Raw genomic sequence first — 56,670 nt, forward strand, 5'->3', positions numbered from 1 at the left:
GTAGGCTCCGCCGATGAGCGCGCCCGTCCACGCCGAGGCCTTGCCCACCACCAGAAACTGCGCCGCCATGACCGGGTTGAGCTGGCTGCGGTCCATACCGATGCGCCCTTCCTTGCGCCGGGAACGCACCTTGGCCGCCAGATACAAGCAGACCACGGCCATCGCCCAGAGCGTGATAGAGACCGCGACGGGAATGGGCGGCAGGGAACCATAGAAGCGCCAGGTGGCGATCGCCACCAGGGCGGCCACGAAGCCACCCACGGCCACCAGGAGCGCCACGGAGGTCTTTTTCATGGCTGCCCGCCCCCGGGTTCCGCGTCGAGGAGGGGACCCAGGGCGACGATGCGCGCTACCTCCTCCTCCGGCAGGGCGTCTAGCCAGTGGGTCACCGCGCGCCCGCGCACCCGGGCGTGCGGGTCGGCGCGAAGCCAGGGAACCAGCACGAAGGCGCGGCGGTGCGCCCAGGGGTGCGGCAGGGTAAGCACCGGGTCCTCGGAAAGAATCTCCCGGCCGTCGCGGTGGGCCTGCACCACATCGACGTCGAGGGTGCGCGGCCCCCACCGGCGCAGCCGCACTCGCTCGGCGGCCTCCTCCAGGCCCTGGCAGCGGTGCAGCAGCGCCAGGGGTTCCTCGGCCACCTCCACGATCAGCACGGCATTGAGGAATTCCCCCTGATCCTCCACCCCCCACGGCGGGGTGGCATACACCGGGGAGGCCGCCAGGATCTGTCCGTCAAACTCCCGGGTCACCGTGCGCAGCAGCGCCCAGCGATCCTCCATATTCGATCCGATGGACAGCACCGCGCGCGTCGTGCTCATCGTCGTCCTCCCCGCTCGGGAGCGGAGGCGTGCTTGCGGGAGCGTCGCGCCACCGCCGCCACGTCGCCAAAGGCCAGGGGGATGGGGGCCTGGGGTTTATGCACGGTGACCTCCACGGCGTGGAGAAGGTCAAAGCGGGCCATCGCGCTATCCGCGATCTCGGCGGCCACCGTCTCGATGAGATCGCGCGGGGGGCCGGTGACCACCCGGTGCGCCAGCTCGGCCAGCTCCGCGTAGTTGAGGGTGAGGGCAAGATCGTCGCCCGCCGCGGCCGGCCTGGCGTCCAGCCAGCAGGTGACGTCTACCAGGAAGTCCTGCCCCTCGCGCCTTTCCTCGGGAAATACTCCGTGGTAGCCGTAGCAGGCCAGTCCCGTCAGCTCGATCCTATCCGCCATAGCGCTCTCCTACTCCTTGTCTACGCCCTGCCCGGCCGCGGCGCGCCAGCGCGCGGCCACGTCCACGGCATCGCGCGATACCCCCACCTCGTGCACCCGCACGCCCCACGCCCCGAGCTGGGCGGACAGCGCGGTGACCGCGGCGGTGGCGGGATCCGCGTCCACGGGGGTGGCGCTGAGGCCCCGGTCCGCCCGGATCTCCGTGAGGAAACGCTTGCGCGAGGCCCCCACCAGCAGGGGAAAATCCCCGGCGATGAACTCCGGCAGCGCCCCCAGCAGCGCCCAGTTATCCGCGGCGGACTTTGCGAAGCCCAGGCCCGGGTCGAGCACGATGTTCCCGGCAGCCACCCCGGCGGCCAGGGCGCGCTCCACCAGGCGGTGCAGGGTGGCGCGCACGTCGGCCACCACGCCGCCCTCGTGATGGGCCCGACCCGCGGCGTCGCCAAAACGCACGGCCTTCCAGTGCATGAGGCACACCGGGACGTCCGCCTGCGCCATCACCGCCGGCATATCCGCATCGGCCAGCGCTCCGGAGACGTCGTTGATCATGCTCACCCCGGCCTCGGCCGCAGCCGCCGCCGTGCGCGCGCGCATCGTGTCCACGGAGGTGGCGATGCCCTCGGCGGCCAGCGCCCGGATCACCGGGATCACGCGCCGATGCTCCGTCTCCGGGTCCACGCGAGTGGCGCCCGGGCGGGTGGATTCCCCGCCCACGTCGATCATGTCCGCCCCCGCCGCCACCAACCGGTGTGCGTGCGTCACCGCGGCATCGAGGTCGAGGTAGCGGCCGCCGTCGGAGAAGGAATCCTCGGTGACGTTGAGGATACCCATCACCAAGCATCGGCCCGGCACCGTGAGATCGGCTACGCGCATGGCTCCGCCCTACCCTCGGATCAGGCTCAGCGCCTCGGCCCGGGAGGCGGCCGAGGCCTGGAAGCCCCCGCGCACCGCCGAGGTGGTGGTCACGGCGCCGGGCTTGCGGATGCCGCGCATGGCCATGCACAGGTGCTCGCATTCGATGACCACGATCACCGACTGCGCCCCGAGCTTATCCACCAGCGCGTCGGCCACCTGGGAGGTCAGCCGCTCCTGCACCTGGGGGCGACGCGCGTAGAGATCCACCAAGCGCGCCAGCTTGGACAGGCCCGTTACCATGCCCCGTTTATTGGGGATGTATCCGATGTGCGCCTTGCCGAGGAAGGGCAGCAGGTGGTGCTCGCACGTGGAGTACACGGGGATATCGCGCACCAGCACCAGCTCCTGGTGATCCTCGTGAAAGACCTTCTCCAGCACCTCGGCCGGGTCGGTGTGCAGGCCGCCGAAAGTTTCCCGGTACGCGCGCGCTACCCGGGCCGGGGTATCGCGCAGCCCCTCGCGGTCCGGATCCTCCCCCACCGCACATAGTAGTTCGCGCACGGCGGCCTCGGCGCGTTCCTGATCAAAAGCGTTGTTAGCGCTCACCTTCATCGTCCTTCCGTTGATCCTTCTCGGAGGCGTCCTCGTGATCCGGGCGCTCGCGTTCCGGGAGGCGAAATCCGATCATGTCCTCCGGTGGGGCCGCCGAGGTCCCCTGAGCCCGATCCTCCGACTCCGGCTTGGGGGGCCACCCCGGCACCTCCCAGTCCGCCGGCGGTGGGGTGCCCGCGTACCGCGGCGCGGCGGCCGAGTCCCCGCTGGCGCTCGCGCCCTTCTGTTTGCGCTCCGCCAGCCGCTTGGCGCGCGCCGCGCGGCTGGCCTCCAGCAGGCTAAACGGCTTGGGCGGCTCCTCGCCGCGTTCGATGGCCAACTCCGTGGGGGTCTTGACCGGGGTGCGACCCTCCTGGCGGGGGAAACGCGCCGCCTCGTCCGGGAATACCTCGCCCGCGGACACCGGCTCGATCCCCTCGAACAGGGCCTCCAGATCGGGGCGGCGCAGCGTCTCCTTTTCCAGGAGCTTCTCCGCGAGCCGATCCAGGTCATCGCGGTACCGAGAGAGGATCTCGTAGGACTTCTGGTGCGCCTTGTCGATCAGGTAGTGCACCTGCTCGTCGATCGTGGCAGCCACCGTGGGGGAGTAATCCAGGGTGCCTCCGCCGCCACGCCCGGAGAAGGGGTCGCCCTGCTCCGCGCCGTACTTCACGGTGCCCAGGGCGGGCGACATGCCGTATTCCGTCACCATCGCCCGGGCGATCTTGGTGGCCTGCTCGATGTCCGCGGAGGCCCCGGTGGTGGGCTCGCCAAAGACCAGCTCCTCCGCCGAGCGCCCGCCCATGGCAAAGACCAGCCGGGCGAAGAGCTCGTCGCGGTTATACATGCCCTTGTCGTCCTCGGCGGCGGTCATCGCATGGCCGCCGGTGCGCCCGCGCGCCAGGATCGTCACCTTGTACACGCGCTCGATGTCCTTGAGCGCCCAAGCGGACAGGGTGTGCCCGCCCTCGTGATAGGCGGTGACCTTCTTCTCTTTCTCCGAGATCACCGTGGTGGAGCGCCGCGGGCCGCCGATCACCCGGTCGGTGGCCTCCTCCAGGGCGTCGGCGGTGATCACGTTGCCGCCAATGCGAGCGGTAAGCAGGGCGGCCTCGTTGAGCACATTGGCCAGGTCGGCGCCGGACATGCCCGCGGTGCGCTTGGCCAGGGCGGTGAGGTCGGCATCGGGGGCGAAGGGCTTGCCCTTGGCATGCACCTTGAGGATCTGCTCGCGCCCGGCGAGGTCGGGGTTGGTCACGGGGATCTGGCGATCGAAGCGCCCCGGGCGCAGCAGGGCCTGGTCGAGGACGTCGGGGCGGTTGGTGGCGGCCATGAGGATCACGCCCTCGCGGTCGCCGAAGCCATCCATCTCCACCAGCAGCTGGTTGAGGGTCTGCTCCCGCTCGTCGTGCCCGCCGCCCATGCCGCTGCCGCGGTGGCGGCCCACCGCGTCGATCTCGTCGATGAACACGATGCACGGCGCGCTCTCGCGGGCCTGCTTAAAAAGGTCGCGCACGCGCGAGGCGCCCACGCCCACGAACATCTCCACGAAGTCCGAACCGGAGATGGAATAAAACGGCACACCGGCCTCTCCGGCCACGGCGCGGGCCAACAGCGTCTTGCCCGTGCCGGGCGGGCCATAGAGCAGCACACCGCGCGGGATCTTGGCCCCCAGCTCGTAGTAGCGGGTGGGGTCCTCCAGGAAGTCCTTGATCTCCTGGAGCTCCTCCACGGCGTCATCCGCCCCGGCCACGTCCGCAAAGGTGTTGGTGGGCATGTCCTTGCTCAGCTGCTTGGCCTTGGAGGCCCCGATGCCGAACATGCCCCCGGACTGCATCCGGGTGAGGAAGAACATGAGTAGGCCGAAGAGCAACACCATGGGCAGCAGGAAACTGACCATGGACATCAGGAAGCTCTCCTGGGTGACCCGGGTATCGAACTCCTCGGTCCCGGAATCCTTGACCGCGGCAAAAACGTCCGGGGTGGTACGGGCCGGGTACTGCGTGAGAATCTCGGTGACTCCCTCCCGGGAGTCCACCTCGATGCCCTCCTTGAGCTTCAGCCGGAGGCGCTGTTCGCGGTCGTCGATCTGCACCTCGGTCACGTTCTTGTCGCCGAGCTGCTTCATCGCCACGGAGGTATCCACCCGCTGATATCCCCGGGTATCGTCCGTGAGCAGGGAGAAGACAAAAAAAGTGACCAGGACCACGGCGGCGATGACGCCGAATCGGAGGATGCGCTTGTTTTTCATGTGTGCACGCCGAGGGAGTCGTCGCTGTGGTTCCTCGGCCCAAACCCTTTCTCATTGTCCTGCGCCGTCGCAGGTTCTTTCATGCGGAACAACGCCGGGACGGGTCTTTTCGTTCCCGGAGCGGGGCGCACCGCCCTACTTCTCGTGGGCGTAGACCTCGGGGTTCAAGATTCCCACGTAGGGGAGGTCGCGGTAACGCTCCGCGTAATCCAGGCCGTACCCGATGAGGAACTTATTGGGCAGATCAAAGCCCACATCCATCAGATCCACCTGGGCGGTCTGCACCTCCGGCTTGCGCATCAGGGTGATGACCTCCAGGGACTTGGGGTTACGATGCCTCAGGTTGCGGATGAGCCAGGACAGGGTGAGGCCGGAGTCGATGATGTCCTCCACGATGAGCACGTTGCGCCCGCTGATATCGCGGTCGAGGTCCTTCAAGATCCGCACCACCCCGGAGGAGGTGGTGGAGCTGCCGTAGGAGGACACGGCCATGAACTCCATCTGCGCCGGAATGCGCAGGCGGCGGGCGAAGTCGGTCATGAAGAACACCGCGCCCTTGAGCACCCCCACCAGCAGCAGATCCTCCTCCTCGTCGCGGTAGCGCTCGGAGACCGCATCCGCCATCTCCTGGATGCGGTTTTGCAGTTCCTCCTCCGTGATCACCACCGAAGCCACATCGGAACCATACGGGCCGTCCGGAACGTTGACATCCTCTTTATCGTGCATCGCGCACCCCTTTCTCCCTTGTCACCGTAAGTGTGCCATCTGCCCGTGTCACAACCAACCCCGCCCCCACCGCCACCGGACCCTGCCCGTTCCAGTCCGTCACCAGGGCGTCGAGGGCCCGGATGGAGGCCCCCGTGACCCGCCCCCCAGCCTCGCGCACCATGCGGGCGAGGATGCGCGAGCGCACCGCGCCCGGCAGCCGCGCCAGCGCCACCGCGTCCTTCGTGGCCGCCCGGCGCGCCCACAGGTCCAGGGCCGCCGCGTCCTCCGCCGCGCGGGAAGCGGCCTGCGCCAGGGGCATCACCGGATCGTTGACACCTAAGGCCGTGGCCATCCCGGGGATCACCTCACGGCGCAGCGCCACGCGGCGAAACGCCGCGTCCTCGTTGTGCGGGTCCTGCCATGGCTCGATCCCCAGCTCGCGGCACGCCGCCTGGGTATCGGCGCGGCGCACCCCCAGCAGGGGGCGATGCAGCGCCCCCGAGACCGGCGGCATGCCCGCGGGGTTGCCGCGCAGCGCACCTAACAAATAGGTCTCCGCCTGATCCTCCCCGGTGTGCCCCACCAGGATCGGTCGATCCCCCGCCGCACGGCTCAAGGCCGCGTAGCGTGCCGCGCGCGCGGCGGCCTCCGTGCCACCGGGGCCGGTGACCGCCACGCGGTACACGGCGGCGCTCGCCCCCATGCGCGCGGCCATGGCCGCCGCGCGCCCCGCCACCGCGCCCGAGCCTTCCTGGAGACCGTGATCGATCACCACGGCGTGGAGCCTCAGCCCCTCCACCAGCGCGGCGGCCAGCAAAGCGGTAGAGTCCGCGCCCCCGGAAAGGCCCACAATGGCCTCGGCACGCTCCGGCCCCCCGCCCTGCGTCCCGCGCGGCCCGTACGCCGCGAGGTGCCGGGAGAGGTGTCGACGCACGGCCAGGCGCACGGCCAGGAAATGCGGGGGGTCGCGGGGAATCCGCACCGCCCCGAGGCGCGAGGACGCCGCGCTGCCGGACGGGCCCGGTCGCATCGATCGGTTCTCCGGGATCGATCCCACACTCACCCCTCGCGGATCGCGGAGGCCAGGGCATCCATCGCCCGCCGGGCCGCCGGCACCTCGGAGCCATTGGAGATCATGGCGAAGGTGTATACCCGGCCGTTGGTGGCGGTCACCACCCCGGCGAGTGCCGAGGTCTCGTCCAGGGTGCCGGTCTTGGCCCGTACCCAGCCGCGACCGGGCAGGTCGCCGTAGCGCTCCGCGAGCGTGCCGGTGCCCCCGGCCACCGGCAGGGCGGCCAGGATGGGGCGCAGCAGCGGGGCGGTGGCGGCCTGGTAGAGGATCGTGTCCAAAAGCGCGGGGGTGATCCGGTTGCGCACGGACAGCCCGGAGTTATCAAAGATCTCCACGCCACCGGTGTCCAGGCCGTGTTCGGCCAGGGTGCGCAGCGTGGCCCGGGTGGCCCCGGCGGCATCGGCGGTGGCGCCGCGGTGGAGGGCGAGCTCCCGGCCGATGGCCTCGGCCATCACGTTATCGGAGTCCTGCATCATCGAGGAGATGCGTTCCACCAGGGTGGGCGAGGCGGTCTGCGCTACTTCCTCGGCCCCCGCCGGGGCCGCCGCCTCCCCCACCGTGTCCGCCCCCAAGCGCGCGGCCAGCCCCTGGGCCACGTCGCGGGCGGGGGTATGGCTGCGGGGCGCGTCGCCGGTCGTCGCGCCGATCCGCGCACCGTAGAGCATGGCGGGTTCCAGGGGGGCAACGAAGCCCGCGTCGATGTCCTGGGGATCCCAGCCCTCCAGGATCGTCTCGCCCGACCAGGCGGAGGTGTCGATGAAGACCCCGGTGACCTCGGGCATCGCCGCCTTGATCTGTGCGGCGAGATCGTCGAGGCGGGCATCGCTAAGCCACACGTCCCCGGCGGCCTTGATGATCACGGTGCCGGACCGCTCCCCGCGCACCACGGGGGTGACGATGCGATCGTCGTGGCCCAGGGCCGCTATCGCCGCGGCGGCGGTGAGCACCTTGGTGGAGGAGGCGGGGCGCAGGGCCGTGGTCGCGTTGCGTTCCATCACGGTCTGGCCGGTCACCGTGTCGGTGACCTCGACACCGAAGTCCGCCAGGGCCTTGTCCTCGGCCAGGGGGGTCAGCCGCCGGGCCAGCGCCGCGTTGTCCACCGGGCCGCTGGCTGCGGCGGGTTCCAGCAGGGGAGCGGGTTGGGCGATCGTCAGCGCCGGAGCGTGGTCGAGATCGGCATACTTTTCCTGGTAGGCCACCCCGGTGCCCGCCACCGCCACCACCGCCACGGAGAGCGCTGCGGCGGTGGCCATCCATGCCTTTTTAGTCATCGTGCATCACCATCGGTATATCACCCTAGCCACCCCGCTAGGATGGTGGGAGTTCACCGCACGATGAGGACGCAGAGAAAGCAAAGGAGCAAGCGTGATGAGCGTGGAAGTCACCGTAGAAATCCCCAAGGGGTCGCGCAATAAGTACGAGGTGGATCACGAGACGGGCAAGGTATACCTGGATCGCTACCTGTTTACCCCCATGGCCTACCCCGCGGACTACGGCTTCATCGACGGCACCCTGGGCGAGGACGGCGATCCTCTGGACGCCCTGGTGCTTCTGCCCGAGTCCGTGCTGCCCGGCGTAATCGTCAAGGCCCGTCCCATCGGCGTGTTCAAGATGACGGACGAGGCCGGCGGCGATGACAAGCTGCTCTGTGTGCTCGACGACGTGCGCTACGAGCACATCCAGGATATCGCGGACGTCTCCGAGTTTACCCGCTCCGAGATCGAACACTTCTTCGTGCACTACAAGGACCTGGAGCCGGGCAAGGAGGTCCACGGCTCCGGGTGGGCCGGCAAGGACGAGGCCGCGCGCATCCTGGCCGAGGCCATCGAGCGGGAGAAGCACTAGGATGCGCAGCGTCGAGGTCACCGGGGTGCCCGCGGGCGCCCAGCTTATCGACGTCCGCGAGCCGGATGAGTACGCCCAGGGCCACGCCCGCGGCGCCGTAAACATCCCCATGTCCGAGTTCGTGGGGCGCATCGGGGAGATCGACCCCGAGCGCGAGGCGTACCTGATCTGCAAGATCGGCGGGCGCTCCCGCGAGTGCGCCGAGTACCTGGAGCAGGCGCGCGGCGGGGAGGGCGTGATCAACGTCGAGGGCGGAACCGAGGCCTGGCGCGAGCGGGGCCTACCGATGGCGGACTGATCCCCTCATATCCGGCCGCCCCGGCCTGCGTATGATAGACCTATGCCCTCCAAATCGGATCACTCCGCCCTTCCCACGGCGCTGTTGCAATCGCCGTCCTTTCAGCTAGAGCGGTTGCGGCGGCGCACGCGCGATGAGGTGGAAGGCCGCCTGGGGGAGGTGCAGGCCACCCTGCGCGAGTATTGGGTGCTCACCTGCCTCGATTCCGGCAACGCCACCAGCCAGTCGTACCTGTCCACCCTGCTGATGATCGATGCCTCGGACATGGTTCGCCTAGTCGATTCCCTGGAAAAGCGCGGCTGGGCCGCCCGCGAGCGCGACCCCAAGGATCGCCGCAGGCAGATCGTGGCGATCACCAAGAAGGGTCGCAAGGCGCGCGCGTCCATGGCGGAGTTGGTCGTCCAGGGCGAGGACGCCGCCCTGGACGAATCCACCTCCAAGCAGCTCAAGCACCTGCGCAAACTGGCCAAATCCATCATCGCGGCGGAGGAGGAATAGGCCGAGGGGCGATCCGTTAAGATCACCTCCGTGTTATCCTCCCCTTCTCTTCGGGCCGCATCGGCCTGGTTATGCAGCCGCGCCCTGCTTCTGTTCTACGCGGTTCACCAGCCCGTGCCCCGCGGCGACGTCTCCTACTACTTTCGTGGTCTGGAGGCCGAGGCCCGCGGCGAGCGGGCGATGAACGAGTACCCTGACGCCTCCATCGCGCCGCTGCGCCTGCTCCATCGCCTGGCCGATGGGGATGAGCAGGCCTTTGTCATCGGCCTCATGCTGCTGTTACTGGGCCTCGACGCGCTCTTCTGTTTCCTCCTGGCCCGCCGCCGCACCTGGTGGGCCCTGGGGTTTTGGCTTCTTTTCGCCGTGGCCCTGGCCCCGCTGTTCACGCGGCGTTTGGATCTCCTGCCCGGGTTGGCCGTGGCCGCCGCCGCGCTATTCCTCGGCCGCTCCGAACGCTGCGCCTCCGGCCTGCTCGCGGTGGCCGCCGCCCTGAAGCTGTGGCCTGCGGCCCTGGCCGCGGGACTGGTGGGGCATCGGCGCAGCGCGGGTACCTGGATCCGGCTCGCGTGGTTCGGCGGCGGCCTGGCCGCCGTGACCGCCGCGAGCGCCCTTACCCAGGGCTGGTGGCGGGTGCTGTCCCCCCTGACCTACCAGGACGAGCGCGGCCTCCAGTCCGAGGCGATCGCCGCCACGCCCTTTTTATGGCTGCGCCTTGGCGATGCCGAGCGCTGGAGCATCCGCTACGCCCCCTCGCAGAGCTACGAGGTCTTTGGACCCGGCGTTTCCCTCGGACTCGGCGTTTCCACCGGCCTCATGGTGGCGGCCGCGGCGAGCATCGTCACGATCGCCGCCTGGCGTTTTCTGCGCAGCGCGGAACACCGACCGGAGTCCACCAGGGCGCTATGGCTGCTGAGCACCCTGCTCATCATGGTCAGCGCCAAGGTCTTTTCCCCGCAATATCTGCTGTGGGTCGGCCCCCTGCTCGCCGTCATGCTGGCCCTGGATTCGGCCCGGCCGCTGCGCTGGTGCGCCGCGTGCCTGCTCGGGGCCGCCGGGCTCACCAGCCTGGTCTATCCGGTGTTCTTCGGCGCCTTCCTCGCGACGCCCGCCCACGGCGGAATCATCCTCGTCGCCACCGTGCGCAATCTCCTCATCGTGGCGGCCACGGTCTGCGCGGCGGTATGGTGCCTGCGCGCGGTGCGCCGCGAAGCGCCCTGAGCATCTATGAGGACAACAAAAGAGGCCCCCGGCTCTCCCAGGAAGCCCCTCATACTCGGCTAAAGTCTATGGCCCCTAGAGGAAGCGCTGCACCACGTAGGCGCCGACCTTCTCGCTATAGCTCCAGCCCACGCCGATCAGGGCGGCACCAGCATCCAAAATGTTGTTGCGGTGCGCCGGGGACTTCACCCAGTTCTCCACGATCGCGTCCGCGCTGGCCCTGCGGCTATTCCAGGCGATATTTTCGGCAAAATCGCCCTCGGCGTGCTCAAACTCGCCGGTCTGACGCATGTGCTCGGCCCACTCGTGGGACTGGCGGGTCAGCTCCTCGTCGCACTCCAGGGGGCTCAGCCCCTTGGCGACGCGCTGCTCGTTCGTCAGCTTCACGATATTAACGACGTACTCGTCGGAGCAGTCGTGCGCGTGAGCGGTCTGCGCGGAAAAGGTAATAAGGGCAGAGGCCATGATGGTCCCGACCGCCACGGTCTTCCTGCCAACATTCTTACGAGCCATAATGCTGTGCCTTTCTTAAGGTATCCCCAAGTAGTTCGGCGCTTAGACTAGCAGCTCCCGCCCCGAACTCCACCCAAACCTTTAATAGTCTAGGTGATACCTAATTTCTTCGATAGCATTACCCTATCCCCTGATTGTCGCGCGGGGACTGCCCCGGATCCACGATCCGGTCCGGCGGCGAGAATCGCCCCCGGCGGGTCCGAGAATGCCGCAACCATGGCCGAAAGTTCCCCCCGTAGCCACAAAATCCTCGACAGAGGTATATTTATGTTATATATATCACATTTTGGAAACCTGCCAGTTCCTAGACCTTTAAAATACGGGTTTTTCCTGTTTAAATCTTTCACCAGGAACGACGATCCTGCGACGTCGGATGTTCTACCTCTACCTAAAAAGAAGGAGTGGGTTTTCCGGAACCCTCGCCCCGGAAGACCCACTCCGCGCTGTCGCGCACCACCGCGAGGGACTAATCGCCGATCTGATCGCGCCCCCGCATCACGATCTTCGGGTCCGGCTGCCCCACCAGCTCGTAGTCCTTATCCGTGTAGTCGAACTTGCTCAACACGTAGCGCATCGCGTTGATCCGGGCGCGCTTCTTGTCATTGGACTTAATGGTGATCCAGGGAGATTCATCCGTATCCGTGTAGCGAAACTGCTCCTCCTTGGCCCTGGTGTAGTCCTCCCACTTGTCCAGGGAGGCCAAATCCATCGGGGAGAGCTTCCACTGCCGCACCGGATCGACCTGCCGGATGGCAAAGCGGGTGCGCTGCTCCTTCTTGCTCACCGAGAACCAAAACTTAGTCAGGGAGATGCCCGAGCCGAGAAGCATGTTCTCCAGCATGGGCACTTCCCGCAGGAACTCCGCGTGCTGCGATTCCGTGCAGAAACCCATCACGCGCTCCACGCCGGAGCGGTTATACCAGGAGCGATCGAAGAACACGATCTCGCCCGCGGCCGGAAAGTGCTGGATATAACGCTGGAAGTACCACGAGGTGGACTCCCTCGGGCTGGGTTTTTCCAGCGCCACGGTGCGCGCGCCGCGCGGGTTCAGGTGTTCGTTAAAGCGCTTGATGGTTCCGCCCTTGCCCGCGGCGTCGCGCCCCTCGAACAAGATGATGTGGCGCTGTCCCGTCTCCTTGGTCCAGTTCTGCCACTTCAACAGCTCGATCTGGAGGGAGCGCTTGATATGGTCGTAATCCTCGCGTGTCATGCGCTCGTCGTAGGGGTAATTCTCCCGCCACGTCTCCACGGGGGTGCCATCGGGACGGATCAGGGCCGGATCATCCTCATCGGAATCATCCACCACGTAGCCTTCGGTCTTTGCCAGGTCGATGACGGGCAGGTCATCCTCAGTACGCTCAGCCATGACTCCATGGTAGCCGCACCAGACCATTCTGTTCAGGCGAATCGTTACCCCCGATCACCCCGCGCTATCGACGCGACAGGGGCCGCCGTGGCTTCCACGGCGGCCCCTCCTCACGATGCGGCGATGGGCTTAGAAACCGCCCATGCCCGCCATCTCATCGGCACCCGGTGCCGCGGCGGAAGCCGGCTGCGGCTTGTCCGCCACCACGGCCTCGGTGGTCAAGAAGAGCGCGGCGATGGAGGCAGCGTTCTGCAGGGCGGAACGGGTCACCTTCACCGGGTCATTGATGCCCGCGGCCATGAGGTCGATGTACTCGCCAGTGGCGGCGTTGAGCCCCTCCCCGGCGGGCAGGCCGGCCACCTTGTCGGCCACCACGCCCGGCTCCAGGCCGGCGTTGAAGGCGATCTGCTTCAGCGGGGCGGACAGCGCCTCGCGGACGATCTTCACGCCGGTGGCCTCGTCCCCGGTCAGGTCCAGGTCGCTGTCGAGCACGTGCGCGGCCTGGAGCAGCGCCACGCCACCGCCGGCCACGATGCCCTCGTCCACGGCGGCCTTGGCGTTGCGCACGGCATCCTCGATGCGGTGCTTACGCTCCTTGAGCTCCACCTCCGTGGCGGCACCTACCTTGAGCACGGCCACGCCGCCGGCCAGCTTGGCCAGGCGCTCCTGCAGCTTCTCGCGGTCGTAGTCAGAATCGGAGTTCTCGATCTCGGCGCGAATCTGCTTGACGCGGCCCTCGATCTGCTCGGAGGAGCCGGCACCCTGCACAATGGTGGTCTCGTCCTTAGTCACCACGACCTTGCGCGCGGTACCCAGCAGCGGCAGGTCGGCGATCTCCAGGGAGAGGCCCACCTCCTCGGAGATGACCTGGCCGCCGGTGAGGATGGCGATGTCCTGGAGCTGGGCCTTGCGGCGGTCGCCGAAGCCCGGCGCCTTCACCGCCACGGACTTAAACGTGCCGCGGATCTTGTTGACCACGAGGGTGGACAGGGCCTCGCCCTCGACGTCCTCGGCCACGATCAGCAGCGGCTTGCCGGACTGCATGACCTTCTCCAGCAGCGGGAGCAGATCCTTGATGTTGGAGATCTTGGAGGAGACGAGCAGGATGTAGGGATCCTCCAGCACGGCCTCCTGGCGCTCCATGTCGGTGGCAAAGTAGCCGGAGATGTAGCCCTTATCGAAGCGCATGCCCTCGGTGACCTCCAGGTCCACGCCGAAGGTATTGGACTCCTCCACGGTAATCACGGAGTCCTTGTTCACCTGGCCGTTACCCACGGCGTACATGGCCTTGGCGATCTGCTTGCCGATCTCCGGGTCGGCGGCGGAGATGCCGGCGGTAGCGGCAATCTGCTCCTCGGTCTCCACCTCCTTGGCGCCGGCAAGCAGCTTCTCCGTGACCGCCCCCACGGCCTTTTCGATGCCGCGCTTAATGCCCATCGGATTCGAACCCGCGGCCACGTTGCGCAGGCCCTCCTTGACCAGAGCCTGCGCCAAGACGGTGGCGGTGGTGGTGCCGTCGCCCGCCACGTCATCGGTCTTCTTGGCTACTTCCTTGACCAGCTCGGCGCCGATCTTCTCGTAAGGGTCCTCCAGCTCGATCTCCCGAGCGATGGAGACGCCGTCGTTGGTGATCGTCGGCGCGCCCCAGGACTTCTCCAGCACCACGTTGCGGCCCTTAGGGCCGAGGGTGACCTTCACGGCGTCGGCAAGCGTGTTCAGGCCCTTCTCCAGGCCGCGGCGGGCCTCCTCATCGAAGGCGATGATCTTGGACATGTGACGTACTCCTTTAAAACTTTCATAGCGACGACACTCTCGTCGGCGCACCGCGGCGGGCGCCCGCGACGGCACGGGTGGTGAGTGCATGCCACCCTCACCCGGGATGCGCTCTTCCTTTTCTGGCACTCGCTGCCGCGAAGTGCTAGATCCCGTTTTAGCAGTCTGCCCCCGCGAGTGCAAGGACGTTAGGCTGGAGGCCATGATTGACGCACAGGCAGTCCGCGAGGCGGTCTTGGGTGACCGCGATACTATCTTCAAGCAGCTCAGCGAGATCGTTTCCTATCACTCCGTCCACGGCGATCCCGCCCTGGCCGACCACGCCGCCGGGGCCGCACGGTGGGTGGAAGAGGCCCTCACCGAGGCCGGCCTGGCGGTCGAGGCCATCGACACCACCGACGGCTCCACCGCGCTCATCGGCACCCGCGCGCCCGACGCGGGGCAGCCCACGGTGCTGCTCTACTGCCACCACGACGTGGTTCCCGCCGGGGACCCGGACGCCTGGACCAGCGACCCCTGCACGCTGACCGAGCGCGGTGGCCGCTGGTACGGGCGCGGCGCGGCGGACTGCAAGGGCAACCTCGTCATGCACCTGGCCGCCCTGCGCGCGGTGGCCGCCGCCGGGGGCACCGGGGTGGGCCTCACCGTGGTGGTGGAGGGCTCCGAGGAAAAGGGCGGCGAGGGCCTCGACGCCCTGATCGAGCAGCGGCCCGAGCTCTTTGCCGCCGACGCCATCATGATCGCCGATACCGGCAACGCCGCCGTGGGCACGCCCACGCTGACCACCTCCCTGCGCGGCGGCGCCCAACTCACCGTCACCGTGCGCACCCTCGAAGCCCCCGTCCATTCCGGCCTCTTCGGCGGGGCCGCCCCCGACGCGGTCTTTGCCCTGATCCGCGCCCTCGATTCGCTGCGTGACGTGGAGGGCCGCACCGTCATCGAGGGCGTGGACACCTCCGCGCGATGGCCCGGGGAGCACTACGACCCCGAGGACTTCCGCCGCGACGCCGGGGTGCTCGACGGCGTGCGCCTAACCGGCGGCAACGAGGATGCCCTGGCCGACTTCCTCTGGGCTCGCCCCGCCGTGAGCATCACGGGCCTGACCTCCACCCCGGTGGACAGGGCCGTCAACGCCGTGGCCCCGATGGCCCAGGCTAAGATCAACCTGCGCGTGCCCGCCGGCGTCTCCGCCGCCGATACGGCCGACGCGGTGGCCGCGCACCTACGCCACCACGTGCCCTGGGGGGCGCACATCGAGGTGGATATCGAGGACGTCAACGACGGCTTCGCCACCGACGTCCAGGCCCCGGTCCTGAGCCTGCTGCGGGCATGCCTGGCGGAGGCCTACGGCACCGAACGCTCCGCCACCCTGGGCTCCGGCGGCTCCATCCCGCTGACCACCAAGCTCCACGAGGCGCACCCGAACGCGGAGATCGCGCTCTTTGGGGTGGAGGAACCGCACTGCCTCATCCACTCCGCCGACGAATCCGTCGACCCCACGGAAATCGAGCGCGTGGCCATCGCCGAGGCGCTCTTCCTCCTGCGCTACGGACAGTAACCTTGCCAACCTCCGCGACGTAATGTAGGCTGCCACACATGCTTCGCATCGCCATTTCTCTTCAGCGAGTAGCCAAGGCTACGTACCCCAGTGCGGGATAGGGACTGACCCCCGCGCCTGGGGAAGTAGTCGTTAATCCACCCGCACACCGAAGAGAGTCGGTCCACCCCCATCGACATCCCGCACGGATAGGACCGATCCCCGATGCACACCGTCTCTTCCCTCCTCTCCCCCACCCGTCTCGACGACCCCTTCCAGCGGCGCTACCGGCTCCGCCCGCTGCCGCGCGGCCTGCGCGAGGAGGCAGCGGGCATGAGCTGGAACCTCTTTCGCGCCACCTACAGCCCCGAGCCGGAGCTGAGCATCGCCATCCTCGACGAGGAACCGCACACCTACCGGGACTTCCGCTACATCCTCGGCGCCACCCGGCGCTCCACAACCCAACCCCCGCGGCGCTCCCGGCACCGCCTCGCCGCCTCCGGCCCGGCCGACGCCTGCTCCTCCTTCCTCGCCCGGGAGGGCTACCCGGTGGAGATCCTACGCTTCCACCAGCATTCCCTCTTCGAGGCCACGGCCACCTTCGTCCTGGCCCACCACGGTCCCCGCACCGCCTGGGCGATGGGTCTGGGAGCCACGCCGCACCTTTCCCTCGCCCAGGCCTTCAGTTGCGCGGCGGCCAGGCTGCACGGATAGGGCGCACTGCGGCACGAACGGCACGCGGGGGAACGATATTCGACGGCGGCGACCCGCCATCGAGGCTAATGGTCTATCCTCCGCGTGCTCCCCGAGGGCCTTCGACACCCTCCCACGATATTCCCGCAGCCCATGCCTCGGCACCACAATGACAGTGGCGGCCCGTCAAGACGAGGTGCGCACACCGCACGCTACCGCCAAGGCGCATTTATAGGTACACTCTTTCTTACTGGCCACACCCATAGACGCCTCCGGACGCCGAACCGTGGTGACCACGCCCGCGTTCGTTATTCGAGGGGACCGACGCGGATCGGGGCTGCGCTTGCGCGAGCGGTGCCGTCAGGGCGTGAGGGAGGCCGCTCGATTGTCCTGACCGCTCCATTGACATAAGGAGAGCGACCACCACGTGTTGATCCTTTTGGGTGCCCTCACCGCCGCCGCGGTGCTCGCCCCCGTACTCATCAGATCCTTGGGACGCCCCGCCTTCGGGCTGCTTGCGCTCGCTCCCCTAGCCGGGTTTGCCTGGGTGCTGCGGCAGTTTCTCTCGGGCCCGTTAGGCCGGGGCGAGGCCATCGTCTCACACACCGGCTGGCTCTCCAGCTTGAACATGAATATCGTGTTCCGCCTGGACGGCCTGGCCGGGATCTTCAGCCTGATCATCCTGGGCGTGGGGGCCCTGGTGCTGCTGTACTGCTGGGGCTATTTTGATTCCAACCCCCGCCGGCTTTCGCTCTTCGGCGCGCAGATGGTGGCCTTTTCCATGGCCATGTTCGGGCTGGTCACCTCCGATAGCGTGCTGTTGATGTACATCTTCTGGGAGCTCACCTCGGTGCTCTCCTTCCTGCTGGTGGGCTACTACGGGGAGCGCGCCTCCTCGCGTCATGCCGCAAACCAGGCCCTCATGGTGACCACCCTGGGCGGCCTGACCATGCTGGTGGGGTTCATCGTGCTGGGCCAATCCGGCGGGGTGTGGTACTTCTCCGACCTCGCCGCCCTACCCGACCCCGCCGCGGTGCCCCACATCACCGTGGCCATCATCCTGATCCTCATCGGCGCCCTTTCTAAATCCGCCATCGCCCCCGTGCACTTCTGGTTGCCCGGCGCGATGGCCGCCCCCACGCCGGTATCGGCGTACCTGCATTCCGCGGCCATGGTCAAGGCCGGCATCTACCTGGTGGCACGCCTGGCCCCCGATCTGCACGCGGTACAGACCTGGCACCTGGTGCTGATCCCGGTGGGGATCTTCACCATGCTGATGTCCGGGTGGATGGCACTGCGGCAAAAGGACCTCAAGCTCATCCTGGCCTACGGCACGGTATCCCAGCTGGGCTTCCTCATGGCGGTGGTCTCCGTGGGCTCCCGCGAGGCGATGCTGGCGGGACTGGCGCTGACCTGCGCGCATTCCCTGTTCAAGGCCACGCTCTTCATGGTGGTCGGCGCCATCGACCACGCCACCGGCACCCGTAACACCGACGAGCTTTCCGGCCTGGGGCGCGTCCAACCATACATCTTTGTCCTGGCGGCTCTGGCGGCCGCATCGATGGCGGGCATCCCGCCCCTGTTCGGCTTCGTGGCCAAGGAGGCCGCCCTGGAGGCGATCCTGCACGAGGAGCTGCTGGTGGGCATGCCCGGACGCCTCATGCTTGTGGGCATGGTGCTGGGCTCGATCCTGACCATGGCCTATAGCTGCTTCTTCCTCCACGGGGCCTTTGCCACCAAATCGCGGGAGCATCCCAGCGGGGGCGCCACGTCGCAGCCGGTGGCGGCCATGCACGCCATCGGTCCCAAGCTGTACGCGGCCCCCACTGTACTGATCGCGCTGACCCTCGCCCTGGGCGTGCACCCGCCGCTCATCGGCCGCTTCTTTGCCCCCTACCTCGACGCGACCTTCCCCGCGAACCCGGGTACGACCGCGGCACACCTGGCGCTGTGGCACGGCTTCGGCATCCCGCTGCTGCTCTCGACGGTGATCGTGGTTCTCGGCGCGCTGCTGTTCTGGCAGCGTCACCTGCTGCGTTACCTTCAGGCAGAGGAGCCCGCCCTGGGCAGCGCCGACACGGCGTACGACGCCATCGTGGCGTTCCTGCGCCGGGCCTCGCTGCGGCTAACGGCCTCCACCCAACGTGGTTCCCTGATGGTGAACCTGGGAATCATCTTCGCGGTGCTCACCCTGCTGCCGCTGGCGGCGCTCATCGCCGGGGAACGCAACAACATCCGCATGGAGCTGTGGGGCAACCCTTGGCAGGCGGTGCTGGCAACGATCATCGTGGCGATGGCCATCGGGGCCACGCGCACGCATAATCGGCTCTCGGGGGTCATCATGGTGGGGGTGACGGGCTACGGCCTGGCCATGATCTTTGCCCTGCATGGTGCCCCGGACCTCGCGCTGACGCAGGTGCTAGTGGAGACCATCGTGATGGTGGTGTTCATGTTGGTGCTGCGCAAGATGCCCACGGGCACGCAGTGGCGCGGCACGCCCAAGGGCAATCGCAATCGTGCGTGGCTGTCCATCGCGGTGGGACTCTCGGTGACCATCGTGACGCTTTTCGCCCTCAACGCGCGCCAGGAGGAACCCATCGCCCAGTTCATGCCGGACCTCGCCTACCGGATCGGGCACGGCGCCAACGCGGTCAATGTGTTGCTGGTGGATATCCGCGCCTGGGATACCCTCGGAGAGATCTCCGTGCTGGTCATCGCGGCCACCGGCGTCGCCTCCCTCATCTACGGCACGCGCTCCTTTTCCCGCGCCTCGCGGCGACCCACGCTCAGCACCGTGGGGCGCCGCTGGCTTTCCGCGGAAAGCGACACGGAAAAGGCGCAGAACCGCTCCCTGATGGTGGACGTGATCACGCGCGTGGCCTTCCCCTCGATGATCGTACTCTCGATGTACTTCTTCTTCGCCGGGCACAACGCGCCCGGTGGCGGCTTCGCCGGGGGCCTCGTGGCCGCCCTGGCGCTCAGCCTGCGCTACCTCGCGGGCGGGCGCGCCGAGCTGGAGGCGGCCCTGCCCATCGACGCCGGGCGTCTGCTGGGTTCCGGCCTGCTGCTCTCCGCGCTGGCCGCCCTGTGGCCCATGGCCCTGGGCCGCCCCCCGCTGACCACGCAGGTATGGGATCTCACCCTCCCGCTCATCGGGGAGACGCACCTGCCGTCCGCCCTGCTCTTCGACGCCGGGGTGTACCTCATCGTGATCGGCCTGACCATGCACATCCTGACCTCTCTGGGCGCGCAGATCGACCTGGACGAGGCCGCGCGCCGCCAGCGCGCCCGCGACCGCGCCCGGTCGATGGCCCGCGAGGCGCAGCGGCGGCGTCGCGCCACCACCACCGCCCCCGCCACCGGAAAGGAGAACGCCGAGAATGGTCGCTAACCTCGTTTTGCTCATCGCCGCGGGAACCCTCATCGCCGCCGGGGTGTACCTGGTGCTCGATCGCGCCATGACCAAAATGATGCTCGGGCTCATGCTCATCGGCAACGGAGCCAACCTGCTGATCCTCCAGGCCGGGGGACCGGCCGGCTCCCCTCCCATCATGGGCCGTGAGTCCGATCTCTACGGGGAAAGGATCGCCGATCCCCTGGCCCAGGCAATGATTCTCACCGCCATCGTGATCTCCATGGCCATGGTGGCCTTCATCCTCACCCTGGCCTACCGGCAGTATCGCTACCGCGCGGCCGACGTCATCGAGGACGACAGCGAGGACGCCGCCATCGTCGCCCGGCCCACCGTGGCCTCGGCGGCCCCCGATCACGACGCCTCGGATGATCCCGCCACCGGGCGGATGACCTCCGAGGGCGACAGCTTCGGCCTGCATTCCTTCGAGTCTCCGGTCAAGGGGGAGGACGATGACTGACCTCGGCACACACCTCGCCTCATATATGCCCTATCTGATCCCGGTGCCCATCCTGGCCCCGGCGGTGGCCGCGGCGCTGACCCTGGTGCTCGCGCGCTTCGTCAACATTCAGCGCCTCGTGGCGTTTTTCTCCCTGCTCGGCACGATCACCGTTGCCGCGCTCATGCTCGTGATCATCGACCAGGAGGGCACCCAGACCCTTCAGATCGGCGGCTGGGATTCCCCGGTGGGAATCACGTTGGTGGCCGATCGACTCTCCACGCTCATGCTCAGCGTGTCCGGACTCGTCCTCTTCGCGGTGATGTGGTACGCCATCGCCCAGGGCGTGCGCGACGGCGGCGAGGACGACCCCGTGGCCGTCTTTGTGCCCACCTACCTCTTGCTGTCCATGGGCGTGAACATCTCCTTCCTGGCCGGAGATCTGTTCAACCTCTACGTGGGCTTCGAGGTCTTTTTGGTGGCCTCCTACGTGCTGCTGACCCTGGGTGGCTCGGCCTCCCGCGTGCGCGCCGGTGTCGGCTACGTGATGGTCTCCATGGTCTCCTCCATGATCTTCCTCTTCGGCCTGGCCATGGTGTACGCCGCCGTGGGGACCTTGAACATGGCCCAGATCGGGATGCGCATGGACGACGTCCCCTCCGGCACCCGCGCGGCGATCTTTGCGGTGCTGCTGGTGGCCTTTGGCATCAAGGCCGCCGTCTTCCCCCTCGACGCCTGGCTGCCGGACTCCTACCCCACGGCGCCCTCCCTGGTCACGGCCGTGTTCGCGGGCCTGCTCACCAAGGTGGGCGTGTACTCCATCATCCGGGCACAGACGGTGATCTTCACCGACGGCTCGCTCAATACCATGCTGCTTGTGGTGGCGCTGGCCACCATGCTCGTGGGCATCCTGGGCGCGATGGCCCAAAGCGATATCAAGCGCCTGCTCTCCTTCACGCTGGTCAGTCACATCGGATACATGATCTTCGGCCTGGCGCTGGGCACCGCTCATGGCCTGTCCGGGGCGATCTTCTACGCCGTGCATCACATCCTGGTCCAGACCGCCCTCTTCCTGGTGGTAGGGCTCATCGAGCGCCAGGCGGGGACCTCTTCCCTCCGCCGCCTCGGCTCGCTGCTCTACGCCACCCCCCTGATCGCCGTGCTGTATTTCCTCCCGGCGATCAACCTCGGCGGCATCCCGCCGTTTTCCGGATTCATCGGCAAGATCATGCTCATGCAGGCCGGCGCGGAGCGCGGCGACGCCATGGCCTGGCTGCTCATCGGCGGCGCGGTGGCCACCTCCCTGCTCACCCTGTACGTGATGGCCATCGTGTGGTCCAAGGGCTTCTGGCGCGACCGCAAGGACGCCCCGGAGGGGCACCTGGCGATGGCCCGCCCTGCCCTGCTGGTGGACGTGACCGACGAGGTGGAAATGACCGAACGCGACGACGTGGGCCGCATCCCCGTGGGCATGGTCGGTTCCACCGCCCTGCTGGTGGTGGCCTCGCTGGGCCTGACTGTCTTCGCCGGGCCGCTGGTGGGGGTCACCCAGCGCGCCGCGGAATCCGCCTCGGACGTGAGTATCTATCGCTCCGCGGTGCTGGGAAACGCCGCCACGGAACCCGACCGCACCCTGGATCCCTCCGTCCGGCTCGACGAGGGGCGGGATAGCTATGAAAGCCGCACGGCCTCCTCGGCGGCCGCGACCACCACCGACGCCCCCGCCCCCGAGGAGGAACGCTAAATGTATCGAGGCGTGCACAATCGAATGCGCCCCCTCACCTTGGCCTGGATCACCCTGCTGTGGTGCGGGTTGATGGGCGAGGTCACCTGGGCCAACCTCATCGCAGGGCTGCTCGTGGGGCTCGGCGTCATCCTCATCCTGCCGCTGCCCCGCCTGCCCATCGCCCAGCTCACGGTGGAATGGCGGGCGCTGCTGATATTCCTCGGGCATTGGTTCAAGGAGCTCTTTGCCGCCAGCTTCAAGGTGTCCGCCCTGGCGCTGCGCCCACGGGCACTGCCCGCCACCGCCATCATCCAGGCACCCATGCGCGTCAGCAGCGAGCTGGTGCTCACCCTGGCCACCGGCCTCTACAACCTGCAGCCGGGCGGCTGCATCACCGACATCGACATCGCCAACCGCATGTGGACGATCCACCTGGTGGACGCCCCCACCCCGGAGGACATCGAGCGGGAGCTGGGCAAGATCCGTGCCCTGGAGCGCAGCATGATCGACATTTTTGAAGGGAGATAGCAGTGGATTTCACCATCTACCAGGTCTTTTTGACCGTGGCCGCGGTGCTTTTTTGCGCCTCATTCCTGCTCACCAGCTGGCGTATCCTCGCCGGGCCCAATTCCCTCGACCGCGTGGTGGGCCTCGACGGGCTGGTGGCCATGATGCAGTGCGCCCTGGCGCTGTACATCTGTTGGACTCTGGACACCACCGTCTCTAACGCCATGCTGGTGATCGCCCTGCTGGGATTCATCTCTTCGGTCTCCGTGGCCCGCTTCCGCAAGAGGGACGGTTCTTAAGATGAGCATTCAATTCCTCACCGACCTCGTCTCCCTCGTGTTCATCGTGGTGGGGGCGCTGCTTTCCCTCGCCGGCTCCGTGGGGCTGGTGCGCTTTGGCGATACGATGTCGCGCATCCACGCCGTGGCCAAGCCCCAAACAGCGGGCCTCGTGCTCACCATCCTCGGCGCCATCATCCGCGTGGCCGGCAGCGAACACCTCAGCCCCGGGGAGCGCGGCGACATGGGCGTTTTGCTCCTGCTCATCGTCTTTTCCTTCCTTACCTCGCCAGTGACCGCCCAGCGCATCGGCCGCGTGGCCCGCCGCGAGGGGCTGTACGCGGACAAGGAACGAATGTCGCGCAACGACGCCCCCGCCGATCGCGCGCTGGGGAAGAAGCGCTAGGAGCGCGCAACCCCGCCGCCCTCAGTGATCTTCACTGAGGGCCCATGAGCAGCACCGCTTTCCATCAACACCTGGAACGCCTTCGCACCCAAGGGCAGGACGATGACCAGGTAGAGGTCAAAGCCCTCGCCGGGCACCTCGGAAAGAAAAATCCCGAGATCAAATCCCTGTGGGAGAGCGTGAGTGCCTTTGCCAACACCAAGGGTGGACTCCTCTTTCTGGGGTTGAGCGAGGACAACGGCTTCACACCGGCCCCGGGATTCGACGCCCAGGACGTCATCGCCAGAATTCACCAGGGGCTCAATGCCACCGATAGCACCGGTGCCAAGGTCGAGCCCGTCCCCAATTATTCGGTGCAGACCGAATGCATAGGCTCGGCCCCAGTGGTGATTCTGCGTATCGAGCCACTTTGCGTAAACGGCCCCTGCCACGTGCGGGAAAGAGGCATCAAAAACGGCAGCTTCAAGCGGGTGGCTGAGGACGACCAAACACTCTCCCCGCTGGAGATTTACCAGCTACAGCACCGCTTTGACCAACTCACCATTGACGCCCATCCCGTACCCGATTCCACCATCAATGACCTTGATGCAAACCTCCTTACCGCCGTGGAAAAGCACCTCCGGGCAACCGGCAGCCGAGCGCTCAGCGGCAAGGAGATTCAATGGCTCCGGCACATGAAAATTACCACCTCCAACGAGGAATTAACCATGGCCGGGCTGCTCTGCCTTGGCACCTATCCGCAAGAATTCTTTCCCTCCCTGCTCATCGACGTGGCAGTACACCCCGGAAAGACAAAAAGCCATACCTCCCACACTCGATTCCTTGACCGCAAGGTATGCGACGGCAGCATTCCGGCCATGCTGCTTGATTGTCTGCGCGCCATAAAAAATAATCTGCGCGTGCGGCGCGTCGTCTCCGGTTCCCAAGGGCGCGACCTCCTCGAGATCCCCGAGGACGTGCTCCGCGAGGCCATCGCCAATGCCGTCATGCACCGCGACTATTCCGAACAGGCGCTGGCGCAAAAGATTCACGTCGATATATACTCCGATCGCGTAGAAATCATCAACCCCGGCGGTTTTCCCGGGGCCAAAAATCCTAAGGACCTCCTCAACGGCATTCCGGCAACCCGGAACCGTATCGTGGCGCGGCTCCTAGCGGAAATCCCCACGCCTGCGGAAAGCGACGGGGTGCTCGCGGAGAGCAACGGTTCGGGCATTCCCCGCATGTTTGCCGCCATGCGGGAGGCCGGGCTTCCCGTCCCCGAGTACGAGGTGGACATCGCTCAGGTCAAGGTCACGCTGCGGCGCTTTGGCCTCATGGAACCCAGCGTGACCGAGTGGTTGAGCGGGCTCCTCGGGCACGATGACCGGCCCACGGACGGCATCGCCCTCGTGCTCGCCCGCGAACTGGGTGCCGTCAGCATCAACGATATGCGCAACCAAACCGGACACGACAGCGATGATCTCCGTCAAGCCCCCCAGGGGCTACGAGATCGCGGGCTCCTCGCGGAAGTACGCCCCGATCACTTCCGGATCCCCACGCCGGGAGACCGCCTCAGCGAAGCCGAGCAGGATATTCTCAGCGCACTTTCCACCACCACGCCAAGGTCCAGCAGGAATATCGCCGAGGCCACCGGACGCAGCCTCGCCTCGCTGCGGCCGCTTTTGCGAAGGTTGGTGGATTCCGGCCTCATTCGGGCCACGGCCCCCACCAGCCGCAATCGCGCCTACCTGCTAGCCGAGGGATAGCCCCGCTTCGAGCTCGTCGCAAGCCGCCTTGACGGCAGGTACCCAGGAGCCGGTCTCCCGGTAGAGAGCGCGCTGGCGCGCATAGCCCGCCCCTTGGTCGATAATCTCCTCCACCAGGGCCAGTTCTTCGGCGCAGCCCAGTTCCTCGGCCAGCGGCACAAGCTGGGCCACCAGGTCGCGCAGCTCGTCGCGCACCCAGGCCTCGTCGGTGTTCCGGGAGGTGATCACCAGGGCGTCGAGCCCGTAGCGGGCGGCGCGCCACTTGTTCTCCGCCACGTGCCAGGGTTGCAGGGTGGGCAGCTCCTCCCCGCACTCGTACATGCGGTCGTAGTGCACCACGAGGCAGTGCGTCAACGCCACCACGGCGGAGAGCTCCCGGAGGTTCGAGGTGGCGTCGGAGATGCGCACCTCGATGGTGCCCCACTTGGGCGCGGGACGGACGTCGAAATGCATGGAGCCAGTGTGGTTGATGACCCCGGAGACGCCCTGATCGTGCATGTAGTCCTCCCATTCCCGCCAGGAGCCGAACTGGTAGGGCATGCCGGCGGTGGGAAGCTGCTGGTAGAGCATGGTGCGGTTGGAGGCGTAGCCGGTGTCCACCCCGTCCCAGCCGGGGGAGGAGGCGGTGAGCGCGAGCAAGTGGGGGTACTTGGTCATGATCGCGTTGATGATCGGCCAGACCTTGTCCTCGTGGCTGATGCCCACGTGCACGTGAATGCCCCAGATGAGCATCTGGGAACCCCAGTACTGCGTGCGCTCGATGATCTCGTTGTAGGAGCCCTTGGCGGAGACGGGGTTCTCGCGGAAGTCGGAGAAGGGGTGGGAACCGGAGGACCACACCCGCAGGCCCAGGTGCCGGGCGGCGGCGTGCACCGCCGCCGCCCCATGGGCGAGTTCGGCCACGGCCTGCGGCACGGTCTCGCACACGCCGGTGACCAGTTCCACGGTGTTCTGCAGGAACTCGCGTTCGAGGTGAACCTCAGGGTGATCGCGTTCCACGATCTCTATGACCTCGGCGGCCTGGTGCGCCAGGTCGTAGGTGGCCGGGTCGATGAGGGCCACCTCCCATTCCACGCCCAGCGTGGGGCGCGGGGAGCGCTCGAACTCGATCTCAGGCATAGCGTTCGCTCGCCTCCATTTCACGGTCGGGGAGGTGGACTGATACGCAATCCTACCGGGTGGGCGCGGCCACAGCCCCGGCGAGCACCACCGTGAGGTCACCCTGCCCCGCCGTAGTATCGGGCAGGCGCGGGTCGTAGGGCAGCGCCACGCCGCCGAGCTGCTCGGCCAGGCGGGCGGCACGCTCCTTGCTGCCGGGCGCGCTGGGCTGGTAAAACACGGTGGTCTGATCTACCTTGAACTGCTCCTCGGGCAGGTTACCCACCTCACCGATCTGGCTGCCCTGACCCTCCAGCTGGCGGGAGGTGTTGGCGGCAAGATCCTGCACGGTGGAGTTATTGAGCACGTTGACGCGCCCGCCCTGGCCTTGCTGGCCCTGCTGGGCGCGCGGATCCTGGCCGGGATTCTCCCGGTTGCCCTGACCCTCCCGGGCGTTGTCCGGGGCCGGGGCGCTCGGCGCGGCCGGGGCCTGCGCGTCGGGGTTCTCCGCGGCGGGGGCGGCCGGGCTATCCCCCACCACGCCGTTGGGCTGCGCCGGGGCCGGGATCTGTTGGGGTGCGCCGGTCACGGCGGGCTGCTGGCCCATTTGACCGGGCTGGCCCTGGCCCGCGGGAAGCTGCCCGGCCGGTTGTTGAACGGGCGCGGTGGCCGGGGCGGAGGACGCGGACTCGGAATCGCCGTCCTTCTGGCCGCCCACGAGCGCCCACACGCCCCAGATAGCCAACAGGATCGCCACGGCCACGAGTACCATGGCAAGCCCGCGCAGGGGAATGCCGCTGCCCTCCCCGTGATCCTCGGGAACGTCCTCGGCGTGGGCCGCGCCCGCGGCGGAGGAATCGTCGCCGTAGGAATCCTCGTAGGAGTCGTAAGGGTCGTAGCTCTCTCGATCTTTATTCACATCAGACACATCAACCACTCTACAGACCAAAAATTACAATTTCCCGTGGCGCTCCCGCAGCGCCGCCAGGCGCCGCACCAGGGCGGGGTGCGCGGCCATCGCCTCGGGATCGTCGATCAGCAGGTTGAGGCGCTGGTAGTAGCGCACGGGGCTGATGCCGAGTCGGGCGCGGATCGCCTCCTCGCGCGCACCCAGGGCGCGCGGGGCGTGCTGTGCAAAATCCAGCAGGCGGGCGTCGAAGTCGCTCAGGGCCATGCCTACACTGTATTTCATGACTGTGCGCCCCATTGTGATCTACGGCGACCCGGTGCTGCATACCCCCACGCGGCCCGTGCCCGCCCCCTACCGCGATCAGGAAGCCCTCGTCGAGGACATGTTCGAGACGATGGAGGTGGCCCACGGCGTGGGCCTGGCCGCCAATCAGATCGGGCTGCCGCTGCGCCTCTTCGTCTATCACTGCCCCGACGACGAGGGCCACTGGCACCGCGGGTACGTGATCAACCCCGAGCTGGAGACCTCCGAGGTCCCCACCACCATGCCCGCCGACGACGGCAGCGACGACGAGGGCTGCCTCTCCGTGCCCGGCGAAGGCTTCCCCACCGGGCGCGCGCACTGGGCCAAGGTCACCGGCGTGGACCTCGATGGCCACCCCGTCGAGGTGGAGGGCACTGGCTTTTTCGCCCGCTGCCTGCAACACGAGGTGGGGCACCTGGACGGCTACGTGTACACCGACACCCTGATTGGCCGCTACAAGCGCCAGGCCAAGAAAGCCATCAAGGCCCACGAGTGGAACCGGCCGGGCAATACCTGGATGCCCGGCGTGGACCCAGACCCCTTTGGGCACGACGATGCCCCGTCTGAGTAACGGCCCGACCGCGCCATGAGCAGGTGGTTCCGCAACCAACCCATCGCGGTGGGCGATCGCGTGGTGGTACGCCGCGCGCTCCCGGAGACGCCGGGGCACCTCAGCGACGTGGTGGGGCACGTCTTAAGCCTCGATCCGCTCACCGTGCGCCCTCACAAGGTGGGCGGGCTGCCCTCCCACGCCCAGGCGGTGACCATCCCCGCCGAACAGGTCAAGGTCGTGCGCAAGCTCTCGCCCCGGCGCGTGCTCAACTCCGACATTCGGGCCATCGAGCAGGCCACCGCCGCCGCCTTTCCCGGGCTGGAACACCGCTGGAGCGGCGACGGCCAGTGGCTGCTGCGCGCCGGAGACGGCATCACGGAGCGCTCCAATTCCGCCACCCCCCTGGGCCCCTCGGCCGGGCTGAGCGCGGTACCCTTGACGGAGATCGCGGAGTTCTACGCCGCGCATGGGCTACCCACGATCGTCCACATCCCCGAGCGCATCGGCCGCCCGGCGCAGGCGCTGTGCACCGGGCCGGAGTGGGAGCAGGGGCCCGAGATCCTGGTGATGACCAAGCAGATCGACGCCGCCCCTGCGCCGAACCCCGTAGCGGGATATCGCTTCCGCGTGGACGCCCAACCCGACGACGCCTGGCTGGCCATGTATCACTTCCGCGGTACCCCCTTGCCGGAGCGGGCCCTACGCCTCCTACGCTGCGCCATCGAAGGCACCCTGGGCTTTGGCCGCCTGCTCAACGCCGCCGGGGACACCGTGGCGGTCACCCGCGGCACGATCACTCATTCCCAGGACGGTCGGGGCTGGCTGGGTTATTCCGCCGTGGAGGTCGATCCCGCCTATCGACGCCGCGGCCTGGCCACCTGGCTGGGTACCGAGATGCTGGCCTGGGGCCACGCCCACGGCGCCCAGGCCGCCTACCTCCAGGTACTCGAATCCAACGCCGCCGGGGTGGGCCTGTACGCCAAGCAAGGATTCGTCGAGCATCATCGGCACCGCTACGCGCGCCACCGACTATCCTCATAGCCATGCGCATAGCCACCTGGAACGTAAACTCGGCGCGCACCCGCGCGGATCGCATGGCGGATTTTCTGCTCCGCCACGAGGTAGACGTCCTCGCGGTACAGGAAACCAAGTGCGCCGACGATCAGTTCCCCTACTCTCGCTTCGAGGAGCTCGGCTACCAGGTGGCGCACGTGGGGTACCACCAGTGGAACGGGGTGGCCATTCTCTCCCGGGTGGGTCTCACCGACGTGGCCACCCACTTCGAGCACCAGCCGGGCTTTGCCAAGGACCTGGCGGCCGCGCAGGACCGCGAGGCCCGCGCCGTGGGCGCCACCTGCGGCGGGGTGCGGGTGTGGAGCCTGTATGTGCCCAACGGCCGAGAGATCGCGGATCGCCACTACGACTACAAGCTGCGCTGGCTATGGACCCTGCGCGATCGGGTATCCGCGCACCTGGAGACCGACCCCGCGGCGAGGCTGCTCCTCATGGGCGACTTCAACATCGCCCCGCGCGACGAGGACGTGTGGGACATCGCCGCCTTCGAGGGTCGCACCCACGTCACGGAGCCGGAGCGGGCCGCCTTCCAGGCCCTGGAGGAGGCGGGGCTGGCGGAGGTCAGCCGCCGGTTCACCGAGGAAACCCGCTACACGTATTGGGACTACACCGGCGGGCGCTTCGCCAAGAACGAGGGCATGAGGATCGACTTCCAGCTGGCCAGCCCGGCCCTGGCGCGGACGGCCGCGGCCGGGTTCGTGGACGTGGCGGAGCGCGCCACCCGGGGGGCCTCCGATCACGCCCCCGTGGTGGTGAACTACCGCCTGGACGACACACCGGATTTCGACAGCGTGCGGTAGAAAGCCCCCGGTAGCAGAGTGTTTTCCCTGAACCTCAATCTGGATACCTGGCAATTCATTGGCCTCCTGGTGGATTACACCATCAAGATCATCGCCGTCGGCTACGTCCCGGAGGGGCGCCGCCCCAGTTCCTCGACCGCCTGGCTGCTGGTGATCCTCCTGCTGCCCGTGGTGGGCCTGCCGCTCTTCCTGCTCATGGGCAGCCCCTACATCAACCGGCGTCGCCACCGCATTCAGCAGGAGGCCAACGCGATGATCGAGGACATCCAGGAGGACGCCCACGATTATCCGCCCAGCCTGACGCTCTCCCCCGAGATCACCTCGCTCATCCGCCTCAACCGCACCCTCACCAACTTCCCGGCCGTGCCCGCCATCAACGCCGGCCTGCACACGGATTATGACGACACCCTGCGCCGCATGGCCGCCGCCGTGGACGAGGCTCGACACCACGTGCACGCGGAGATCTACATCGTGGCCTGGGATGACACCACGGACGTCTTGTTCCGTGCCCTGGAGCGCGCGGTGGCCCGCGGGGTGCAGGTGCGCCTGCTCTTTGACCAGGTGGGAAGCTATAAATACCCCGGTTATCGCAGGCTAGGACGCCGGCTGGATGCCATCGGGGTGGAATGGCAGCTCATGCTTCCGCTGCAACCCTGGTACGGCCGCTTCCGCCGCCCCGACCTGCGCAATCACCGCAAGATCCTGGTGGTAGACGGCAAGATCGGCTTCATGGGTTCCCAGAACGTGATCGACCGCTCCTATCTGGTGTCCAAGAACGTCAAGAAGAACCGCCAGTGGATCGACGTGATGGTGGAGTTGGAGGGGCCCATCGTGGACTCGCTGGAGATGATCTTTGCGGTGGATTGGTACCTGGAATCCGGCCAGGATCTGGAGCTGAGCAACACCACCCACCCGGCGCCGCTATCCGCGCTGCCGTCCTCCGCTACGAACGTGACGCAGGTTGTGCCCTCCGGGCCGGGGTATACCACGGAACCCAACCTGCGCATGTTCACCTCCATCGTCCACCACGCCAAGGAGCGGTTGGTGTTGTGCAGCCCGTACTTCATCCCGGACGAATCCCTGCTCTCCGCCGTGACCACCGCCTGCTACCGGGGCGTGCGGGTGGAACTGCTGGTCTCCGAGGAGGCCGACCAGTTCATGGTGCACCACGCCCAATCGAGCTATTACCAGGCTCTCCTCGAGGCGGGCGTGCGCATCTACCAGTTTCCCGCCCCCTACGTGCTGCACACCAAGTTCCTCCTGGCCGATCCCGATGCCGCCGACGGCGACCCCATCGCCGTGCTCGGCTCCTCGAACATGGACATGCGCAGCTTCGGACTCAACTACGAGGTCTCGCTCATGGTGGTGCGCGGCAACCTTATCGAGCAGCTCACTGAGCTGACCGCCGCCTATCATTCCGTCTCCACGGAACTCACCCTGGAACGCTGGAATCGGCGCGGTTTCGCGCGCCGCTACGTGGATAACGTCATGCGCCTGACCTCCGCCCTGCAATGACCGCGCTTATACACGAACCTGGCAGACATCCGATCTGCCCTGCCACCTGCCCCGATAAACATCAGACATTAGGTTCAGACGTAGCACTTCAGATGTCCCACCAATAAATTCCAGGTCAGGACATAGAAGAGGGACGAAATGAAAGAAAAAGGTATAGTTTTCCCTTGTTCTAAAAATATGACTAACGTCACTAAAATATACCTTTGGGCACACATCAGGCAACATACCTCCCCACATTTTCCCCGTCAGCGGACGTATGATGTACACCACTCGCGGCATATCGCGCCACTTTTCCGGGAGATCATACCTCCGACATCGGCCGACAAGGACTCCATGGGATAATTTTTAGCTATTTCAGAAATAGTTATGATCTCATACCATAGGAACGAAAGTCGCGCGGCGGCCACCACGCTCATAATGTGGGAATCAACAAAAGAACAACGCGATATCCGAAAGGTTCCACCGATGTTTTCCCTGGGCACCACCGCTAAGACCCTCTCCACCGCCGCCCTGGTCGCCGCCATGACTATCCTTCCGGCCCAGGCTGCCCAGGCCTATAACTGCTCCGACGAACACGTCGCTCGTGTGGTCAACGCCACGAACAATTACCGCACCAGCAACGGCCTGACGACGCTCCGGTGCGACAACGCCCTGACCGCAGAATCCCAGGAGTGGGCGGAGACCATGCGCGATACCGGCAAATTCGAGCACGATCCCGATACCAATGCTGCGGAGAATATCTCCCGATATCCCTATCATGCCTCCCCCGAGACGGTCACCCAGGGGTGGATCGACTCCCCCGGCCACCGCGCCAACATTCTCGACGACGAGGCCACCATCATCGGCGTGGGCTGGGCGCAGAATGAGGATAACGATATCTACGCCGTGCAGCGCTTCTGGTAACCCCCGTACACCCCACCCCGCGCCTCGTGGCGCGGGGTTTTCTTATGCCCCGGGGCGGGCGCCGGCACGCCGCCCCGCTTAGGCGTCCCGCCGGTGAAACAGCGCCACGCCCAGGCCCCAGATCGCCGCCGCCCAGAGGGCAAAGTACAGGCCGCTGCCGATGACGCCCCCGTCTCCCACGGGCATCTGGGTAACAAAAGCCAGGAGATTCCGGAAGGGAAGGTAGTCCGCCACCCGCACCCCGATCGTCGGCAACACCCCCACGGCCTCCTCCAGGACCCACATCCAGGCCAAAACGAGCACCGCGGTCCCCGCGGTGTTGCGCACCAGCATGGCGATGCCCTGCGTGAACGCGGTGAGCAGCGCCATGCCCAGCGGCACCGACCACAAGTAGGCCAGGGCCTCGCGATCGGTCAGGAAGCTCGCGGGACTCATCCCCGGAACTAGCACCCCGGTCAAGAGATAGGCCACCAGCACAACCACCGCGGCGAGCACCACGACGTGCACCACGTAGGCCAACAACTTCGCGGCCGCCACCACGACCCGGCGCGGGGTGGCCAGCAAAGTAACGGTCTGGCCGCCAAAGCGATACTCGGTGCTCACCGTCATCGCCGCCTGAACCACGACCACGGGCAGGCAGGCGACAAAGAGGCCGGAGAGTATCGTGTCCGGGGTGGGCGGGCCGTAGGCCTCCAGATCCTCCGGATGCGTGGCCCACCGGGTGCCCATCGCTATCGGCACCAGCAGGCCCAGAACCACAAAGATGAGGCTGCTCCACCACAGGGAGGCCGTGGTGCGCAGCTTGAGGTATTCCGCCCGATAGGCATGCATGAACGAACTCATGATTACTGTTCTCCTCCCCCGGTACGATACTGCACAGATTCCCCGGTGATCTGCATAAAAGCATCCTCCAAGGAGGCCCGCTGCTGGGTCAGCTCGCCCAGTGCGACACCCTGTTCGAAGGCCACGCGCCCGACCTCGTCGGTACTCAAGCCCGTCACGAGGAGCACCGGGCGGCGCTCCTCGTCCACGCCCGGCTCCACACCGTGGCCCACCGCGCTCAGCGCGCCCGCCAGGAGTTCCAGCTTCGCCGGGTCGGCCGCGCGCACCCGGGTGGTCACGCCGGAATGGTGCCGCACGAAGTCCGCCGTGGGGGTATCCGCGATGAGCCGTCCTTTGCCGATGACCACCAGGTGATCGGCGGTCAGCGCCATCTCGGAGAGCAGGTGGGAGCTGACCAGCACGCTGCGCCCCTGGGCCGCAAAGGCCTTGAGGAAGGTGCGCACCCAGCGAATCCCCTCGGGATCGAGCCCATTGACCGGCTCGTCGAGCACCAGCGTGTGCGGGTCACCCAGCAGCGCGGCCGCCAGGCCCAGCCGCTGGCCCATGCCCAGCGAGAACCCACCGGCCTTCTTGCCCGCCACGTCGCCAAGACCCACGACGCCCAACACCTCGTCCACCCGGGAGCGCGGGATGCCGTTGGCGGCGGCGATCCATTGCAGGTGCCGTGCCGCCGTGCGGTGGGGATGCACCGCCTTGGCGTCGAGAAGCACCCCGACGTGGCGCAAGGGCTCGCGCAGCCGCGCATACGGGGTGCCGTCGATGGTGGCGCTGCCCGCGCTGGGCCTATCCAGGCCCACGATCATGCGCATGGTGGTGGACTTGCCCGCCCCATTGGGGCCGAGGAAGCCGGTGACAACGCCCGGACGCACGGAGAAGCTGAGGTCGTCCACGGCGAGGGTGCCGCCGTACTTCTTTGTCAATCCCTGTGCTTCAATCACGCCTCAAGCGTGCCATAACTTCGCGCCGCAGGCCCGGCCACGCCCGTGCGAAGGCGGGCAGCAGCGGCAGCCGCGCCACCTCCTCCACGCGAACCCAGCGCAGCTCCACGGATTCCGCGTTGGGCGCGTAGGGCACCGAGGCCCCGGTCACCGTCTCGGCCACCACGGTGGTGTAGGTCCACCGCCCCGCCAGCTCCGGGCGGGCGGGATCGGCGGGAAAGGGGCCCGCGGTGCGATACTCGGAGAGCACGCGGATCTGGGCGGCATCGATGGTGGTCTCCTCGCGGGCCTCGCGCAGGGCAGCGTCGGTGGCCGTCTCCTGCGAGTCGCGCGCCCCGCCCGGCAGCGCCCAGGTACCGCCGTGGTGCGTCCAGGGCGCTCGGTGCTGCATGAGCACGGTGCCCTCCCGGCGCGCAATGAGCAGCAGCCCCGCGGCGCCGAATCGCCCCCACAGTGTGCTGCCGCCGGGGCCCGCCGCCCAGCCATTGCCGTCTCCGCTCATGCCTCACCAGCCTAGTGCTAGCCAGAAGGACGGTTGGCGCGTTATCCTAAAAAAATGACTGGTGATCAGGGACACTCCCCCGAGGGGCACCTGCGCCAGCGGCTGCGCGGCCCCTGGGATCGCGCGGTGTCCCGGAGGCGCAAGGGGCCGCTTTTCGACGCCGCCGAGCTCCCCCACGACACCGACGATCACTGGCTGGATCGGGTCGACGACCAGGAGGACGCCCCCCGCCATTCCCTGAAGAACCTCTGGATCTCCGCCTCCTCTGGGCCCTTGTACCGGCTCCGGGTGCTCTGGCGCTTCATCTCCACCACCCCGGGCAAGATGGTTACCCTCACCCTCATCCTGGCGATGGCGCTCTTTGCCGCGGGCTACTCCATGAGCGACTACTCCGCCACCCGGCAGGAATCCCTCACCCACATGCTCGATACCACCGAGCCCACCAGTTCCGCCGCGCACCAGCTCTACACCTCGCTGTCCCTGGCCGACACGATGGCCACCACCGGCATGGTGCAGTCCGGGGTCATGCCGGAGGAATCTCTCAGCCTCTATTACCAGGCCCTGGATCGCGCCTCCCACGCCGCCTCCGAGGTGGCCGCCGGGTTCGGCGACGAGGACGTCACCGCCGCCGAGCTGATCTCCCGGGTGCAGCGCCAGCTGCCGGTCTATGCCGGGCTGGTGGAGACCTCGCGGACAAATAACCGGCAGGGCAACCCCGTGAGCGTGTCCTACATGGCGGAGGCCTCGGCCCTCATGCGCGAGGAGATCCTCCGGGACGCCTCCGCGATCTTCGACCGCGCCAGCCACAACGTCTCCACCCAGCAGTACCAGGCCATGCGGCCGCAATGGGTGCCGCTGTCCGGACTCCTCGCCGCCGTGGTGTTCCTCCTGATCGCCCAGTGGTGGCTGTGGCGGATCACGCGGCGGCGGCTCAACAAGGGCTTCCTGGCCGCCACCGCCATGATGTGCGTGGCGATCCTGTGGGTGTCCGGCTCCAACTTTGCCACCTGGCAGGCCGGTAATCGCAGCTTCGAGCAGGCGGCCCTGCCCTGGGATTCTCTTACCGCCTCGCGCATCCTGGCCCAGCAGGCCCGCACCACGGAGACCCTGGCGCTCGTGCGCCGCCAGAGCCTTGAGGACACGGACTCCGCTTTTTTGGACACCACCCAGGCGCTGAGCTCCGCCCTCGATGACGTGGAGCGGGCCCAGGCACACACCGAAGGTCGGCACCGGGAGTCTCTGGAGGCGGCCCACACCGCGCTCGACCAATGGGAGGAGGCCCACGAGGATCTGGTGCGCGCGCTGCGCTCCGGCGCGTTCTCTGAGGCGCTGCGCCTGACCACGGACGCCTCCGGCCACAGCGAGCACGCCCCCACCACCGCGGGGGCCTTCGCCGCTCTCGACGATGCCCTGGGCGATCTCATCTCCCAATCGCGCTCCACCATGCGCTCCTTTATCCGCGACGGCCTGGCCGCCACCGCGCTGGTGTCCATGGCGGTGCTGCTGCTCTCGCTGAGCTCCATCGTGGCCGTGGTGCTGGGCATCCGCCCCCGCCTCCAGGAGTACCTATGATGCCGCGCCGCCGCCCGCCCCGATCCCATGCTGCCGCCCTGGCCCTCCTAACGGCCCTCTCCCTGGGACTATCGTCGTGCTCCTCGCCGCTGGCCGAGCGCGCCATGCGCAACGGGGCCCGGGAGCACTCCGAGGCCACGGAGGCGGCCGCCGCGGCGCTGACCTTCGGCCCGCCGGTGCCCGCCGGGGCAATCATGGAGCGCCCCGGCGGCCGCCGCGCCGCCGAGGAGGAGAATCCCGTGGCGGACAAGGCGGAGGGGTCGTTACGTCCCGATGCCGCCGAGCCTCGGGAGCGCATACCGGAGATCGTGGCGCGCGGGCGTCTCATCGTGGGCGTGGATCAATCCCTGTACCGCATCAGCTACCGCGACCCCCGCTATGGCGACGTGCGCGGCTTCGAAGTGGACCTGGCCCGGGAGATCGCCCGCGATATCTTTGGCGACCCATCCAAGGTCGAGTTCCGCTTCATGGAATCCGCCGATAGCCTGGACTCCCTGAACCGGGGAACGGTGGACGCGGTGATCCGCACCATGAGCATCACCGCCCAGCGCCAGGAAACCATCGCCTTTTCCGCCCCGTACCTGTCCACCCACAAGCGGCTGCTGGTGAGCACCAACGCGGACATCGAATCCGCCGAGGACCTCAGCGGCCGCACGGTCTGCGTGGCCGATGGCTCCACCGGCCTGATCGAGGCCCGCGCCCAGGCTCCCCATTCTTCCATCCTCAAGACCCGCAGTTGGTCCGACTGCCTGGTGGCCCTGCAGCAACACCAAACGGACGCCATCCTGGCCGATGACGTCCTGCTCTCCGGCATCGCCGCTCAGGATCAGTTCACCCACATCGTGGGTCCGGCGCTCTCCCAGGAGGATTACGGCGTGGCAATGGCCCGCCCGGAGGAGGGCGGCAACCCCGGCCTGGTGCGCCAGGTCAACGCCACCCTGGAACGCATCCGCGCCGACGACACCTGGTGGGACATGTATAACCGCTGGTTCGGCCCCTACCTCACCAGCCCCGGCCCGCCGCCCCTGGACTACCGCCCCGAGGAGCAGATCCATGACTAAGCGCGAGGACGTTCCCCGCGACGACGAGGCCCCCCTCTACGCCGCGGACTCCCCCGCCCCGACCCCCTCGCAGGAGGGCCCCACCACCGAGGCGGTGCCCTTCGATCCCTTCGCGGACGAGGAGGATACGGCCACCTCCGCCGTGCCCTTCGATCCCTTCGCAGATGAGGACACCGACGCCGAGGAGGTGGGAGACATCGCCGCCCTGCTCGACGACATGGGTTCGCTGCGTGACGCCGCCACCGCCCGCGTGGACGCCTCGGAGCGGGCGCGCCGGGAGGCACTGAGCACGTTTCGCCGCCGCCGCGCGCAGCGGCGTACCGACCGCACCGTGGCCGACGGCATGGTCACCCTGCCCTTCATCAATCTTCTTCCCCCAGAGCAGGCGCTGCGCGATCCCTCGGGGGAAAAAGCGAGCCCGCCGCAGCTTGCTGCTGGCGACATCGTGGCGGATCAGTACGAGGTACTGGGGGTGATCGCGCACGGGGGCATGGGGTGGATCTACCTCGCGGAGGACCGCAACGTCTCCGAGCGCCTGGTGGTGCTCAAGGGCATGCAGGCGGAAAAGGAGGACCACGACGCGGGCGCCGCCGAGGCCGAGCGGGAGTTCCTGGCCGACATCACCCACCCCGGCATCGTGAAGATCTTTAACTTCATCGACGATCCCCGCGTTCCCGGTGGCTTCATCGTGATGGAATACGTCAGCGGCCCCAGCCTGCGCGACCGCATGCGCACCTATCCCGGGGGCAACCTGCCCATTGACGTCGCCATCGCCTACATCCTAGAGATCCTCCCCGCCCTGGACTACCTCCATTCCCGCGGGGTGGTGTACAACGACCTCAAGCCGGAAAACATTATCGCCACCGAGGATCAGGTCAAGCTCATCGACCTCGGCGCGGTATCCGGCATCCAGGCCTACGGCTACATCTACGGCACCCGCGGCTACCAGGCCCCGGAGGTACCCACCCGCGGCCCCAGCATTGCCAGCGACATTTATACCGTGGGTCGCACCCTCGCCGCCCTGACCATCGCCATGCCCACCACCGACGGCGTCCTCGACCCCGGCATCCCCTCCCCCACCGACGAGCCGCTGCTGCGCCGCTACCTGAGCTTTTACCGGCTCCTGGTGCACGCCACCAATCCCAACCCGGACGAGCGCTTCGCCAGCCTGGCGGACCTGCGCAGCCAGCTCTACGGGGTGCTCCGCGAGGTCATCGCGCTGCGCGACGGCCGCCAGTTCCCCGCCCAACACTCCCTGTTTTCCCCCCAACGCCGCACCTTTGGCACCAAGCACCTGGTGTTTCGCACCGATCAGCTCATCGACGGCATCGACCGCACCGTGCGCATCACCTCCGGGGAGGTCATGCAGGCCCTGCCCGTGCCCCTGGTCGACCGCAACGACGTGGGCGCCGGCATGCTCTCCGGGTTCTCCTATACCGAGCCGGAGGAGGCCCTGGAAACCCTGCACCAGGCCATGAACACCCCGGAATACGAAAAATCCTCGGAGATCCCCTTCGGGGTAGTGCGCGCCATGCTCGACCTGGGCTTTACCGGGCAGGCGCGCTCCTGGCTGGGTTCCCTGGAATACCGGCTGGGGCACGACTGGCGCTACCAGTGGTATTCCGCCACCACCTGCCTGCTCATGGAGGACTACCAGCAGGCCCAACAGCACTTCTACAACGTGCTGCGCATCCTTCCCGGCGAGGCCGCCCCCAAGCTCGCCCTGGCCGCCGTGGACGAGCTCATCCTCCAAGACCTCGGTTACACGGAGCAAACCCTCCTGCCGGAGGACGCCGCGCACACCATCACCACCTCCGGGCCGAACTTCGAGGAACTGGCCAAGGACTTTTTCACCCGCATCGACCGCGACTGGACCCACCTCACCCACGACCCCCTGGTGCTGCGCTTCCACGCCATCCGCCTTTATAGCCTCGTGTGGATGACCAATCCCGCCACCGTCTCCTCCGCCTTTGGGCTGGCCCGCCAGCTCATGGCGGAAAACCAACTGGAGCTGGCCGTTCAGGCCCTCGACAAGGTGCCCCAGGCCTCGCGGCACCACCGCATGGCGCAACTGACCAGCATCCTCCAGCTCATCTCCGCCGACCTCACCGAATCCCGCATCCGCCGCGCCGCCCGCCGCTTGGAGGAGATCCCCACCAACGAGCCGCGCTTCCTCCAGATCAAGACCGCCGTCTTCTCCTCCGGCCTGAAGTTCCTCCGGGACGCCGGACTAGACAGGGCTGCCTCGTCCAACGCGCTGCTGGATTACCCCTTTACCCAGCGCGGCCTGCGTTACGCGCTGGCCGACGCCTTGCGTCGCCAGGCCCGCAACGCCCCCTTCCCCCGGCACCGCTACGACCTCGTGGACATGGCCAACCAGGTGCGCCCGGTGACGTGGTTCTAGCCGCCTCCTACACCGCTGTGAAATTTAACAAACATGAGAGGCGCAACCGACTCGCCGTTTAGCCCGGGCCCGGACGTTGTACCCAAGATCTGGGCCGGACGCGATCAAGAGATCAACGATTGGATCCGCATCGTGCGCCCACGCCGCCTCGCTGGCGTCTACGAGCGCGGACGAACCATCCTCGGGGAGCCGGGCGTGGGAAAGTCCTCCCTCGACAGACGCCCTGAAGAGGGTTGCCAAGGCGCTCCTCGCCATCGCGGACCAGGCGGGGCTTTCCACCAGAACAGAAAAAGGCTTGACATCGCTGCTCGATCGCGTACGCAGCATCTCTGCGCTTGGTGTCTCCGTGTCCCTCTCTCACCCCGAGGACGAGGATGCCTACGTCGCGCTCACCGACCTCCTGGTAGAAATCGGGCGCGTGGCCATCGAGAGAAACGCGATGGTACTCATCTGCATCGACGAGATCCAGAACATCACCGACGAGACGATCCTCTCGCAGCTGCTCATCTCCCTGGGCGACGCACTCATCAAGGAGGTGACGATTACGGCTCCGGGAAACCGCAAGATCACTCGATACCTTCCCATCGCGGTGTACCTTTCCAGCCTTCCAGATTTTGAGCGCATGGCGCGCTCCCATAAGGGGGCACCCTTCACCCGCCGGTTCACATCAACGCTGCTCGGCTCGATCACTACCGCGGAGTGGAACAAGCACTTGCTCCCCTCGTCAACCAGGGATGGGAGGTAGGCGACGGGGAGAGCGGTGTGAAACACGTGTACATGGATCAGGATGCCCGCGACGCGATCATCGACCTGAGCAAGGGGAGCCTTTCTTCTTCCAGCTCGCCGGCGATTCCGCGTGGCATGCTGGAAGCACCGATACCATCACGCGCGAGGACGTGCTGGCGGGGTGGCGGACCGTCCACGACGAGGCGGAATCCCACGTGGCCAACATCCTCGATCGGCTCCCCAAGCAGGAGCGGCTACTCGTTGAGATCATGGGAGAGCTCGACCCCGCGGAACGCACCCTGAGCGCCATCGCGCGCACAGCCGGAGTGAGCCCCGCCTCGAATTTAGGAACGGCGGCGCAGCGGCTTGACATAGTCCGTGGCATCATCAATCGGGGCAAGCCCTACACCTTCCGTAATCAGGCGGTGGAGGCATACCTCACCACCGAGTGGCCGAGGAAGATCGCCTAGACTACGCGGCAAGCCTCCTCACGCCTCCACCAGCACCTCGGGGGACTGCACCTCGTGGTAGGGGTCCTCGCCAAGCACCAGGCTGGCAAACACCTGTACCCGGCCCGCACCCTCCCCGCTGCTGCCCAGGCCCGTCGGCCCGCCGCCGGTCCACAGCAGCGGCACCTCCGCGCTGTCACCCGGCGCCACCGCCTCCGGGAGCGCCACCGCCCAGCGGCCCTCGCCCGGCTGGCCGGAGGACTGCTCGGGTTCCCAGGTGGCGGGGCCGCCCACCAGGCCCTCGTCGCTTAAGACGCGCGCGGCGAAATGCAGCTCCGCACCCTCGCTCACGGCATCGCCCGTGCCGTTGTGCAGCCGCAACAGGGTGAGCACCCCGCCCTCGGCGGTGGGCTCCGCAGCGAGTTCGAGCCGCAGCGCGCCCGTGGCCGCCCCCGCCTCGCCGGATCCCTCCGCCGCCGTCGCTACACCGAACCCCGCGCCCGGGATCACCTTCACCGCCCCCACCGCCACGGTCAGGGCACCGATTTTCAGAAAGTTACGCCGATCCATCCGTGGCCTCCTCATGCCGCCGCGATCCGAACAATGCCGCCGATGGTTCCCTGCCACCACACCCCGCCGGGGCTGATGGTGCCCACCATCTGAAGGGTATCCACCCCAAAGAACGTCACCAGGCCGGGTAGGTGCTGCTCGTAGCGGGTCTCGCCGGTGGCGGCGTCGATCGCTACAGCACGAATCCGCACCCCGTTGCCCAGCGGCCCGGGGCGACGCTCGCAGGTGTAGACCAGGCCGTCCGGGCAGGACAGGCGCGGCACGGCCGAGGAATAGAGGTCGTCGCGCTTCCACACGTTGACCAGGCCCCCCTCGATGACGTCCCAGCGCTCCATACCTGGCGCGAAGGGCGCCTCCTTGGGCACGGATTCCCCGGCGTTATCCGGGTAGCGCGGGTAGGGGTAGCCGTAGGTGCACGCACCGATGATCGTGGCGCCCACGCCGATCATGGAGTTCTCCGTGCCCGAGGCGCCGGGCCGGAATACCCCGGCCTCGCCCAGTCGTTCCCCGGTATCCGTGCGATACACGATGATCTTTTCCTGCTCGTCGGCGTTGTCGCTGAGCATCACGTAGTCGCTGCCGTTCGGGCCGAAGAACGTGGGCGAGGCCCCCGATCCCCAGGAGAGCTGCCCGGGCTTGCGGGCCGAGCCGGCGTCGTATTCCCTGCGCCACCGCACACGAGGCGACCGGCCAGGCTCGGCGTCCAGCAGGTAGATCGCGCGGGAGGTAATCACGCTCACCCCCTCGGGGGCGGCGGAGATGGAGTTGTCGATGCGCTCGTCCTCCCCCAGGGAAAGCGCATGAAGAGTGCGGGCGGACTCGTCTACCACCGCCACCTGCCCCCGGGCGGAGGCCACCCACACGCGGCCCTGCCAGTCGGGCACCAGGCCCACCACCTGGTCGCCCTCGCGCCGGCTAAGAAAGCGCCCCAGATCCAGGCGTTCTTCCACCCAGAGGCGGGTGCCGGTGGGATCGTGGGCGATGCGCAACAGGGTGTTGGTGCCGTCCACCAGCACCATACGATCGGCGGAGTCCACGAAGGCGTACACCCCGCCCAGCAGCGCGCCCTTGGCGATCTCCAGCTCCCCCAGCACCGCCCCGGTGTCGGGATCGAGCACCACCACCTTGGGACGCAGGAAGGTCAACCCGGAGCCGATGCGCTGGGTGACCAGCACCTGGATGAGACCATCGCCGCCGCACAGCACGGTGGGGCAGGCCCCGCCGAGGTCCACGGTGTCCACCCGCCACGGGCGCGCGCCGGGGCCGGGCAGCGGGGTGGCGTCGGAGGATTGGGCGTCCGAGTGCATGGTGCCCATGCCGGGGGCGGCCAGGTGGGGGGAGGCTTGCGGGGTGTAGGCGAACTCTGCCACTGCGGGACTCCTGGGTGGGGGATCGTGTGCCCGCCCAGGATAACGCCTCTCGCGCCCCACCGGCTACCCTCTTTTGGCTATCGACGCCGCAGCCTAGGCGAAGCTCACGGCGTACCGGGCGATGGCCAACTCCTCGTTGGTGGGCACCACAAAGACCTTGATGGCGGAGTCCTCCGCAGAGATCTCGCGCGCGCCCTCGGCGGGCACGGCGTTGCGCTCCGGGTCGATCTTGATCCCGTAGGTCTCCAGCCCGGCCAGGGCGTCGGCGCGCACGGCGGCGTCGTTTTCCCCCACCCCGGCGGTGAAGGTGATCGCATTGACCCTGCCCAGGGCGATCATGTAGGAGCCGATGTACCGGCGCAGCTGATGGATATAGATGTTGTAGGCCAGCCAGGCGTCCTGGTCCTCGGCCTCGATCATCTGGCGCAGGGCGCGGAAGTCGTTGACCCCGGCAAGGCCCTTGACCCCGGACTGCTTGTTGAGCAACTGATCGATCTCGTCAATGCTCATGCCCGCCTGGCGGTGCAGGTGGAACACGATGCCGGGGTCGATGTCACCCGAGCGGGTTCCCATCGCCAGGCCCGCCAAAGGGGTCAGGCCCATCGAGGTATCCATCGCCCGGCCGCCCCGGATCGCGGCGGCTGAGGCGCCGTTGCCCAGGTGGAGGGTGATCTGATTGACGGCCTGGGCGGGCAACCCCAGCAGCCCCGGAACCTGCTGGGAGACGTATTCGTGGCTGGTGCCGTGGAAGCCGTAACGGCGCACCCCGTTCTCCAGGGCCACGTCCTTGTTGATGGCGTAGAGCGCGGCGGCAGGCGGAAGAGTGTGGAAGAAGCCGGTGTCGAACACCGCCACGTGGGGGATATCGGGAAGCAGGGCGCGGGCCACCTCGATGCCGTCTACGTTGGCGGGATTGTGCAGCGGGGCCAGGGGGATGAGGTCGCGGATCATTCCCACGATCTCGTCGGTGATCAGCTCGGGGGCGGAAAAGAGGATGCCGCCGTGCACTACGCGGTGCCCCACGGCCACCACGTCCACCTGCCGCGGACCGCAGCCGTGCTCCTCCATGAGGGCAAACACGCGCTTGAGGCCGGTGGAGTGATCGGGTACCTCTTCTTCCACCTCGTGTTTGTTTCCCCCGTGCTTGAGGATGATCTTCCCGGAGGGCTCCCCGATCTGTTCCACCAGGCCGCTGACGAAGGGAGCCTCGGTGGCGCCGTTGGCGGGATCCACCAGCTGAAACTTGATGGAGGAGGAACCGGAGTTGAGCACAAGCGCAAAGGACATTATTTTCCTCCTGCCTGGATCGCGGTGATCGCCACCGTATTCACGATGTCCGCCACGGTGGCGCCGCGGGAAAGGTCGTTGATGGGTTTGTTCAGGCCCTGCAGGATCGGCCCCACCGCCAGGGCGCCCGCGGTGCGCTGGACCGTCTTGTAGGCGATGTTGCCGGCCTCAAGGTCGGGGAAGACCAAGACGTTGGCCCGCCCGGCCACCGGGGAGTCCGGCATCTTCTTCGCCGCCACGGCGGCGTCCACGGCGGCATCGAATTGCAGCGGGCCGTCCACCTTGAGGTCCGGGGCGGCCGCGCGGGCGCGCTCGGTGGCGGCCGCCGCACGCTCCACGTCCGGGCCGCTGCCGGAGGTACCTGTGGAATAGGAGAGCACCGCCACGCGGGGGTCGATGCCAAACTGCGCCGCCGTGGCGGCCGAGACCACGGCGATCTCTCCGAGCTGCTCGGCGGTGGGGTTGGGATTGACCGCGCAGTCGCCGAAGGCCCACAGCCGCCCCGGCATGACCATGAGGAAGATGGAGGACACCACGGAGGCCCCCGGGGCCGTCTTGATGATCTGGAAAGCGGGCTTGATGGTGTGGGCGGTGGTGTGCGCCGCCCCGGAGACCATGCCGTCGGCCTGGCCGGTGTGCACCATCATCGTGGCGAAGTAGGAAATATCCCGCATGGTCTCGCGCGCCTGCTCCAGCGTCACCCCCTTGGTCTTGCGCAGCTGCGCGAACTGCCGGGCAAAGTCCTCCGCGCGCGGGTCGTTGCGGTGATCCACGACGGCGACCCCGGAGAGATCCAACCCCAGCTCCGCGGCGCGCGCGGCGATCGTCCCGGGGTCGCCCAGGATGGTCAGATCCACCACTTCGCGGGCCACGAGCGCGTGCGCGGCGCGCAGGATGCGATCGTCCTCGCCTTCGGGCAGGACGATGTGTGCCTTGGCCGCCGCGGCCTTGTCCAGCAGCCAGGACTCAAAGACCTCGGCGGACATCACGGGCTGCGCCCGCTCGGTGACCTCCTCCAACCGGGAGAACTCGGCGTCGGTGAGGGCGGCGGCTACCACCGCGCCGGCGTGCTTCATTTGCCCCACGGCGAGGTCGATGTGGGCACCGGGGGCGTCGATCAGCGCCACGACGGGCACCCCGAGGGCCGCGGCCGCCTGCGCGTCGAAGAGGTAGTTCCCCGTTCCCCGCAGCAGCGCGGCCTCCCGCTCCTCGAGGGCGTCGAGGGGCCCGGCGGCCAGAACGCCGGCCACCGTGGGGTGGCCCTCCCCCGCGATGGCGCAATGGCGCAATCCCCGCTCGGCGGCCCAGGTGCGCGGCTCCACCCCCTCGAAGGTGCGGTTGATGGTGGTCAATAGGAAGGAACGGGAATGCGTCATGGATAACCTTTCCGGCGGAGCGGATTATTTTCACCCGCGCACAAACAGCTATGACTTGCCCGATTTTACCGCCTTGCCACGCCCTATAGGAGAAAACGAGGCAGTAATTTCTCCGCCCACCGCCGCCCCCGAACGCGGGATCCTTCCCGGCGACCGCACCGCTCAGTACACTGTCCCCTGTTAGCTTTCTGCCGCCAAGAGAGATAAGGAATACCCCCATCATGTCCCGTCCGCTTCGCGTTGCCGTCGTCGGTGCCGGTCCCGCCGGCATTTACGCCTCCGATCTTCTGGTGAAGTCCGATCAGGACGTACAGATCGATCTTTACGAGCGGATGCCCGCCCCCTTTGGCCTCATCCGCTACGGCGTGGCACCCGATCATCCGCGCATCAAGGGCATCGTGAAGTCTCTGCACAACGTGCTGGATAAGCCGGAGATCCGCCTGCTGGGCAACATCGAGGTGGGCAAGGACGTCACGGTCGCAGAGCTGCGAGAGTTGTACGACGCCGTGGTGTTTTCCACCGGCGCCACCGGCGACCGCGACCTTCCCATTCCCGGCTCCGACCTACCCGAGTCCTACGGCGCCGGGCAGTTCGTGGGCTTTTACGACGGCAACCCGGACTTTACCCGCGACTGGAACCTCACCGCCTCCTCCGTGGCCGTGGTGGGCGTGGGCAACGTGGGCCTCGACATCGCCCGCGTGCTGGCCAAGACCGGCGAGGAGCTCCACGTCACCGAGATCCCGGACAACGTCTTCGAGGGGCTGTCCGCCAACGCCGCCCGGGAGGTGCACATCTTTGGTCGGCGCGGCCCCGCCCAGGCGAAGTTCACCCCCATGGAGCTCAAGGAGCTCGATCATTCCCCCACCATCGAGGTCATCGTGAACCCGGAGGACATCGATTACGACGCCGCCTCCGAGGAGGCCCGGCGCGCCTCCAAGTCCACCGACCTGGTGTGCCAGACCCTGGAGCAGTACGCCATGCGCGATCCCAAGGGCGCGCCGCACAAGCTCTACATCCACTTCTTCGAGTCCCCCGTGGAGATCATCGGGGAGGACGGCCACGTGGCCGCCATCAAGACCGAGCGCACCGAGCTGGACGGCAACGGCGGGGTGCGCGGCACCGGGAAGTACACCACCTGGCCGGTTCAGGCCGTCTACCGCGCGGTGGGCTACCGCTCCGACGAGGTCACGGGCGTGCCCTTCGACGACGCCGCCGCCGTGATCCCCAACGACGGCGGCCATGTGCTTGACGCCCCCGAGGGCACCGTGGTGCCCGGCCTCTACGCCACCGGGTGGATCAAGCGCGGCCCCGTGGGGTTGATCGGCAACACCAAGTCCGACGCCAAGGAGACCATCGAGATGCTCCTTGCCGACTACGCCGCGGGTCGCCTCGCCGCCCCCGACGCCGAGCGCGCCACCCCCGAGGCGGCCCTGGAGTTCCTGGAAAACAAGGGCATCGCCGTGACCACCTGGGAGGGCTGGCACCGGCTCGACGAGGCCGAGCGCGCCCTAGGCGAGGCCGAGGGGCGCGAGCGCAAGAAGATCGTGGAGTGGGAGGAGATGGTGCGCCACGCAGGACCGCAGGGCTAGCAGGCCTTCGGCTCAGCGCTCCAGCCAGGCGGAATCCAGCTCCCCGTGGCGGGAGCAGCGCGCCGCCCACCCCTGGGGAAAGACCTGAACCACCATGCGTCGGCCGCATATCTGGCAGTAGCGCGGCGGCTCGTAGCCGGCCCGCGCTCCCGGCGAGCGTTCCTTCGCGCCTCCCCTCGCACCCGTGTGGGGGTCGAAGATCGGCGGCGCGCCGGTCAGCACCGCCGCGACGAGTTCGTCCGCGGGCACCGCTATACCGCCGAGTTCAGCGCCTTGATGGGCAGCTGAATCCTGTCCATCATGTCCAGGTCCTCCTCCATCGGACGCCCCAGGGTGGTGAGGTAATTGCCCACGATCATGGCGTTCATCCCGCCCAGCAGGCCCCGCTCCGCCCCGCGCGGCCCCAGGGTGAGTTCCCGACCCCCGGCAAAGCGCAGGGTGGTGTGCGGCATGGCGAGGCGGAAGGCGCCCACGGCGCGCAGGGCATCGCGGGAGTCCATGACGGGGTAGTCCGCAAAGGGGGTGCCGGGGCGGGGATCGAGGAAGTTCATGGGCACCTCGGCCGGTTCTACCTGCGCCAGCTGCACCGCGAACTCCGCGCGCTGCGCCAGCGTCTCCCCCATGCCCAGGATTCCCCCGGAGCACACCTCCATGCCCGCCTTGCGCACCAGGTCGAGCGTGGCGCGCCGCTCCTCCCAGGTGTGGGTGGTCACCACCGCGGGAAAGAAGCTCCGCGCGGTCTCCAGGTTGTGATTGTAGCGATGCACCCCGGCCCGAGCCAGGCGGCGCACCTGCTCCTCGGTGAGCGTCCCCACGGAGGCCGCCACCTGGATGTCCACCTCCGCTTGAATGGCCACCACCGCGCCTTCGAGTTGCCGCATGAGCCGCTCGTCCGGCCCCTTGACGGCGGCGACGATGCAAAACTCCGTGGCTCCAGTCTTGGCCGTATGCTTGGCGGATTCCACCAGCTTTTCTATGTCGAGCCAGGCCGCGCGCACCGGGGATTCGAAGAGGCCGGACTGGGAGCAGAAGTGACAGTCCTCGGGGCAGCCGCCGGTCTTGAGCGAGACGATGCCCTCGATCTCCACCTCCTCCCCGCACCAGCGCAGCCGGGTTTCGTGCGCCAGTTCCAGCAGGTCGGGGATGGCGGCGTCGTCAAGCCGCAGGATCTCGAGAATTTCCGCCTCGCTCAGGCCCTCTCCATCGTCGAGGGCTTTGGATCGGGCGGTGGCGAGGATGGACACGGGGTGCTCCTTTGAGACGCGAAAGGGATCACGGCCGAGCATAGCCGCCCCATTGAACGGCGTTCAATTCCCCTGTGATCTTGCGCCTCACACCCTTTTCGTTTCCCGCACCACACCCCAGGCACGGGCGCGGGCGTAGGTTTTTGCCCATGAAAAACACGCTCAGCCGCAGGCAATTCAGCCGCGCGACGCTCGCCGCTGGTATCCTTCTCGCCGCCACGCGCCTCCCCCTGACCGCGCGGGCCAGCCGCATGAGCGGGGAGCTGATGAGTCTTCGCTTCCCCGGCTCCACCCTCGACCCCCACGCCCGGCCCGTCACCGTGCGGTTTCACACCCCCGACGCCACCGTCTCCCGCCTGATCGCTCCCTCGCCCCACGGCCGGGACGGGGACTTTCCCCTGTGCTCCGAGCTGATCGCGGTGCCCGAGGCAACGACCGCGATCGAGGCTCCGCCCGAGGTCAGCACGCACCTGCACCCGACGATCCCCCAGATCCCGCTCACCCCGGCGCAGGCCGCGCACCTGGGGGACCCCGAGGCCACGGTGACCGAGGATCTTCGCGTGGTCTCCCGCGAGCAATGGGGCGCCGACGAAAGCCTCATGACCTGGGAGCCGGAGGAGGGCACGCCCGTGTGCGTCACGGTGCACCACACGCACATCCCCAGCGGGCAGGAACCGGAGTATCGGCGCAACTGGCCAGCGGCCGTGCGCGCGATTTATCGCTTCCACGCCTCCTCGGATAACGGCGGTCGCGGCTGGGGCGACATCGGCTATCACCTGCTCATCGACCCCGAGGGCACCGTCTACCAGGGACGCACCACCGGAACGCCGGGCCGGGCGGTGTTCTCCCCGGACGGCGGGCTGGTCACCGCCGGGCACGTGCTCCACGCCAATACCGGCAACATCGGGGTGTGCGTCATCGGGGACTTCGACCGGTATCACCCCACCACGGCGGCCCACTCCTCCCTGGTCACGGTGCTCGGCGCGCTATGTCGGGCGCGCGGCTTCGATCCGCTCGGCCAGGTGCACTACGTCAATACCGTTTCCTCCGTGGACGTCACGCGGCCGACCATCAGCGGACACCGGGATTGGCAGGACGTCACCGAGCTGCCCGAGGATTGCCCGGGGCGCAACCTGTGGTACCAGCTGCCCGAGGTGCGCCAGCAGGTAGCGGAACGGGGGTAGGCCCGCCCGCTTCCCGGGGAATTATTCCCCAGGAAGCGCCTGCGGTGACTGCAAGGTACGCACCCAACGACGCAACCACCCCCGCTAAGGGGTAACTTATGGTATAGTTCATGGTAGTTGCTCTCGCGGGGGCACCCCCTTGGGGGTGGATGAGTGACCAGCCGCGTACACCACCAACCATGCAGGCAGGAGCGTTGTCATGGCCTTATTCATAATCTCTATCATCCTTATAACCCTCGGGATACTCACTCTTCTTGTCCGTCCCACCACACCGCCATCCGGATCGGAAGAATCGAAAAACACCCTCGCCCCCCGCACCCGGCGAATCATCGGCGGGGCGACCACCGCCATCGGCGTTATCGTCCTGGCCCTGTCGTGCGTGACCGTGGTGCAGCCGCGCACCGTCGGCATCACCACGGCCTTCGGCAAGCCCACCGGCTCCCTGGGCAACGGGCTGCACCTCAAGGCACCGTGGGAGTCCGTGACCAAGCTCGACGGCGCGAAGCAAAACGACATCTACCGCGACGGCGGCGAGGACACCCTGGGCAACATCGAGGTGCGCCTGGGCAACGATGCCAAGGCCACCGTGGACGCCTCCCTCCAATGGCAGCTCAAGGTGGATCGCGCCGAGGAACTCTTCATGGATTACCGCACCTTCGAGGGCATCCAGTCCAACCTGGTGGATCGCAATTTCCGCGCCGCCCTCAACGAGGTCATGAGCGGATACGATCCCCTCTCGCCCGGCAACGTCGATGCCAACAGCGACACCCTCGCGGCCCTGTCCCAGCAGACCCTGGACAAGATGCGCGCCAAGGTCAATGGGCAAATCGAGGTGCACTCCGTGACCATTCCCATCATCAACTTCGACCAGTCCACCCAGGCCAGGATCGACGAGCTGCAATCCGAAATCGCGCGCACGCGCATCGCGGAGCAGAAGAAGGCGACCAACGAGGCCGAGGCCCGCGCCAACCAGGCCCTGGCGGGATCGCTATCCCCCGAGGTGCTCACCTCCAAGTGCCTGGACATCGTGGCCGACAGCAATCAGTCCCCGCTCGGCTGCTTCCCCACGGGCGTGCAGCCGGTGGCGGAAGCGCGGTAGCGCCGCTCGCGGCCCGTCGCGCCGGCGGCGGACAACAAAATACCCCCTGACCTAGAAAAAGCCAGGGGGTTTCCGGCGGAGGATGTGGGATTTGAACCCACGAGGGGCGTGAACCCCGCACGCGTTCCAGGCGTGTGACATAGGCCGCTAGTCGAATCCTCCAGCGCACACTCGGCATCACTGCCGCGTACCGCAATAACAGTACACCCGCCCCGCGCCGGGAGCAAATCTCCTGCCCACGCCGCCCGCGCAGCCAAAGCCGCCCGCGCGCCTTGGCCCCCGCCGAATCATGGGATACAATCGGAACCCGGATCTCGTGCGGCGTGTATCTTGTGAACTCCCCCAGGGCAGGAATGCAGCAAGGGTCAGCGAGCTCTCGCGGGTGCGCGAGGTCCCCTTAATTTTTTGGGGTTCCTTTGGCGGCATGGCTTCCGCGCCCTGCACGGCCACTCCGGCAGCAGGTAGGATAGGGCTACATTATTGTGCCTTTTTGATCCCACCGGAAGGAAACCCCCGTTGTCTCTTCTTGATCTGAGCCCCGAACAGCGCGCGGATCTTGCAGCCCAGGTGCGCAAGCAGTACCACGAACTCCAGGCCAAGGGCCTTCAGCTTGACCTCACCCGAGGCAAGCCTTCCGCCGAGCAACTGGATTTCTCCCGCGAACTCCTCTCCCTTCCCGGGGATGCGTGCCTCGATTCCACCGGGGCCGACGTGCGCAACTATGGCAACCTGCGCGGTGTGGCCGACATCCGCCGGATCTGGGGCGACCTGCTGGGCGTCGATCCCCAGCTCCTCATCGCCGGCGATGCCTCCAGCCTGAACATCATGTTCGACCTCATCAGCTTCGCCTACACCTGGGGCACGCCGGACTCCCCGCGCCCCTGGTCGCAGGAGGAGACGGTCAAGTGGATCTGCCCCGTGCCCGGCTACGACCGCCACTTCACCATCACGGAGACGTTCGGCTTCGAGATGATCCCCGTGCCCATGCTCGACGACGGCCCCGACATGGAAGCGATCCGCACGCTGGTGCAGGATCCCCAGGTCAAGGGCATGTGGACGGTGCCGGTCTTTGGCAACCCCACCGGCGTGACGTTCTCCGAGGACACGACCCGCGCCCTAGCGGAGATGGACACCGCGGCCCCCGATTTCCGCATCGTCTGGGACAACGCCTACGCGGTGCACACGCTGACCGAGGACTTCCCCGAGATCCACAACGTCCTGGAGTTCGCCGAGCAGGCCGGGCACCCGGATCGCTTCTGGTGGATGTCCTCCACCTCCAAGATCACGCACGCGGGCGCCGGCGTGAGCTTTTTTGCCTCCTCCCCGGAAAACCTGGACTGGTACACCTCCCTCACCGGGGTGCGGGGCATCGGGCCGAACAAGGTCAACCAGCTGGCGCACGCCCTGTTCTTCCGCGACGCCGAGGGGGTGCGCGCCCTCATGCGCAAGCACGCGGCGTCGCTGGCCCCGAAGTTCGACCGCGTGCTGGGGATTCTTCAGGAGCGGCTGGGCACGTATGATGTAGCGCGATGGACATCGCCGCAGGGCGGCTACTTCATCTCGCTGGACGTGCTCGACGGCACCGCCGCGCGCGTGGTGGAATTGGCGCGCGAGGCGGGCATCGCGCTCACCGGCGCGGGGTCGTCGTTCCCGCTGCATCGGGATCCCCACGACCGCAACATTCGCCTGGCCCCGTCCCTGCCTCCGGTGGAGGAAGTAGCGGAGGCGATGGACGGCGTGGCCACCTGTGTGCTGCTCGCCGCCGTGGAGAAGTTGGGTGCGTAGCGGGCAGGAACGCAGCGGCAGAGGAAGGAGCACGACGGGACAGTGAATAGATCCGAGACGGAGTACTGGCTCAATGATTTCATGCCCGCCGAGTTGAGCGTTCACCCCGCCGGCGGCGTGCACATTGGGATCGCGGAGTTTAGCGGCCAGGCCATCGCCTGCACCACCAACTTCGCGCGCGTGGACACCGGCCTCCAGGTGGAAGGCGAGGGCACCCCCACCGACGTGCGCAGCGAGCTCTTCACGGTCATCGACGGTTCCGCCGTCCCCGCCGTGCGCGTGCTGGGCACGGCCGTGGACGTGCTGCGCAAGAACGCCTCCGTGCTGCCCGCCGAACCGGGCACCATGCTCCCGGATCTCGCGCACCGCTCCGGGATCCTGGAGGATCAGTTCGGCTTCGACTCCGGGATCACCATTCTCCACGGCCTCCTCGTTCCGCCCTTCATGTGGGGCGGGCCGGTGCCGCAGTTCACCGAGGCGGCGGGCGACGTCCACGGGGAGGGCGTGACCCCCGGGGCCGGGCGCCTGACCGTCATGCTCCAGCTCATCATGCTCACCAACGAGGAGCGCGAGCGCGTGATGCGCGAGGGCATGAGCCGCTTCCTCAGCGAGGTCCAGGCCGAGCAGATCCCGGTGCATAACTGGCGGCGATAGGACGCAGGTAGGCTGTGGGGCGTGTCGCTTTACCGGAAGTATCGCCCCGCCTCCTTTGCCGAGGTCGTGGGCCAGGAACAGGTCACCAGGCCGTTATCCGCCGCGCTCGATTCGGGGCGGATCAATCACGCCTACCTCTTCTCCGGGCCCCGCGGCTGCGGTAAGACCTCGTCCGCGCGCATCCTGGCGCGTTCGCTCAACTGCGTGCACGGCCCCACCTCCACCCCGTGCGGCGAATGCGCATCCTGCCGCTCGCTGGCCCCCGGCGGGCCGGGCAACCTCGACGTCACGGAGCTCGACGCCGCCAGCCACAACGGCGTGGAGGACATGCGCGAGCTGCGCGATCGCGCCTACTACGCCCCGGCGGACTCCCGCTACCGGGTATTCATCATCGACGAGGCACACATGATCTCCAACGCGGGGTCGAACGCCCTGCTCAAGATCGTGGAGGAACCCCCGGAACACCTGATCTTCATCTTCGCCACCACGGAACCGGACAAGGTCATCGGCACCATCCGCTCGCGCACTCACCACTACCCCTTCCGCCTGCTCACGCCCCAGGCGATGAAGGGCCTGCTCGCCCGCACGGTGGAGGCCGAGGGCATGACCGTGGAGGACTCCGTGTACCCCCTGGTGATCCGCGCGGGCGGGGGCAGCCCCCGCGATTCCCTGTCCATCCTGGATCAGCTGCTCGCCGGCGCCGGGCCGCACGGGCTCACCTACCAGGAGGCCCTGCCGCTGCTCGGCGTCACCGACCTCTCGCTGCTCGACGCCACCGTGGAGGCCCTCGCCGACGGCGATAAGCCCCGGCTCTTCCAGACCATCGACGAGGTGATCGAGACCGGCATCGAGCCGCGCCGGTTCGTCTCCGACCTGCTCGACCGGCTGCGCGATCTCATGGTTCTCGAGGCCGTGCCAGAGGCCCTGGAGATGGGCCTCGTGGAGGCGCCCGCCGACCGTGCCGAGGCGCTACGCGCCCAGGCCGCACGCTTTAGCGGGGCACACATCACGCGCCTGGCGGACCAGGTCAACAGCCGCATCGCCGATCTGCGCGGCGCTACATCCCCGCGCCTGCTCCTGGAGATCCTGGCGGCACACCTGTTGCTTCCCGCCGAGCAGCCCCCCGCTCCCCTGGCGGCCTCCCCCCAGCACGCCGCCAAGGCGGCGGCGCAGGCGGCCGCCTCTCCCTCGCCTCAGCCCTCCGGCTCCGGCAGGCGCGTCTACGAGCGGCCCTCCCAGCGCTCCGCCCGGCAGGCCCCTCCCCCCGCCGACGCCTCCCGGCAACAGACCAACCCGGAGCCTCCTTCCGCACCACCGGAGCACCAGAACCCCGAGAAAAGCGCCCCCGGGGCTCCCCCCGCCTCCGCCCTCGACAAGATCCGGGGCGAATGGGCTCGACTGCGCGAGGACATCGGCGCGCGCAACCGGGTCGCTCAGATCATGCTCACCGAGGCCGCCGTGCTGGGAATCCGGGAGGACACCCTGCTGCTCGGACATAACACGGGCGCCCTGGCCGCAAGGATCAACGCGGAACGCAACAACAAGGACATCGCAGAGGCGGTGGCTCAGGTGGCCGGGCACCCCCTGAAGGTGCAGTGCGTGGTGGGCACCGATCCCGCCGCGCACGGCTTCGCTGCCGCACCGGCGCCGCCAAAGCCGTGGAACCCCACGGAGCAAGCGAGCCCCCGGGAGCACTCCGCACCCCCCGCGGAGCCGGAGGAACCCGCCAGACCGACCCCCGTGTGGGGCAAGCCCGCGGCCCTCGGCGGGCGCGATAGCGACGACGAGGCCGCGCCCACCCCGGCTCCCGCGCCCCGGCCCGCCCCGGCCCAGGCCGCCGCGCCAAGGATCACGGTGCCCACCGCACCCCGCGGTCGCCCCGAGTCCACCGACGACGTCCCCCTTCCCCCGGAACCGACAGATCCGTACGCACCCCCGGAGGACGCACCCCCGCCCGAGGCCCCAGAGCAGCCCGCGGCCCCCGGGGAGTCCGAGGAAGAGGAGATGCTGCGCGCCGCCGTCAGCGAGCCCGGCAGCCGGGATCGCCGCGACGCCATGACCGTGGTGATGGAGCTCCTCGCCCAGGAACTGGGGGCCAAACCCCTCTGAGGCCCGGTAGGTAGACTCGGAAGCCGGAATAATCCGCGACGACGAAAGGCGATACCATGACCCAGCCCGATATGCAGGCCATCCTCCAGCAGGCCCAGGAAATGCAGCTGCAACTCCAGCGTGCCCAGAAGGAGATCCTGGCCACCGATATTTCCGGCACCGCCGGCGGCGGCCTGGTGACCATCACCATGACCGGCGGCGGGGAGGTCAAAGACGTGCAGATCTCCCCCGAGGTGGTCGACCCCGAGGACGTGGACACCCTTCAGGACCTCATCGCCGGGGCCTTCGCGGACGCCCACGCGAAGGTGGGGCAGTTGGCCGAGCAGAAGATGGGGCCGCTGTCCCAGGGCCTTGGCGGCGGCCTCGGCGGCATGCTCGGGTAACGTAGCAGCGGTGTTTGAAGGACCTCTCCAAGACCTCATCGATGAGTTCTCGCGCCTGCCGGGCGTAGGCCCCAAGAGCGCGCAGCGCATCGCGTTTCACCTCCTGCACACCGACCCCCAGGACATCGCTCGCCTGCAACGGGCGCTGGGGGAGGTCAGCGACGGCGTCACTTTTTGCCGCATCTGCTGCAACATCTCTTCGGCGGAGGTCTGCCGCATCTGCGCAGATTCCGGGCGCAACCGTTCCGTGGTGTGCGTGGTGGAGGAGCCCAAGGACATTCAGGTCATCGAGCGCACCGGGGAGTACACCGGGCGCTATCACGTGCTCGGCGGCGCCCTCAACCCCCTGGCCAACATCGGCCCGCGCGAGCTCAACATCTCTACCCTGCTTCAGCGCATCGGCGGCGCCCTTCCCGATCGCCAGCTGGCGGATTCCACGCCGGATAACCCGCTCTACGACTCCGCCCCGGAGATCACCGAGGTCATCCTGGCCACGGACCCCAATACCGAGGGGGAGGCCACCGCCTCCTACCTGGTGCGGCTGCTGCGCGACTTCCCCGGACTGACCATCTCCAAGCTCGCCTCGGGCATGCCCCTGGGCGGGGACTTGGAGTTCGTCGATGAACTCACCCTTTCCCGGGCACTCAGCGGAAGGCTGACCATAGGATGAAACGTCCCCCGATCCTTCTTTCCTGCGCGCTCCTCCTGGTGGGCGCCGCCACCGGCTGCTCCACGCAGCGCACCGTGGAGGGAGAGTCCCCCAGCGCCACCATGAGCATGGAGGGCATTCGCACCCCCGACGATCCGATCCTGGGCGCGGTGGACGAGGACGGCACCTGCGACGCAGCCGTGCTGACCGCGGCGGATGCCACCCTGGTGTATCACGGCCAACCGGGCGATAGCATCGAGGTGACCGCTACCCCGGCCGCGGGCGCCGAACCCACGGTGGAATCTTTCGAGATGAGCAGCACGGAGACGGAACACCGCATTGAGCTAGGTGAGTGGAGCTCCCTCGACGTCAGCGCCAGCGGGCGGGTGGGCCTGCCGGGACGCTGCGCGCTGCACCGATAGGTCGGGCCCCTAGAACAACCCGCCCAAGGCCTCGTCCAGGCTGGTCTGGAGCTGCTCGGCCAGCATGTCGAAGGGATCGGGGATCTCCGGGGCCTGCTCCGGGTTCTCCTCGTACCAGGCGATGGCCCCCTGCATGTCGTCGTACTGGGTGCGGGTGGCATCGGCGGCCTCGGTGGAGTCCGGGAGGGCAAAGTGCTCGTTGACCTGTCCGTCCTCGATACCGTAGCCGTCCTGGATCGCCCGGTCGATGGGCTGAGCGCGGCCGATGGGCCCAAAGGCCATGGACGATACGCCCAGGGCCTCGCCGGTCTGCGGGTCGTAGTTCACGCCGCCGGAGTCGCCATTGTCGTA

Annotated in this window: 57 protein-coding genes, 1 tRNA gene and 1 other RNA gene (2 of these 59 only partly in view); 33 read left to right on the forward strand and 26 right to left on the reverse strand. The window is 67.7% G+C overall.

The window, feature by feature from the left end; genetic code table 11:
* The 9 genes from H7347_RS03820 to dacB form a co-directional block, all read right to left on the reverse strand.
* Positions 1-294: the 5' portion of a DUF3180 domain-containing protein gene (locus tag H7347_RS03820; RefSeq protein ID WP_152821507.1), read on the reverse strand. 174 nt of this gene lie to the left of the window's left edge; 294 of the gene's 468 nt are visible here — the first part of the coding sequence; the start codon lies at positions 292-294; the stop codon falls past the left edge of the window.
* Positions 291-818 carry a 2-amino-4-hydroxy-6-hydroxymethyldihydropteridine diphosphokinase gene (folK, locus tag H7347_RS03825; protein WP_152821508.1) on the reverse strand — a complete coding sequence of 176 codons (528 nt, stop codon included), beginning with the start codon at positions 816-818 and terminating at the stop codon, positions 291-293. Before folK ends, H7347_RS03820 begins: the two co-directional genes overlap by 4 nt.
* Complete coding sequence (gene folB, locus H7347_RS03830; protein WP_152821510.1) at positions 815-1,213, reverse strand: dihydroneopterin aldolase; 399 nt, start codon at positions 1,211-1,213, stop codon at positions 815-817. Before folB ends, folK begins: the two co-directional genes overlap by 4 nt.
* Before the next feature lie 9 nt (positions 1,214-1,222).
* Entirely contained in the window at positions 1,223-2,086 is an 864-nt protein-coding gene (folP, locus tag H7347_RS03835) for a dihydropteroate synthase (RefSeq protein ID WP_152821512.1), read from the reverse strand.
* Positions 2,087-2,095: 9 nt separating this feature from the next.
* Positions 2,096-2,674, reverse strand: coding sequence for a GTP cyclohydrolase I FolE (gene folE / locus H7347_RS03840; RefSeq protein WP_370513904.1), 579 nt, complete (start codon positions 2,672-2,674; stop codon positions 2,096-2,098).
* Entirely contained in the window at positions 2,664-4,910 is a 2,247-nt protein-coding gene (gene ftsH / locus H7347_RS03845) for an ATP-dependent zinc metalloprotease FtsH (RefSeq protein ID WP_152821515.1), read from the reverse strand. Before ftsH ends, folE begins: the two co-directional genes overlap by 11 nt.
* Positions 4,911-5,045: 135 nt before the next feature.
* A complete protein-coding gene (gene hpt, locus H7347_RS03850) occupies positions 5,046-5,636 on the reverse strand; it encodes a hypoxanthine phosphoribosyltransferase (RefSeq protein WP_152821517.1) in 591 nt (196 codons plus the stop codon).
* Positions 5,626-6,648 carry a tRNA lysidine(34) synthetase TilS gene (gene tilS / locus H7347_RS03855; protein WP_152821519.1) on the reverse strand — a complete coding sequence of 341 codons (1,023 nt, stop codon included), beginning with the start codon at positions 6,646-6,648 and terminating at the stop codon, positions 5,626-5,628. The genes hpt and tilS overlap by 11 nt, the downstream gene beginning before the upstream one ends.
* A 29-nt stretch (positions 6,649-6,677) precedes the next feature.
* Positions 6,678-7,961, reverse strand: coding sequence for a D-alanyl-D-alanine carboxypeptidase/D-alanyl-D-alanine-endopeptidase (dacB, locus tag H7347_RS03860; protein ID WP_227658997.1), 1,284 nt, complete (start codon positions 7,959-7,961; stop codon positions 6,678-6,680).
* Positions 7,962-8,058: 97 nt separating this feature from the next.
* Here dacB and H7347_RS03865 point away from each other — a divergent pair, with 97 nt between their 5' ends.
* The 4 genes from H7347_RS03865 to H7347_RS03880 are packed head-to-tail and all read left to right on the forward strand — an operon-like array spanning position 8,059 to position 10,549.
* Entirely contained in the window at positions 8,059-8,535 is a 477-nt protein-coding gene (locus H7347_RS03865; RefSeq protein ID WP_152821521.1) for an inorganic diphosphatase, read from the forward strand.
* A 1-nt stretch (position 8,536) separates the two neighbouring features.
* A complete protein-coding gene (locus H7347_RS03870) occupies positions 8,537-8,833 on the forward strand; it encodes a rhodanese-like domain-containing protein (RefSeq protein ID WP_152821522.1) in 297 nt (98 codons plus the stop codon).
* Between the two features lie 42 nt (positions 8,834-8,875).
* Positions 8,876-9,331, forward strand: a complete 456-nt coding sequence (locus H7347_RS03875) for a MarR family winged helix-turn-helix transcriptional regulator (RefSeq protein WP_152821524.1) — start codon at positions 8,876-8,878, stop codon at positions 9,329-9,331.
* Positions 9,332-9,361: 30 nt separating this feature from the next.
* A complete protein-coding gene (locus H7347_RS03880) occupies positions 9,362-10,549 on the forward strand; it encodes a hypothetical protein (protein ID WP_152821526.1) in 1,188 nt (395 codons plus the stop codon).
* A 75-nt stretch (positions 10,550-10,624) separates the two neighbouring features.
* Here H7347_RS03880 and H7347_RS03885 read toward each other — a convergent pair whose 3' ends face one another.
* The 3 genes from H7347_RS03885 to groL all read right to left on the reverse strand — a co-directional run bounded on the left by H7347_RS03885 (position 10,625) and on the right by groL (position 14,201).
* Complete coding sequence (locus H7347_RS03885) at positions 10,625-11,062, reverse strand: CAP domain-containing protein (RefSeq protein ID WP_152821528.1); 438 nt, start codon at positions 11,060-11,062, stop codon at positions 10,625-10,627.
* 466 nt (positions 11,063-11,528) lie between these two features.
* On the reverse strand, positions 11,529-12,428 hold the full coding sequence (gene ppk2, locus H7347_RS03890; RefSeq protein WP_152821530.1) for a polyphosphate kinase 2: 900 nt from the start codon (positions 12,426-12,428) through the stop codon (positions 11,529-11,531).
* A gap of 129 nt (positions 12,429-12,557) precedes the next feature.
* Positions 12,558-14,201: a chaperonin GroEL gene (gene groL, locus H7347_RS03895; protein WP_152821532.1), complete on the reverse strand. Its 1,644-nt coding sequence runs from the start codon at positions 14,199-14,201 to the stop codon at positions 12,558-12,560.
* Between the two features lie 202 nt (positions 14,202-14,403).
* Here groL and H7347_RS03900 point away from each other — a divergent pair, with 202 nt between their 5' ends.
* The 9 genes from H7347_RS03900 (at position 14,404) to H7347_RS03940 (ending at position 24,947) form a co-directional block, all read left to right on the forward strand.
* Positions 14,404-15,759, forward strand: a complete 1,356-nt coding sequence (locus tag H7347_RS03900; protein WP_152821533.1) for a M20/M25/M40 family metallo-hydrolase — start codon at positions 14,404-14,406, stop codon at positions 15,757-15,759.
* Positions 15,760-15,963: 204 nt separating this feature from the next.
* Complete coding sequence (locus H7347_RS03905) at positions 15,964-16,452, forward strand: acetyl-CoA acetyltransferase (protein WP_152821535.1); 489 nt, start codon at positions 15,964-15,966, stop codon at positions 16,450-16,452.
* 406 nt (positions 16,453-16,858) lie between these two features.
* A complete protein-coding gene (locus H7347_RS03910; RefSeq protein WP_186337214.1) occupies positions 16,859-19,822 on the forward strand; it encodes a Na+/H+ antiporter subunit A in 2,964 nt (987 codons plus the stop codon).
* On the forward strand, positions 19,812-20,303 hold the full coding sequence (locus H7347_RS03915; protein ID WP_152821537.1) for a Na(+)/H(+) antiporter subunit C: 492 nt from the start codon (positions 19,812-19,814) through the stop codon (positions 20,301-20,303). Before H7347_RS03910 ends, H7347_RS03915 begins: the two co-directional genes overlap by 11 nt.
* Entirely contained in the window at positions 20,296-22,026 is a 1,731-nt protein-coding gene (locus H7347_RS03920; protein ID WP_152821539.1) for a Na+/H+ antiporter subunit D, read from the forward strand. Before H7347_RS03915 ends, H7347_RS03920 begins: the two co-directional genes overlap by 8 nt.
* Complete coding sequence (locus H7347_RS03925; protein ID WP_152821541.1) at positions 22,027-22,536, forward strand: Na+/H+ antiporter subunit E; 510 nt, start codon at positions 22,027-22,029, stop codon at positions 22,534-22,536.
* A 2-nt stretch (positions 22,537-22,538) separates the two neighbouring features.
* Positions 22,539-22,814, forward strand: a complete 276-nt coding sequence (locus H7347_RS03930; RefSeq protein ID WP_186337215.1) for a monovalent cation/H+ antiporter complex subunit F — start codon at positions 22,539-22,541, stop codon at positions 22,812-22,814.
* A 1-nt stretch (position 22,815) separates the two neighbouring features.
* The gene (gene mnhG / locus H7347_RS03935; RefSeq protein ID WP_152821543.1) at positions 22,816-23,199 is read left to right on the forward strand and encodes a monovalent cation/H(+) antiporter subunit G; all 384 of its coding nucleotides are present in this window, start codon (positions 22,816-22,818) and stop codon (positions 23,197-23,199) included.
* Positions 23,200-23,243: 44 nt separating this feature from the next.
* Positions 23,244-24,947: an ATP-binding protein gene (locus H7347_RS03940; protein WP_152821545.1), complete on the forward strand. Its 1,704-nt coding sequence runs from the start codon at positions 23,244-23,246 to the stop codon at positions 24,945-24,947.
* Here H7347_RS03940 and H7347_RS03945 read toward each other — a convergent pair.
* From H7347_RS03945 to H7347_RS03955, 3 genes are read right to left on the reverse strand one after another with little or no spacing between them, the layout of a single operon-like run.
* A complete protein-coding gene (locus H7347_RS03945) occupies positions 24,933-26,066 on the reverse strand; it encodes a glutamate--cysteine ligase (RefSeq protein ID WP_152821547.1) in 1,134 nt (377 codons plus the stop codon). The genes H7347_RS03940 and H7347_RS03945 overlap by 15 nt on opposite strands.
* Before the next feature lie 52 nt (positions 26,067-26,118).
* Positions 26,119-26,973, reverse strand: a complete 855-nt coding sequence (locus H7347_RS10925; protein ID WP_152821548.1) for a LytR C-terminal domain-containing protein — start codon at positions 26,971-26,973, stop codon at positions 26,119-26,121.
* A gap of 24 nt (positions 26,974-26,997) precedes the next feature.
* A complete protein-coding gene (locus tag H7347_RS03955) occupies positions 26,998-27,237 on the reverse strand; it encodes a DUF3263 domain-containing protein (protein WP_152821550.1) in 240 nt (79 codons plus the stop codon).
* On the opposite strand from H7347_RS03955, the gene H7347_RS03960 reads away from it, so the two are divergent.
* From H7347_RS03960 to H7347_RS03980, 5 genes are all read left to right on the forward strand, one after another.
* On the forward strand, positions 27,236-27,829 hold the full coding sequence (locus H7347_RS03960) for a peptide deformylase (RefSeq protein ID WP_152821552.1): 594 nt from the start codon (positions 27,236-27,238) through the stop codon (positions 27,827-27,829). The two genes, H7347_RS03955 and H7347_RS03960, sit on opposite strands and share 2 nt — an antisense overlap.
* 15 nt (positions 27,830-27,844) lie before the next feature.
* Complete coding sequence (locus H7347_RS03965) at positions 27,845-28,852, forward strand: N-acetyltransferase (protein WP_152821554.1); 1,008 nt, start codon at positions 27,845-27,847, stop codon at positions 28,850-28,852.
* Between the two features lie 2 nt (positions 28,853-28,854).
* A complete protein-coding gene (locus tag H7347_RS03970) occupies positions 28,855-29,685 on the forward strand; it encodes an exodeoxyribonuclease III (RefSeq protein ID WP_152821556.1) in 831 nt (276 codons plus the stop codon).
* A gap of 18 nt (positions 29,686-29,703) precedes the next feature.
* Positions 29,704-31,200 (forward strand): cardiolipin synthase, encoded by a 1,497-nt coding sequence (gene cls, locus H7347_RS03975; protein ID WP_370513905.1) that lies wholly within the window; start codon positions 29,704-29,706, stop codon positions 31,198-31,200.
* 465 nt (positions 31,201-31,665) lie between these two features.
* Positions 31,666-32,103, forward strand: coding sequence for a CAP domain-containing protein (locus H7347_RS03980; protein WP_186337216.1), 438 nt, complete (start codon positions 31,666-31,668; stop codon positions 32,101-32,103).
* Between the two features lie 78 nt (positions 32,104-32,181).
* On the opposite strand, the gene H7347_RS03985 is transcribed toward H7347_RS03980, so the two are convergent.
* Genes H7347_RS03985 through H7347_RS03995 form a run of 3 tightly spaced genes read right to left on the reverse strand, consistent with a single transcriptional unit; the run spans position 32,182 to position 34,386 of the window.
* A complete protein-coding gene (locus H7347_RS03985; protein WP_152821560.1) occupies positions 32,182-32,946 on the reverse strand; it encodes a hypothetical protein in 765 nt (254 codons plus the stop codon).
* Between the two features lie 2 nt (positions 32,947-32,948).
* A complete protein-coding gene (locus H7347_RS03990) occupies positions 32,949-33,884 on the reverse strand; it encodes an ABC transporter ATP-binding protein (protein WP_186337217.1) in 936 nt (311 codons plus the stop codon).
* Complete coding sequence (locus H7347_RS03995) at positions 33,877-34,386, reverse strand: NUDIX domain-containing protein (RefSeq protein ID WP_152821562.1); 510 nt, start codon at positions 34,384-34,386, stop codon at positions 33,877-33,879. The genes H7347_RS03990 and H7347_RS03995 overlap by 8 nt, the downstream gene beginning before the upstream one ends.
* A 54-nt stretch (positions 34,387-34,440) precedes the next feature.
* On the opposite strand from H7347_RS03995, the gene H7347_RS04000 reads away from it, so the two are divergent.
* The 5 genes from H7347_RS04000 to H7347_RS10565 all read left to right on the forward strand — a co-directional run bounded on the left by H7347_RS04000 (position 34,441) and on the right by H7347_RS10565 (position 40,619).
* Positions 34,441-35,958: a hypothetical protein gene (locus H7347_RS04000; protein ID WP_152821564.1), complete on the forward strand. Its 1,518-nt coding sequence runs from the start codon at positions 34,441-34,443 to the stop codon at positions 35,956-35,958.
* Positions 35,955-37,019, forward strand: a complete 1,065-nt coding sequence (locus H7347_RS04005) for a glutamate ABC transporter substrate-binding protein (RefSeq protein WP_152821566.1) — start codon at positions 35,955-35,957, stop codon at positions 37,017-37,019. Before H7347_RS04000 ends, H7347_RS04005 begins: the two co-directional genes overlap by 4 nt.
* On the forward strand, positions 37,012-39,423 hold the full coding sequence (locus tag H7347_RS04010; RefSeq protein WP_152821568.1) for a serine/threonine protein kinase: 2,412 nt from the start codon (positions 37,012-37,014) through the stop codon (positions 39,421-39,423). The genes H7347_RS04005 and H7347_RS04010 overlap by 8 nt, the downstream gene beginning before the upstream one ends.
* Before the next feature lie 346 nt (positions 39,424-39,769).
* A complete protein-coding gene (locus tag H7347_RS10560; protein WP_222129905.1) occupies positions 39,770-40,168 on the forward strand; it encodes a hypothetical protein in 399 nt (132 codons plus the stop codon).
* Between the two features lie 151 nt (positions 40,169-40,319).
* A complete protein-coding gene (locus H7347_RS10565; RefSeq protein ID WP_222129906.1) occupies positions 40,320-40,619 on the forward strand; it encodes a hypothetical protein in 300 nt (99 codons plus the stop codon).
* 18 nt (positions 40,620-40,637) lie between these two features.
* Here the strand turns inward: H7347_RS10565 and H7347_RS04020 are convergent, their stop codons facing one another.
* The 4 genes from H7347_RS04020 to pta form a co-directional block, all read right to left on the reverse strand.
* Positions 40,638-41,168 carry a hypothetical protein gene (locus H7347_RS04020; protein ID WP_152821569.1) on the reverse strand — a complete coding sequence of 177 codons (531 nt, stop codon included), beginning with the start codon at positions 41,166-41,168 and terminating at the stop codon, positions 40,638-40,640.
* A gap of 11 nt (positions 41,169-41,179) precedes the next feature.
* Positions 41,180-42,538: a 6-pyruvoyl tetrahydrobiopterin synthase gene (locus tag H7347_RS04025; protein WP_370513906.1), complete on the reverse strand. Its 1,359-nt coding sequence runs from the start codon at positions 42,536-42,538 to the stop codon at positions 41,180-41,182.
* 93 nt (positions 42,539-42,631) lie between these two features.
* Entirely contained in the window at positions 42,632-43,825 is a 1,194-nt protein-coding gene (locus H7347_RS04030) for an acetate kinase (protein ID WP_152821571.1), read from the reverse strand.
* On the reverse strand, positions 43,825-45,201 hold the full coding sequence (gene pta, locus H7347_RS04035) for a phosphate acetyltransferase (RefSeq protein ID WP_152821573.1): 1,377 nt from the start codon (positions 45,199-45,201) through the stop codon (positions 43,825-43,827). The genes H7347_RS04030 and pta overlap by 1 nt, the downstream gene beginning before the upstream one ends.
* Positions 45,202-45,422: 221 nt before the next feature.
* Here pta and H7347_RS04040 point away from each other — a divergent pair, with 221 nt between their 5' ends.
* Positions 45,423-46,790 carry an FAD-dependent oxidoreductase gene (locus tag H7347_RS04040; RefSeq protein ID WP_152821575.1) on the forward strand — a complete coding sequence of 456 codons (1,368 nt, stop codon included), beginning with the start codon at positions 45,423-45,425 and terminating at the stop codon, positions 46,788-46,790.
* A gap of 12 nt (positions 46,791-46,802) precedes the next feature.
* Here H7347_RS04040 and H7347_RS04045 read toward each other — a convergent pair whose 3' ends face one another.
* Together H7347_RS04045 and bioB are read right to left on the reverse strand one after the other, a co-directional pair.
* Positions 46,803-47,045 carry a hypothetical protein gene (locus H7347_RS04045; protein ID WP_186337248.1) on the reverse strand — a complete coding sequence of 81 codons (243 nt, stop codon included), beginning with the start codon at positions 47,043-47,045 and terminating at the stop codon, positions 46,803-46,805.
* Positions 47,042-48,076, reverse strand: coding sequence for a biotin synthase BioB (gene bioB / locus H7347_RS04050; RefSeq protein ID WP_152821577.1), 1,035 nt, complete (start codon positions 48,074-48,076; stop codon positions 47,042-47,044). Before bioB ends, H7347_RS04045 begins: the two co-directional genes overlap by 4 nt.
* 107 nt (positions 48,077-48,183) lie before the next feature.
* Between bioB and H7347_RS04055 the strand changes: the two genes are divergently transcribed.
* Positions 48,184-49,218, forward strand: coding sequence for a peptidoglycan recognition family protein (locus tag H7347_RS04055; protein WP_152821579.1), 1,035 nt, complete (start codon positions 48,184-48,186; stop codon positions 49,216-49,218).
* A gap of 199 nt (positions 49,219-49,417) precedes the next feature.
* Positions 49,418-50,317, forward strand: coding sequence for an SPFH domain-containing protein (locus H7347_RS04060; RefSeq protein ID WP_152821580.1), 900 nt, complete (start codon positions 49,418-49,420; stop codon positions 50,315-50,317).
* Between the two features lie 76 nt (positions 50,318-50,393).
* Here H7347_RS04060 and H7347_RS04065 read toward each other — a convergent pair.
* Positions 50,394-50,479 (reverse strand) — tRNA-Ser (locus H7347_RS04065).
* A 144-nt stretch (positions 50,480-50,623) separates the two neighbouring features.
* Between H7347_RS04065 and ffs the strand changes: the two genes are divergently transcribed.
* The 7 genes from ffs (at position 50,624) to H7347_RS04100 (ending at position 56,319) form a co-directional block, all read left to right on the forward strand.
* Positions 50,624-50,718: signal recognition particle sRNA small type (gene ffs, locus H7347_RS04070), an RNA gene on the forward strand.
* A gap of 115 nt (positions 50,719-50,833) precedes the next feature.
* Entirely contained in the window at positions 50,834-52,102 is a 1,269-nt protein-coding gene (locus H7347_RS04075; protein ID WP_152821582.1) for an aminotransferase class I/II-fold pyridoxal phosphate-dependent enzyme, read from the forward strand.
* A gap of 42 nt (positions 52,103-52,144) precedes the next feature.
* Positions 52,145-52,756, forward strand: a complete 612-nt coding sequence (locus H7347_RS04080; protein ID WP_152821584.1) for a hypothetical protein — start codon at positions 52,145-52,147, stop codon at positions 52,754-52,756.
* Positions 52,757-52,777: 21 nt separating this feature from the next.
* Positions 52,778-54,865 carry a DNA polymerase III subunit gamma and tau gene (locus H7347_RS04085; RefSeq protein ID WP_186337218.1) on the forward strand — a complete coding sequence of 696 codons (2,088 nt, stop codon included), beginning with the start codon at positions 52,778-52,780 and terminating at the stop codon, positions 54,863-54,865.
* A gap of 56 nt (positions 54,866-54,921) precedes the next feature.
* Positions 54,922-55,248: a YbaB/EbfC family nucleoid-associated protein gene (locus H7347_RS04090; protein ID WP_152821588.1), complete on the forward strand. Its 327-nt coding sequence runs from the start codon at positions 54,922-54,924 to the stop codon at positions 55,246-55,248.
* A 10-nt stretch (positions 55,249-55,258) separates the two neighbouring features.
* Complete coding sequence (locus H7347_RS04095; RefSeq protein ID WP_186337219.1) at positions 55,259-55,918, forward strand: recombination protein RecR; 660 nt, start codon at positions 55,259-55,261, stop codon at positions 55,916-55,918.
* The gene (locus tag H7347_RS04100; RefSeq protein WP_152821592.1) at positions 55,915-56,319 is read left to right on the forward strand and encodes a hypothetical protein; all 405 of its coding nucleotides are present in this window, start codon (positions 55,915-55,917) and stop codon (positions 56,317-56,319) included. Before H7347_RS04095 ends, H7347_RS04100 begins: the two co-directional genes overlap by 4 nt.
* Positions 56,320-56,328: 9 nt before the next feature.
* Here the strand turns inward: H7347_RS04100 and H7347_RS04105 are convergent, their stop codons facing one another.
* Positions 56,329-56,670: the final stretch of a hypothetical protein gene (locus H7347_RS04105; protein WP_152821594.1), read on the reverse strand. The gene runs 669 nt beyond the window's last position; 342 of the gene's 1,011 nt are visible here — the last part of the coding sequence; its start codon lies off the right edge, out of view; its stop codon occupies positions 56,329-56,331.

The organism is Corynebacterium sp. zg-331 (genome assembly GCF_014267345.1).
Classification (GTDB): domain Bacteria; phylum Actinomycetota; class Actinomycetes; order Mycobacteriales; family Mycobacteriaceae; genus Corynebacterium.

Coding starts and splice junctions, on each gene's coding strand:
- H7347_RS03900 (WP_152821533.1), top strand. CDS start 14,404: ATGATTGACGCACAGGCAGTCCGCGAGGCGGTCTTGGGTGACCGCGAT.
- H7347_RS03945 (WP_152821547.1), bottom strand. CDS start 26,066: ATGCCTGAGATCGAGTTCGAGCGCTCCCCGCGCCCCACGCTGGGCGTG.
- H7347_RS03920 (WP_152821539.1), top strand. CDS start 20,296: ATGACTGACCTCGGCACACACCTCGCCTCATATATGCCCTATCTGATC.
- H7347_RS04020 (WP_152821569.1), bottom strand. CDS start 41,168: ATGGATCGGCGTAACTTTCTGAAAATCGGTGCCCTGACCGTGGCGGTG.
- H7347_RS04055 (WP_152821579.1), top strand. CDS start 48,184: ATGAAAAACACGCTCAGCCGCAGGCAATTCAGCCGCGCGACGCTCGCC.
- bioB (WP_152821577.1), bottom strand. CDS start 48,076: ATGCTCGGCCGTGATCCCTTTCGCGTCTCAAAGGAGCACCCCGTGTCC.
- H7347_RS04090 (WP_152821588.1), top strand. CDS start 54,922: ATGACCCAGCCCGATATGCAGGCCATCCTCCAGCAGGCCCAGGAAATG.
- ppk2 (WP_152821530.1), bottom strand. CDS start 12,428: ATGGCTGAGCGTACTGAGGATGACCTGCCCGTCATCGACCTGGCAAAG.
- H7347_RS03995 (WP_152821562.1), bottom strand. CDS start 34,386: ATGAGCGGAGACGGCAATGGCTGGGCGGCGGGCCCCGGCGGCAGCACA.
- H7347_RS03865 (WP_152821521.1), top strand. CDS start 8,059: ATGAGCGTGGAAGTCACCGTAGAAATCCCCAAGGGGTCGCGCAATAAG.
- H7347_RS03980 (WP_186337216.1), top strand. CDS start 31,666: ATGTTTTCCCTGGGCACCACCGCTAAGACCCTCTCCACCGCCGCCCTG.
- H7347_RS03965 (WP_152821554.1), top strand. CDS start 27,845: ATGAGCAGGTGGTTCCGCAACCAACCCATCGCGGTGGGCGATCGCGTG.
- H7347_RS03915 (WP_152821537.1), top strand. CDS start 19,812: ATGGTCGCTAACCTCGTTTTGCTCATCGCCGCGGGAACCCTCATCGCC.
- pta (WP_152821573.1), bottom strand. CDS start 45,201: ATGACGCATTCCCGTTCCTTCCTATTGACCACCATCAACCGCACCTTC.
- tilS (WP_152821519.1), bottom strand. CDS start 6,648: ATGCGACCGGGCCCGTCCGGCAGCGCGGCGTCCTCGCGCCTCGGGGCG.
- H7347_RS03970 (WP_152821556.1), top strand. CDS start 28,855: ATGCGCATAGCCACCTGGAACGTAAACTCGGCGCGCACCCGCGCGGAT.
- folK (WP_152821508.1), bottom strand. CDS start 818: ATGAGCACGACGCGCGCGGTGCTGTCCATCGGATCGAATATGGAGGAT.
- H7347_RS03960 (WP_152821552.1), top strand. CDS start 27,236: ATGACTGTGCGCCCCATTGTGATCTACGGCGACCCGGTGCTGCATACC.
- groL (WP_152821532.1), bottom strand. CDS start 14,201: ATGTCCAAGATCATCGCCTTCGATGAGGAGGCCCGCCGCGGCCTGGAG.
- folP (WP_152821512.1), bottom strand. CDS start 2,086: ATGCGCGTAGCCGATCTCACGGTGCCGGGCCGATGCTTGGTGATGGGT.
- H7347_RS03870 (WP_152821522.1), top strand. CDS start 8,537: ATGCGCAGCGTCGAGGTCACCGGGGTGCCCGCGGGCGCCCAGCTTATC.
- H7347_RS04000 (WP_152821564.1), top strand. CDS start 34,441: ATGACTGGTGATCAGGGACACTCCCCCGAGGGGCACCTGCGCCAGCGG.
- H7347_RS03885 (WP_152821528.1), bottom strand. CDS start 11,062: ATGGCTCGTAAGAATGTTGGCAGGAAGACCGTGGCGGTCGGGACCATC.
- H7347_RS03985 (WP_152821560.1), bottom strand. CDS start 32,946: ATGAGTTCGTTCATGCATGCCTATCGGGCGGAATACCTCAAGCTGCGC.
- H7347_RS03940 (WP_152821545.1), top strand. CDS start 23,244: ATGAGCAGCACCGCTTTCCATCAACACCTGGAACGCCTTCGCACCCAA.
- H7347_RS04040 (WP_152821575.1), top strand. CDS start 45,423: ATGTCCCGTCCGCTTCGCGTTGCCGTCGTCGGTGCCGGTCCCGCCGGC.
- hpt (WP_152821517.1), bottom strand. CDS start 5,636: ATGCACGATAAAGAGGATGTCAACGTTCCGGACGGCCCGTATGGTTCC.
- ftsH (WP_152821515.1), bottom strand. CDS start 4,910: ATGAAAAACAAGCGCATCCTCCGATTCGGCGTCATCGCCGCCGTGGTC.
- H7347_RS04030 (WP_152821571.1), bottom strand. CDS start 43,825: ATGTCCTTTGCGCTTGTGCTCAACTCCGGTTCCTCCTCCATCAAGTTT.
- folB (WP_152821510.1), bottom strand. CDS start 1,213: ATGGCGGATAGGATCGAGCTGACGGGACTGGCCTGCTACGGCTACCAC.
- H7347_RS03925 (WP_152821541.1), top strand. CDS start 22,027: ATGTATCGAGGCGTGCACAATCGAATGCGCCCCCTCACCTTGGCCTGG.
- H7347_RS04010 (WP_152821568.1), top strand. CDS start 37,012: ATGACTAAGCGCGAGGACGTTCCCCGCGACGACGAGGCCCCCCTCTAC.
- H7347_RS04100 (WP_152821592.1), top strand. CDS start 55,915: ATGAAACGTCCCCCGATCCTTCTTTCCTGCGCGCTCCTCCTGGTGGGC.
- mnhG (WP_152821543.1), top strand. CDS start 22,816: ATGAGCATTCAATTCCTCACCGACCTCGTCTCCCTCGTGTTCATCGTG.
- H7347_RS04005 (WP_152821566.1), top strand. CDS start 35,955: ATGATGCCGCGCCGCCGCCCGCCCCGATCCCATGCTGCCGCCCTGGCC.
- H7347_RS04060 (WP_152821580.1), top strand. CDS start 49,418: ATGGCCTTATTCATAATCTCTATCATCCTTATAACCCTCGGGATACTC.
- H7347_RS03875 (WP_152821524.1), top strand. CDS start 8,876: ATGCCCTCCAAATCGGATCACTCCGCCCTTCCCACGGCGCTGTTGCAA.
- H7347_RS03905 (WP_152821535.1), top strand. CDS start 15,964: ATGCACACCGTCTCTTCCCTCCTCTCCCCCACCCGTCTCGACGACCCC.
- H7347_RS03955 (WP_152821550.1), bottom strand. CDS start 27,237: ATGAAATACAGTGTAGGCATGGCCCTGAGCGACTTCGACGCCCGCCTG.
- dacB (WP_227658997.1), bottom strand. CDS start 7,961: ATGACTAAAAAGGCATGGATGGCCACCGCCGCAGCGCTCTCCGTGGCG.